Source organism: Chryseobacterium pennae (assembly GCF_003385515.1).
GTDB lineage: Bacteria > Bacteroidota > Bacteroidia > Flavobacteriales > Weeksellaceae > Chryseobacterium > Chryseobacterium pennae.
Window position 1 is genome coordinate 1 of sequence record NZ_QNVT01000020.1, and the last position, 57,671, is coordinate 57,671.

Consider the following 57,671-nt stretch of genomic DNA (forward strand, 5'->3'; position numbering starts at 1 on the left):
AAAATCAAAAACTTTAGATTACAGCTCAGAGGAGTAAAAGATAAATCTTTTTTTCTTTTTAGATTAACCAAACTTTTTGCGTAATCCACAACTTTTGGTACTGATCCGTTTTATCCAGAATGTGAAACCAATTTTAACAGGTGAACCAACTTTTTATGTGTTGCTTAAAGAAATGTAGGAAAAATGTGAAAAAAAAAACCTACTGATTACAGTAGGTTTTTTTTGCTTTATTGCGGAGAGAGAGGGAAACGAACCTTGTTAAAATTAACATATCTAATTTTGTATAAGTATTCTATTTATCAATATTTTAAATATATTTGTATTAATAAAAACAAGTTGTTTTTATGTTCAATTATGAAAGTATTAGCACCTAATTTAGCACCTTATGAATTCTACCTTCAAACTTAAAGAACCCAACGGCGAAAAGGAAACACTAATTTACTTCCGTTCTTATTTTGGAAATGAAAATAAGAATTTTATCTATTCTACTGGAGAAAAAATTAAACCTGAAGAATGGGATTTCGATAACCGGCAACCCAACGATCTAAACGGAAGAACAAAAAGAGCCGAGAGCCATAGAAGTATAAAAAAACAACTTGACAGATACATCGGTTTTTTCACCGAGATTGTCAATCGTTACAAAAACATTGGCGAAGAGATAACGATTGATATAATAAGACAGCGATTTGACGAAGAATTTAAAAAGATCAAAAGAAAAGACGATTTTTTCAGGATATATGATGAATTTGTTCAGGAAAAAGAAAATGATTATTCTGGAAAGGGAATATCTAAATCAACTAAAAGCAGATATGATTATAACAAAAAATTGTTAGAGAATTTCCAAGAGGAATACAAATTAAAATTAAGTTTAGGTAATTTTGATGAAAAGATCTATAATAAATTTCTCAAATATTGTATCGAAGAAAAAGACCATTCCGCTAATACTGTCCATAGAAACGTGGGATTATTAAAAACTTTTTTTTATTGGACTTTGAGTAAGAAATACACCTACAACAATGGTTTTATCAATTTCAAGAAACCTCCCAAATTCCGAACAGACGAGATAGCTCTAAACTACGAGCAGGTGGAACAAATTTATCAATATGATTTCAGTACAAATAAAAGACTTGAAAGAGTTAGAGATTTGTTTGTTTTTGGATGTGTAACTGGAATGCGCTTTGGAAATTACAATCGTATTTCAAAACAGGATATTCAAGGGGACTTTATTAGGGTTATTGATTTAAAAAGTAAAACTAAGAATCTTTCAATTCCAATTAATACTATTTCTAAATCAATTCTTGAAAAGTATGATTATGATTTACCAACTATTACGAATCAAAAGATGAATGAATTTATTAAGGAGGTCTTTAAAGAGCTGAAATTTACTGATGAGATAAAGAAAACTATGAAATATGGTGATGAATTAGTAGACGTAAAGTCTGAGTTTTGGGAAAGAATTTCCTCACATACTGCAAGAAGAAGCTTTATCACTATAATGAAAAATAAGAGAGTTCCTGACAAAGTAATTATGAGCTACACAGGACATACTAGTTTAGAGGTCTTCAATGCGTATTACAGACCAAGTGAAGACGATAAAGTTAATTATATGAACGAAGTTTTTAAGTAAGCTATTTTGAGTATAAGAAAGATATATTCTATAAAGAAATTAAGGAATTGAAATAATCAATTAGGAATCCCTAAATCTTATTTTACAAATCAATCTTGATATATTCTTTTAAGTAATCTCCTTTTGCTGCTAATCGATTTAAATGATATTGATAATGTTCTATTAGATTTGGATTTGATTCATTTTTGTAATCATCGGATTCCATATATTTTTGATATTTTTCTATCTTATCCGAACATAATTCGAAAGCTTCATTATATTTTCCGCACATAATTAATGCGTTGATTTTATCTTCGGCAACACTATTTTTTGCAATCTTTTCCCAAGTATTATTATCAAGAAAATATGGATTTTTGCACTTGACGAAATTCTCAAAAATTACATCCATTATCTTTTGATGATCATATTTTTTAAAATCATAATACGCAGCGTATAACTCCCTATTAAATTTTTTGCTGTAATGGTTCTCTGGATTTAAGTAATATGATACACTTAAATCAGGAAAATTCTTTTTGTGCCACCTTTTAAATTTAGAGCTTTCAATGTCAAAATAACAATCAAATTGAATAATTTCATTTGCATAATTAAATTTGGCGGCAGGAAAATATATCTCATTTTTTATTTCATCAAATTCTCTTACAAATTTTAAACTTTTTGCATTGAAATTAAAATCATACTCTTTTAATCTTTCGACTAAAAAATTTTCTAAAGCTTCTTTTAAAACTTCTTTTGGATAGCTCATATATTATGTGATATGTTTTATAAATTTATATATTAATTTTGAATATATAAAAATTTAGTTTTAACAATTTAGCTTCAATACACATAAATTTATTATTTTGAAAGGGCGTTATAATACAAAAATCTCTACACAAAGATAATTTTGCAGGTACGCAATTAGGACTTCAAAATTTAAAAATGGAAAGGTAATTAGAAACTGGTTCTGCGAGAAGGTGGTTTTTATTAATAATCAATGAAATTATGGATCAGAAGAAATTATACGGACGTTGGAACTTTTGGGAAGAATTTGTAAGCTATCCTATGATGGTCTATTATCGGATCAGGGGAGAAAACATTCAAAAGATGTTGTCAAAAAGAATCGACAAAGCCAAAAAGAAAGCCAGCAAAATTATTCTTACTGAGAAAATGAAAAACGAGTTTTTGATACAGTATGAAAAGTTGGAGAATTTTTTCAGCTCTCACTTCAAAGACATCGATATATCAAGAAATCACAATTTTGAGGAGAAAATCAATTATTGTTTAGATGAATATCGAAAAGAATCCACCTGCTTAATAACTTCAAGTAACCTAATGAAGTTACAGGGGAATTTTCTAAGTGGTGCTGAAACTACCCTTTTTCTATATTTTGCTTTAGAAAGTAAAACAAAAAGAGAAATTCGCCTGTCGGATATTATGATAGGTGAAAACAGTTCTAAAATTTTCATTGATTTTTTGAAAGACAAAAAGTTCATCGATGAAAATCACAACCTAATCGTAGATCAGAAATCTTCTTTCATCAGAATCCACCGATTCTTAAAGGACAATCATATTATTAATCCGGATTTTCAAGACACCACTATTATTGAGGCGATGGAAAACGAATATAATACCAAGTTTGACAAGGGAACATTTTCAAGAGCTATCACTGTTAAACCCAATGATTTTGAAGAAGATATTTATCAAAAATTATCTAAGCTATTTAATATAAGGTATTAAATTTTCGTAGTCGGGTAAAATTTCATCATTAGCCATTCCAATCGTACTATTATGTATATTTGATAGTTAGTGCAATTATAAAACGAACTGCAAAATGGAAAATCTTAAAATCGTAAATAAATATCCAATATTAACTGATGTCAAAAAAAATTGACGATAATTTGATTGTTCTAAAATTCAGCAACCACCAATATTTTGATTTAGAAAATGATATTTATGAGTTGAACATATTTGGGAATGAGGTAGCTAAAAGCATTGACCTTATCAAAAAATATAATTTAAATACCGAAACAGTTATTGTAGATGAAATAAACGAACTTGATTTTTTTGTTGGTAATATGGATGAATCACCAGATTGGGGAGATTGGAACGGAAATTTTTCTATGACTTTTGAAAGATATAGTGGTCAGTTTTCTGAAAAAACTCAAGAAGATTGGGAAAATGAATTAATGTTTCTGATTGGAGACCAAGTTAGAACTAAGGCATTCCAATCAGTAATTGATGTTAAATTTAGAAGCGCTAAATTTGAACAAACAAAAAAAATGATTATAGAAAATCAAATAGAACCAAAAATTCAGGATAATTTGATTTTGCTATTAAATAAAATTCAAAATCTTGATGACGGAGAATTTTATCATACTTTTATGAATAGATAAAAAAATAGATTAAAGAGTAATTGCCAGAGCGGTTTTGCAATAGTGGGTAAAACTGCAAAGTTCAACGGCAGTTCTTCGATTGAACTTTTACCAAAAAGTGAAGATTTATACTTTAATTGCCCTGCCATCACCAAGTGCCGAAATGGTCTCCTTAATTGTGTAATGCACTTCGAAAAATATGAAACAAATTATTACAATCCTATTTTTAACATTTTCAGTTACCCTATTTTCTCAGGACTTAAAAACCTTTGAAGGAAATTATAAAGAAGGAACTGCAAAGTATAATTTTTACAAAGGGAAGGAGAATAATATAATACTGGAAGGTAAATTTGAATATTTTAAAGCCAAGAATCAATCAGAAATTGGTCAACATACTCAAAATTTGAAAGTTGGAACTTGGAAATATCATTTTGAAAATGACGGTTATAAAATTGAGTTCTATGGAAATTATACCAATGACTTAAAAAATGGAATCTGGATATTCAAATTTCTTGAGAATGGAATTTCTGAGAGTTATTCTTTGGAATTTCAAGACGATATATTAGTAGGAGAAGTTAATTGGAGCGGTTTAAAGGGCGAGTTTGATACAAAAGGAAGATTCATAGGGATTTGGGAAGTGAAAAATGATAACGATAAATATGATGCTACTTTTAATGACAATATTCTTATAATGTTGGAAAAAAGAACATTGAACAACATATTGCTTAGTGTTTATCGACCTGACACTTATTCAACAGATTTTACAAAATTATCCTTTGGTGATAATCCTATAATCAGAAAAGAATATAATTTGGATTGGAATTTTAGACTAATGAGTGGGGAATTTAATCTTGACAAAATTTACGATATTAATCGTGTTACATTAGATGGAATTAGTGAAACATATCTCGAAAGAGAAATTTTCTTTAATGCTTTTTTTGAATCCATTACAGATAAATTGAACGACAAGATTTTTGATTATACAAATTGGACTTATTTCAAACTTATTGAATTGAAAAATAACCCTGACTTTCTATACTTAAACACTCAAACCATAAAACCCAAGAAAGAAGCAATACATAATAACTTTAATTTAGACAATCTATTAGTTGATGAAAAGCCCGTCTTTAAAGACGGAAACTCTAATTTTATACCATTTATTAAAGATAATTATTTCAACTTTGATGAAGTTTCGGGTAATGCTGTTATCGAGTTTTTAATTGACACACAAGGAAATATTAATATTCTAAATGTAAAGACCACAGGGAATTTTTCAGAAAAAGAAATTAGACGTGTGTTGAACCTTTCACCAAAATGGACACCCGCCAAAAAGGAAGGAAAGCCAATAGACGTTAAAATTGTTCTTCCTATAAATGTAAATAGAAACTAAGAAATTGTTTATTAAGAATTATCTACACTGTATAATATCAAGTATTAGACTTTGAGCAGGTGATTGAATAAATATTTTAAAATCGACAGACTATGTATATTTGGGTGTTAGCTACAAGTTTGTAAAAAAACCGCTTTATTGAATTGAAAATGAACAAATTATTTAAATAACTAAATTTAAAAAATGAAAATATTATTTCTACTCGCTTTCATAATTTCTATAAATTCTTATTCACAAAACAATTTAAATAAAACATTAATTGGAAAATGGAAATTAGTTGCTGAAAGTGGCAAAAATGGAAGTGCTAAAATTTTTACGAATGAAATTAAAAATGGCGAAACATTAATATTCGAAAGTAAAAGTAAGCTTCAAAATGAAAATGGAGATAAAGGAACGTATAAAATCAATGGAAATAAATTAAAAATAAATATTGCCAAAAAAGAACGATTTTATTTAATGTTTTTTGATGAAATTAACCCCAATAAAATTTATCTAAATCCTGTAACTTCCAAATACGAAATTATTTGTGATGAAGGTTGTTCATTCACATATATAAAACTGTAAAAAAACCTTTATATAAGCAGGTATTGGTAAAATTCGGGTTTAAAATTTTTGTGATTTAGTCACACGAAATATAACTGCTTAGCTTGATTGAAATTGAACTTCCAGTTCTTATTTATCACACACTTCGACAGTACTTTTTCCATTAGCAAATACTTTATGACCAAAAAACTAAATATATCAATACTATTCTGGTTCATCAGTTGTTCCAGTATTTATTCACAAAAAAAAGATGTGGATATTAACAAACAATATCTGAAAATTAAAAATTCAAAAACATTGATAATTGATAGCCTTTCTCTAATAAGAGGAATTGACTTTAGTAATGGAGATAATGCTGATGAAAAAAAATACAAGATTTTCAAAAAAGGAAAGAAAATTATCAAAATTGAGTATGATGAGATTAGCAATGGGTCTAGAAAATGGAATAAAAAAACGACCATATTCTTAGAAAATGATATTCCTTTCTTTATTGTTGAAAGAATTAATGGCGAGGTGATATATCGATTAGATAGTGGTGAAAAATCAGAACCTCATAAAGTAATTGAAGAAATTTATGTTTATGATTGGAATAATGAGAAAGTTAAGAGAATCTATAATGGACACGAAATAACGTACCAAATGAAAATTTGTAAGTTGTGTTATGAAGAATTGATTGAAAAAACTAAACTGAGATTTAACTCAAAATAATAATGATACTTCTTCTCTGTTTAGCTATCTGAATAAACACAAAAAAGAATAAAAATCATCCACTACTAAAAGTAGATTCTATTCTATTGATTTTGAAAAAGATATACATCAATAATTATCTAAACTGCTTAATGTCAAGTATTAAACTTCACGCAATTGAGTGGAGTTGCATAATTATTTATTCCAATCATACAATTTTGTCTGCAAATAACATCACAGATTATGCAGACAACCAATCCATTCCAAACCATTCTTGATGAATTAGGGGAAGTAAAAGAGATACTCTATTCTCTCAAAAAAGAACCTGAAATCGAGTTGAAAAAGAAACTGTACTCCATCAAAGAATGTTCAGAAATTCTTAAACTCGATTATCAGACCGTTCGCTCACACATTTTAAAAGGCAACATCAAAGCTGAACAAATCGGACGATTCTACAGAATCAGCCATTTGGATCTGATGAATGCTTTGAGCGATGTTAAATCGCTCAAGTACAAAAGATAAACGAACTCATTTGTTTATCCGAATCATTATTGTTCAACCTTTCCGTAATTCTATTACGGAATCAATCCCTTTAAAAAATGAGCGAAAAAATTCCTTATCTAAGAGTAGGAACAACGTATTATAAAACGATTGAAAAACCATTAATTTCCGGAGACAAGATTTCGATTCTGGTTCGATGGAATCGTGAAACGATTATCAGCGACTACGGAAAAGTATATGTTTCAAAAGTTCCTAAGTATGATGGCTTCTGTTGTATCCCTTCACATCTGGACTACCAGCAGATCATTCAAGGATTCTACAATGTTTATAACGAAATTCCATATCAGCCTATAGAAGAGAATGTAGAAATCGATAAACTTCAAGAAAAGATTCCATTTTCATTGAATTTTATGGAACATATTTTTGGCGAACAGTTGGAATTAGGCTTGGATTATATTAAGATCCTACTCCAATATCCAATTCAGATGCTTCCAATCCTTTGCTTAGTTAGCAAAGAAAGATCTACCGGAAAATCTACTTTCATCAAATGGCTGAAATCAATCTTTGGACTCAATATGACTTACATCAAAGGAGATTCCTTCAGCAGTCAGTTCAATTCGGATTGGACTTCAATGCTGATTGTAGCTATTGACGAAGTGTTTTTTGACAAAAAAGAAATCACGGAACGTCTTAAATACCTTTCCACGACTGATAAAGACAAGAAAGAGGCTAAAGGAAAAGACAGGGAAGAAGTAGAATTCTTCGGCAAATTCATCCTCTGTTCCAATAATGAAGATAACTTCATTCAGATTGATGAAAATGAGATCCGATTCTGGATTATCAAAGTTAGATCAATCAAAAGCGAGAACACTGAATTTCTACACAATCTCAATAAGGAGATTCCTTATTTCCTGCGCTATCTGATTGAAAGACCTTTCCACAGCCATAAGTTGACCAGAATGTGGTTCACGGAGTCTGAGATCAGAACCAAAGCGCTTCAGAGACTGCTATGGAAAAACAACAATAAGCTCGAATCCAAGATCATTGAACTTTTATATGAGTTTTTTGAGAACACAGAAGATAACAAAATCAATTGTGTTCCACAGGATATTTTCAATATGCTGGGTAAAATGTTCAAAAACAGTTATTGGACAATCAATGATGTCAGGAAATTACTCAAAGAAATCTGGAAGCTTGAGCCTCAAAACAATTCATTAGCCTATATCAAATACGACCTAGATTATGGCTTAAGTTTTTTCCAACAGAACAAAATAGGGCGGTACTTTACAATAGAAAAGAATTTTATTCTCCAAAAATTTGATGAAATGATGAATTAACAGATAATGAAAAGAAAATCAATCTGTTATCTCTCATCAAAAGCCTCATCAAATTTTAAACCCTTGATTTTTGATGAGAGAGTGATGAGAAGAAAATCTCAAGTTTGATGAGATGATGAGAATTTGATGAGAATTTAAATTATTACAATTCAATTAATTACAAAGTTCTCTCATCAATTCATCAAAAATTAGTCAAAACCAAACCCGTCCGCTTGAACCGACAGAACACCTACTATTTATTACTAAAAAACATTAAAAATTACACAATGAACTGCAAACAATTCAACAGCATACCGCTGGAAGAAGTCCTACTTTCTCTCGGACACCTTCCAACGAAACAAAATGAAAAAGAAGCTTGGTATCTCAACCCCTTTGCCAACGAATCCCAAGCCTCTTTTAAAATTAATAAAAGCCTAAACTATTGGTATTTATTTTCAGAAGGAATCGGTGGAACGAATACCGACTTTATGAAGAAATATCTGAACGCTTCGGTCAATGAAGTTTTAGTATGGGCAGAAAGTCAGAATTTTTCTTCCTTTCAACAGCAAAATATCTCAGATCGGAAAGTAGAAAATCTTCCTGCAAATTATGAGATCATTGAAATTAAAAACGTTCAGCATCCTGCACTTCTGGAATATTTGAATGAAAGAAAAGTAGATAGCCAAATCGAATTTTTAAAAGAGATTCATTATCGAATGAATGAAAAAAAAAATTTCGGAATTGGATTTAAAAACGATTCTGGCGGTTATGAAATTCGCAATAAATATTCAAAGATCTGTTTGGGTAAAAAAGACATTTCTACAATAAAAAATGGTTCGGGAGATTTGAAAATTTTTGAAGGGTTTTTTGATTTTTTTTCTTTTAAAAATGTAGAAAAATTGTTGGACAATAAGTCTTCGAATTATCTTATTTTGAATTCCGTCTCGATGATTTCTAAGATTAAAAATTCACTCGAAAATTATGAAAATATTGAGCTTTATTTTGATAATGATGAAGCAGGAAATCGTGCCGTTGAAATGATTAAAAATGAAAACAAAAACGCAGAAGATTGTCGGGTTTTGTATTCGGATTTCAAAGACTTAAATGATTGGCTTGTTCAAAAAAATCCATCCAATGCACGAAAAGTGAAACTTAGGAGAAGGTGAGTAAAATAAACACAGGTAAAATATGGTGGTATGTTAGTGCAAAAAGTACCCAAAGTTTACAATAAGCGTAGCCGCTGATTGCAAAATTGGGATTTTTGATTTCTTCCTATCGTCAGAAATGTTTTACAAACACTAAAATTAACATAATGGAAAAAGACTTTTTACAAAAATTTATACACCAAGTCGCCAAAGAAAATGAGGCAAAGATTGCTCGGGAAAAGAGAAAAAAATATTTCCAAGAATTAGGGCGGAAAGGTGGGTTGAAGACCAAGGAAAATAAAAAGCTGGATAAAGTGATTTCAATCAGAATGACCAATTCTGAATATGAAATTCTGATTAAAAAACAGAAAAAATATCCGCTAAAAATGTCTACTTATATCCGGAATATTTTGTTCGAAAAAGAATTAAAAATTAATGAATTTCAAACCGATGAAGTCTTACTTCAATTTGGAAACAATTTCAAGAAAATAACCAATCTTTTGCGAAATCGGGAATGGAATGTTTTTGAAAACAAGAAAGAAATTTTAGTAAGAATTGAAAATCTGATCGAAATGATTCATCAATATTTATATTCTTAAACTCGGAAAAATGAATAATTCCGCAACCACAAGAGCTATCACAAAGATTGCTTTGGAATACAATGGCAATGATAAAGGAACAGCAGAAATGGTGGCTTCGAATTATCTTCTAAGCGATACTGCGGAAGGTCAATTTCACGAAATGAAAACCGTAGCTGAAAGAAATCCCAAAGTGAAGAAATGGGCATTGACAGGCTACATTTCTCAACCGGACGAGATCGGTAGAAAATTGAAGGATGAAGAATTCAAACAAATTGTGATGGAAGCTCTTACCCAAGTAGGTGTGACAAATAGAAATCAATACCGATTGGATATTCACAACAGTACAAAACATAAGCATATTCATTTTGTCGCCAATAGGATTGATATTTCGGGAAAGTGCACTGTGAAAGCACACGATATCGGAAAGAGATTTGGTGAAGCTGTCAGAGAAGTTTGCAAAGAGAAAGGATTATTAACCGATGTTGAAATTGGAATTCAGAAAAAAGCGGAGATGCTTAAAAGTTTGACCGAAGCCATTAGGTCAGAAGATAATTTTGATAATCTCATCTCAGAAATGAAGAAAAAAGGTTTTGAAGTTCAATTGTCTTCAAATATCAAAGACGGAATTTCGGGAATGCGAATTGTGATGGAAAAGGACAAAAATTTTCAAACAGAAAGAATTTATAAAGCAGGTTACAAACTGTCTGAAATTTCAAATCGATTGAAAATTTCTGAAATAAAATCTTTGTTTGAAGTGAAAAATGCAGTTCGTGAAGCCGAAAAAACTTCTGAGAATTGGAAAGAGTTCCGAGCCAGCCTGTATCAGAAAGGATTCTCTTTTAACATTCAATATAAGGAAGAATTCAGACCCCATCAAAAAAATGAAATTCAAGATGTTTGGATAGGTAAAATTGAACAATTAGGAAATAACAAGCAGAAAAACGGATTGCTTTTTAATCAATACAAGGGGTATTCTCTTTCTGAAATAGATTCCACCTTTCAAGATCTGATAAAATCAATGTCCGGAAGCAGCGAAATAAATAGTCTGAACACGCAACCACAATCATCATCAAGGGAAAGTGTAGCAGAAATTGCAAGTGAACTTTTAGAAGAGCTTTTGAAGCCGAATTATGTTGCGCAAAGCGATGATGGACTTTGGAAAAAGAAGCGGAAATCAAGATAAATATTAACAATTCAAAAATCAAAAAAATGGAAAATAAAAATCAAAACGAAGAATCTAAAAGAAGTGGAATGGAACTTTTGGAGAACGTGGTAAAATCCAATGAAAATAACATTGCCTCAAATTTGGAGAATAAGAAATCTAATGCAGAAGTAAAAGCGGTTATTGAAGATCTGGTATTGACGATTGGTCAAATGCAGTTAGACCTTGAAGTCATAAAAGAAATTCCTAATGAGGTATTGGCTTTTTATGAAAAAGAACAACTTTCAAGAACTCAGTATTTAGCAGATATTGCTACCATAATAGAAGCCGTTATTTCACAAAAAATCAGCGATTATTTGGAAAGTTTTCAAAAAACAGCAAAAGGAATGGAGAAATTTATTTGGAGCGGAATTGGAGTTGCAATTTTCTCAGTTTTGGTGTTGATTATTTCTATCAATTTCGCAACTAATTGGTACAAAGAAAGCATCAAAGCAAAAAGTGAACTGCGCCAAGATATTTTAAATGAAATTGCTAATGAAGGAAAAAAAATCTACGATGAAAATGAGATTAAAGTATTTAGCGAAAACACTCAAGTAATGCAATTGTGGATTAAAAATAATCCTAAAAAAGCGGAAGATTTTCTAAGGTTTAGAGATGGATATTTAGCTAATAAGGAAAATAAATAAAAAAATGATTTCTCAATTAGATTCAAATTTTCCTAAATACAGGACTTAAGCAAATTGTTAGGCTATATATATATCTATTTAATTAATCAACTATAATGAATTATGTAATTCATTATAGTTGATTAATTTGATTTCATATAAATCAATTTCAAATTATTAATTTGAAGTTTGAAGCTTTCCAATCTTTTTGTAAAGTTCATTAAGTTCCTCTGAAAAATCGTCTTTAAAGAAATAATAATCTTGTATTAATGTATCAAAACTATCAAGTAATTTCTTTTTGGTTATCCTATTTACTTTTTTGTTGAATAAAGTCTCAACTTGATTTTGTACATCCATCAAATCTTTTAGAAATACATCTTTACCCAATTGCTTCAATGCTATGCTTTTACTTTTTTCAAGTTGTTCTAAAGTTCTATCAAAATTTGGAAATCCAATATTTCTAAACGTATTAAGTTTTATATTGTCGATAGTTTTGATTTTTGATAGAAATTCGACATCAACAGTGAATGGAACACTGTCAATAAGGTTGTTGAAACTTTGACCTTCTTTCATAATGTATTTCTTTCCAAATTCTTCAATAAAGTTAAAATACATCGTTTCTGTTTCATCATTCCAATCTATCTTAATCATCTGTTCCTGTCTTACATTTTTACTGTTTTTATCGACATAAAATGATAATATATTAAAGCTTCCGGTATAAAGAATATTTGGGGTGTTTTTATTTCTTATCCACACATTTTTATAATGAAATTTAGGTAACTGATGAATATAAAAATTTCTATATTTACTCTCAAGCTCATCCAGCATTTTTTTCGCTCTCTCGTCAGCCATAATATCATTCTCCTTTTCTGGCAGAGAATAAACAATAAAAATTTTTGCCCCTTGACGAAGTTGCTGTTCAAAATAATTATACCGATATTTAATCGCGTGATATCTCAGCCAAGGACTGATGAACCATAATTCATCATTGGATTCTTCAAATATTTCTTTTAATTCTAATTCGAACTCTGTGGAATTAAAACTTCTTTTTTGTGTTTTAAATTCTCTTTGAAGTTTCTGAATCTCAACTGTGTTTTCAGCTTTTTGCGCAACATCTAAAAGATTTTGCTTCTCAATTAATTCATTTTCTTCGTGAATTTGTTCTGAAGACTTTACCTCTTCAGTAATAGATAACTCATCAGTATTTTGTACAAGTTTTTCGAGAAGATGTTTTTTTAAATCGTCTCTATTGTTAAGATCCTTAGATAGCTGTTCGACAATTTTATTTTGACTTTCATCATAAACCAAAACGCGACTCTTATTTTCTTTAAAATTATCAAGAAAAATAACCCATAATTTAGCTATGTATTTTTCTGCGTTAATCAGAGTAGTCGACTGCAGAATATAATTATTTTCCGGGAAATGTACTTCAGGGGCCTGAAATACTGCAAACTCACGTATTTGCTCTAGTGAAACAGGGACAGCTTTTACTGGGAGTTGTGACTTTTCACTCTTTAATTTTCTTAATTCACTTTTAGCGTGTTCTTGATTTCTTCCAGTTGTATCAAAATAAATAGTGAAATTACGATTAAAATAAGAATATTTGATTCCATTCTTTGCATATTCTTTTCCAATATCTGTTAGTTGATAGCCATCCGTTGTTCCTTCAATTATATCCTCATCCTTCAGGGATTTTAATGATTTTTCAACAATTGCTCTTTCTGCTGGATCATCAGCGACATTCAGTCCTAATATCTCCCCAATTTTTCTTTTTGATAAATTTTCTACTAGTAATAAATCGCAAATGATTTCATCAAAAATACTAAATGGAACAGGTTGTGATACCTCACCATTATATTTGGCAATAAGAAATTCCCAGTCAAAATCGGTAAACCCAATTATTCTTTCGACCAAAAGCTTTTCTCTATTAGCTGCTTCAATGATTTTTAATTGTACAGGGGTGTTTACATCGCTTTTTGTCGTAAGCTTATTTAGAAACTTGTTTTTATAATCTTCGTAATTTTCACTATTTTGATTTAGATAAGAATTAAAATTATTCTTCACAAATTGTATTTCATTTTCAGAAATTAATTCATTGGAATCTTCCCTTTTTTTAAATCCATTTTCGTTTAAGAAAAGAATAAGATCAGAAATTGGATAATTTTCTTCTAAAGCAAATTTTGATAATCTTATTCTATTCATTGTATTATATTTAGAAATTGAGAAATATCTAATTTGTGCATCTTGGAAATTGCCAGCTCATATTCTTTCTTTTGTGAGAAATGTTTTTGATTTCCAATAACAATAAGTAAACGTTTTGCACGTGAAAAACCTACGTTTATACGTTGGAGCTCCTTAGCAAACCCTAAAGAATGATTTTTAATTATTCTTGTTTTATTTTGATCTGTTACTATTTGCCTATCACTTCTAACAGTGGAAATAATTACTATATTTCTCTCCATTCCCTGAAATCTATCTACCGTATTTATTCTGAAAGGCAGTTGAAATTCATTCTGATCTTTAAAATGTTCAAAGTTTCTTAGTTGATCCTTAGTTAAATCACTATATATCGAATTTTTGATTGTCTGCATTTGGGGCATGTAGTATGTGATTATTCCAATTTCTTTATCCTCATCCTTTTTGCAATTCTCCAGATACTTAGAAAAACCAAAGGATTGTGTTAATGCTTTTAAAATAATTTTTATGGCTTCAACCTCTCCTTGATTTTCAAAAGAGGTTCCTATTTTTTTTTCTTCTGAGTCCACATTAACCCAAATTGCGTGATTATTAGGGGAAATTAAAGGCTCAATGGATAATCCGTGCCATCTACTTGCTTTATTATTAAAATCAGGAAGATCCATATCATTTTTAATACCGCAAAGCAGTCCATTTTCTAATTCTTCTTGATCTTCATAGAATTGAGAAATACAATTCATGATCTGTTCGTGCATTCTAAATTGTGTGTCTAAACTAGTTACAATAGTTTTGGGTGCATTTCTGAACAGTTTTTCAAATTGAGAAGTTGCATAATCCTTTGTAGTCCAGTCTTCAATTAATTTCTTCGCTCCAATATTTTCAAGAGCTTCATTAAATTCCCTTTCATCCAACATTGGTGGAAGCTGTTTGTGGTCACCTATAATCACTACTTTTTTACCAAATGTTAATGGCAATACCAGCTCAGGAGGTGTTGCTTTACTAGCCTCATCCATAATTACCAAATCAAACTCAGGTTCGGGAGAATCATCAGTGTTTCCTGCGAAAGCCGTCTTATAAACGTCAGTAAAACGATTGCTACCGCATTCACTGCAAGTTGCTGCAAACACATTGATATTTTTCTGATAATTTTCAGTAAAAGTTTTTTTAATAAAAGAATCTTTATCAGAAAGTGCTATTTTCCATTTGTCTAACGCTTTTGAAAATTTAGGATCTGTACTACATGAATTTATCACGTTATCAATCCAGTTATTAACAGCATTATCTGCTGTATATTTCTCACTTTCTGATTTCGCTTTTGCGGATTGCCATTCATATATTCTGTCATAAGAATAAACCCGTCCTTCGTTTTCAAACTTTTCATTTTTACCAATTCGGATTGGTCGTACTAATTTTTTTCCCTTTAATCTTTCCAAAGCATTATCTACTGCTAAATTAGTTTGAGAAGTTATTAAAATCTTTGCTTTAGGGTTCTCAGTTAAGGTTTGCCAAATAATTTCTGCGATTACTGTAGTTTTCCCAGTTCCAGGTGGCCCCTGTATGATGGACATATCTTTGGCAAGAAGTGTTTTTGCAACTGCTTCAACTTGCTTAGTTTGGTTTCTTAGTAAGGGCTCGTTAAGATTTTTTAATATCGTTGTTTTTACTGATTCCAATTCATCAGCAGAACTTCTTACCTCATGTGGATCAAAAAGAAAGTTGGATAAATTCATATTCACAGGGAAGCCATTTCTCCCTCCGGGATTCGTAACTTTTTTCATTGCCCTTAGCATCCGCTCAATATTAATTAATTCCCCAGGAAAGATAGGTTTGACAAATCCTTCTTTAATTTCTGATAATTCGAGTCGCTCTTCAATTTTTGCATTCAATTTAACATCAAATGCATCGGTGAGTTTAAACGTTAGCTTATTTTTTTCTTTTTTAACAAGTGTTCCAATTTGTAAACCACCATTATAACGGGCATCCAATCCATAATTTTGAATGCTTAAATCAAGTTGCTTCTTCTCATCAGGTGATAGGAAAATAAATGTTTGAAAACGAACCTCTTTAAGTAGCTCTTTTTGACTTGCGAGCTCAAGAGTTTCATTTTTTACAAAATCATAAGTTGTAGTGCCTAGTTTACTATCGATATTAAGGTCAATAATATCAACATATTCTTCACCTTTTTCTTTAAGAATATTAAGAATACTATTTCTTTGTTGTTCTGAATCAAAGTTTTTTGAAAACATTAAAGAGGAATTCTTCTTAAATGTTTGAAATACTATACCGTCTGGTAATCTTTGCCTAAGTTCGTTTTGAATTTTATTAAGAATTAATTCTCTACTTTCCTCACTATCACTTAAGAAATTTATTTTCCATTTTTTTTCGTAAGCTTTCTTTTCTACAATCGCAAAATCTGCATTATTTTGAATACGCTTTAGTTGGTCTTCGTATTCATATTTATCATTTACTGTAAGTGTAAGTACAGATGAATTTATATTGAAGCTGGAAATTCCAGCGATATCAGTGAATGTCTTAAAATCTCGTAGTAATGAAAAGTTTTTTTCTTTTGGGTAATTGAATATGAATATAGATGGATTACGCTTAAAAACTAAATTTGAATATTTTTTTTTAGCAATATCGTTAAGTGTATCTATATCATATTTGGTTGCGTTTTCAAAGTGATACTCATTGCCTACTTTATCTAATCCTGGAAAATCAATGGTATTAATTGTTTGGTTTGTTGTGAAGCGTGAAATATTTTTTTCAAAGGTAAATCCCAGATTTGCAAAGTATTCTTTTCCAAGAAAAGTACTTACAGTTACCTTCAATTGATTTTCTTTTTCTAATATTTCAATAGAAGCGCGGTCGTAACCATCATTAGAAAGCTTATTTCTAATTTCCTGTAGCCTAACATCTTTTTGACTGTCATCGTCAAATCCGATTTTTAAAGATATTGTTTTATCAAGATCTAGGGATAGAATTTTACTGTAATTGTCATTTACAAATTTTTGAAAATGTTTTTCTTCATTATTATCCAAAGTGACTATACCCTCTTCTAAAAAGTTTAGATCTAATTTATAATCCTCTTTGAATTTAGAGGATAATTCCTCAAATATTTTCTCTTTGTTCTCAAAATCACCATATGTAAAATCAAAAGTCCCTGAAATAGTGTGTTTAGGAATATCATCTTTTAGATCGTAAAAAATTTCATGAGCCAATGTTTTTAAACGCACAAGCATTTCTTCATCAAGAATTGTGAATTTGCTAAATTCTACAAAGACACGACTTTCTTCAAAAGAATATTCTTGAATATCAGACTTATTAAACAAAACCTTAAAATTCTTTTCAAGATTTCGTAATAATTCTTTTTCGTCAATAAATATGTCAATAAGACTTTCTCTATCGTCAGAGTTTTGTTTGTTTATATAATAAGCTTTGCTTACATCAGTGACCTTCCAAATCTGTTCCTTCTCCTTCACCAACTGTTTGAGTGCAGAAACATAATTTTTCCATATAGAAATATCTTTTTCTTTATTGACATCAGCAACCGGAATATTTGTATTTTCCACCACCTTATACAGCTCTTGAAAATCTTTCTCTTGCGAGCCGTCATTTTCTGAAAACTTTATTAGCTTGAATCGCGATTTTTTTTCGACGGTATCTTTTTTAGGAGAATTGTAGAATGAAATTTCCTTAATCTTTTGTACTTTGTAATAAAATTTATCGGTAAATGCATCTATTTTAGCTCTTCCTAAAAATACAATTAACTCTAAAGCACGGATATCTGAGAAGGGAATAAGAATTCTATGCCGGCTTCCTCTGTCATTAGGACTGTATTTTTGATAATAACTTTTACGTTGTACTTCAAAAATTCTTTGTAGTTCAGCAGATTTTAAATTATTGTCTTTGTTACTCTCAAATTTTGTGTAAAAATCGTCATTAACTTTTAAGAATACCTCTATTGGATTCGTCGAAATATTTTGAATTTCATTTAAATGATTCATCAATGTTTATTATGGTTAATAGTAAGTTTTTATTGAATTATAAATTTAAAATTCTTTTTTATATATACAATGAATTTAGTTCACTTAATGGTGCATTTAGCAAAAATAATAAATGTAATCCTGCTAAAATTATGGATTACCGTAATTTGTTATCATTACAAAATTGAAATTGTCGAAGCAAAATAATTAGCCACAAAAAAGGCTCAACTTGTAGTTGAGCCCATCTTATGAAAATGAAAAAGTAATTATCCCGAATTACTTATATTTTTATTTGTTAATGAGCTTTTCAAGTCTTTCCATCATTTCATCCTTTTCCTTTAACATTCGCTCATATAGCGCAATTTTTTCCTCGTGCAACTTTTTGATTTCATCCATTGGATTAATATTGAAAGTTGGTTTTGAATTACCTATGAAAGCATCTTTTTCAATATTAAATGTATTAGAAATAATATTAACCGCCTGTTCTTCATCAAAGTTTTGAAAAGCTTCTACCGGAATTTTCAATACTTCAGAAATCTTTTGTAGTAGAGGATCTTCAATTATTTCCTTTTGTTCAAGCAAAGAAATTTTCTTCTGATTCCAATCATCGCCTAAGTCAAGAGCTAAAGCTTCCTGCTTGATGCCCAGCATCTCTCTAAATCGTTTTACGTTTCTTCCCTGATGTATTTTCTGTTCCATAGCGGTTATCGAATTTTAAAGGCTCAAAGATAAAGCCATTTCTGTTAAATCGTCTGAATTGTAAAGTTAAAAAATTATCCTGTAAAATATCCATTTCAGTAGATATAATATGCAGTTTCAGTATTGATTATGCACTCTTGATAGTAGTAATTCGCATCAATAAAAATATAATTATTATGAAAAAAAAGAAAATAAATTTTGAAGCTGAGTTCTGGGACAGCCATCAAAAGCATTCCTGTTTGACATTGATAGATGCATTTTTTCAAATGGATTTTCTGTCCGCTGTAAGAGAAAGATTAAATGATGTGATGAACTACTCAACAAAATGTGAAGTATTGATGAAAGAAGACCCGTCGCTAATATTCCATTACTATCTCTGTATGCGCTCGTTCATAAGGGCAAGCTATGTTTTACAATTCAAAGCAGAAAAATGGAAAGTGAAACGTCCCCCAAAGTTTCCATCCAGATTGCTTCAAGGTTCACTTTCCGATGAAGAATATAATAATCCATTTCTTGTTTTTCAAAAAGCATTTAAAGAATATACATTGCAGGAATTCGAGTATTTCAACACAGAAATTGTCTACTTCTCTTTGGGCTCATATTCTGATGAACTTGAAGCCAATATTGTTTCTCTTTTTATCCATCTTAATAAAATGCTTGATTCAGCGCAAATCATTCGTGAAAGAGGGTTAAAGAAAATAAAGAATAAAAAACCCACATCCTCAGAATAACTTATCCTTTGAAAAGCATTAGATACCTGACAATTACTGACCAACTTTATTTCACTAAAATTTTAATATGAGAAATAAAGAAACAAGAAAAAGGCTTATCAATTCGACGGGACAAGTTGAAGTTACTTTTAGATTATTGTCGGACAACAGACAGATAGATGAACTTAATAGGGGCATCTATCAATTATTGGATAAATTAGTTGATACTGAGGTAAGGGTGCTATTTGAACGTTATCCAAGATTGATACAGAAGTATAGTATCAAACAATTGCTTTCTGGTAAGGCAAATATCCCAAATACCAATTCACAATGTTTAAAAATTGCAGGACTATTAACCTGCCTGCAATTTTTGATTTCAAGCTTTCCCGAATTTGTAGACCAATCAGGACACCTAATCCCTTTGAAAGAGATAGAAAATAGTGATTTTTACCAAGCAGAAAACTATATGATTGCTTCGATTTCGATGGATGATTATTTAGAAGAAATTTTTCTGACTATCCTTTCTGTTACAGGAGAAGAATATTACCAAAAATTTACAGGGAAAATAGGAAATATCAACTTTACGCTTGATGACATCTTGAAACTTGAAAACGATGTCGAATTGCAAGAGCATATCGATTTAATGATGTGGTTTGCATTGGTTCGAATACTCTTAGAGTCTTTGTACTTCTACTTCAATCTCGAAAATCACAACACTAAAAATCCATCACTATGAAAACTTCAGAACAACTTTTACTATCAAAACTCGAAAACGAATTTTTAGAGGATGCCATCAACGAGCTTAACGAACAATATCTTATCATTCAGATATTTTACGACAAAAGTGTACACTCTCAGGATTCACATCTAATTTTGAATTTGGAACACAAGAACGATGTTGATAAGATAAAACAAAAACACTGGATCAAAAAAGCCTACTCTGAATATAAAGTACATATCCATTTGTTTTACAATACTCAACTACATTATAAGTTTGATTTAGGGCATCCTTTTGTCGAATTTTACTGCAAACCATCTGCCTTGATCTATCAAAATGAGCAGTACGGAAATCATCTATTGATTGACAGAAATTGGAAGAAGTTTAATAAAAAGTTTGAAAATTACAGGGAAAGATTTTACCACGATCACGATATGTTGCTGTCTCAAACCCGTGAATTTATTAAAGTTGGGTCGTTTGTAAGTGTTTTTCTCAGCTACGAAAAGGTCTTTAAGTATGACTTGGAATATCTGGAAAACCTATATACAGGATCTTCATCTGATTCAAACAACCTGCACGAGCGTATTTATCATTTATTACCCTACGCACCTGAAATTCAAAAATATTTCGTGAAACAAAATGGAAAGGAGTATCATCTTATCAGTTTATTAGAGAAAGCAAAAAGATCAGCTCGTGAGGATGAACTTATGTATGACAACGAATTCTTTGAAGCCATCGGTATTGCAGAAGAAAGTCTTTTCAGTATGATAGAAATACGCTTAGACCAATTGAAAAAACAGATCAAAAAATCACCACGTGACATTGCAATACCTAATAAAATATCGAGTGTTTTGGCGGATCACAATGATAAAATTATTGACAAGGCTGTAAAAACCATTATAAAGTTGGAAAGTACAGAAGAGGTCTATCTGTTTCATAAAGCAACCTATGGAAACAATATCATCTATTATCTTCTTATAATTGCTCAAAACGTAAGTAATGAAAAATTGAAAGAGAAACAATATTATCTTAAAAGCAAAGCTGGAAAACAATATGATTTTGTGCTTATCAGCCACGACCGCAATTGGATTCAGCAACACCTGTACAAGTACCAAAATTTCTTTGCGAACATCATACAAGGTAAAAACAGGATTTACGCTTCAAGTCCTTATCATCCCGAGCCACATTGGGAATCTCCCCATCATCTACACCAAGACTTGGATTGCTATTACAAATCAGCAAAAGGCAATGGCTTGCAGTTTTTGAGTATGGTTGGGAATGAAAATGACAACCAGCAGGGAATACCATTTCTTTTCGCTTTATTCTTCCTTTCGTTTTGCAGAACCTACATTTTTGTGAAGCTCTGCTATATGCCCAACTATTTGTCCTTTCAATCATTGTGGCAACTATGCTTATACGCCAATCCGGATATGATAAGCTATCAACATTTATATAATGGATTCCTGCTTAAACTTATTCCCACTTTGGAATACCATAAATTTCTGCGCCATAAGTTTACTTGTCTTGACAAGGAAGTAATAGACCATATGAAAGTTATCGTGGAAAAGCTGATGAATGACCTTGATGAATTGGTCAAAGAAGAAGGATTAATTGATAAAATAGAAAAGGTTTTTTGAAAATTGAGATATTAACAGCATTATGTGGCGGTTAAGAAATGAAAATGTACACTAAAGATAAATCTTAATATTCTGAACAGTACACAGGTAAAATGGATATTCCGTTTTACCTTTTTTGTTAAATTTCCTCAAATATTTGAGATTAACTTAAGTAAAGATTATCGGAATACAGTTCAATTGAATAGAATAAGTGAAACTATGAGATAAAGAAAAATTTAAAACGTCTAAACAATACTTCTGACAATGACTCAAGTCGTTTTCTTGTCTTCATAAGTCAAATTAAATCCATCTCAGGCTATAACTGTATCCTTGGTCTATTCTCATAATATATTCGTCCTCACCTATAAAATCATTCAAAAATCTTTCAGTAAATCCCCAACCTCCAGAATTTCTCGCCTTTTTTAAAACATTCCCTAGTGGATAAAATGTGCGCTTATATTCACCAGCCTTATATAATTTCTCTACAAATTGAAGAGTTTCATTGGTGTCAAAAATTATTAAAAACCCCTTTCCGTTACTAAATCTCTTTGCAGATTCTAATCGTCCGGTAAAACTTGTTATTTTATCAGATTTACCAATTCTTACACAGGCTCGGAACAAAATCGGTCTTGTCTTGGGTAGATAATTTTTTAAAACTATATCCCATACATCAAAAAAAGCCTTTCTTTTTTCTTCAGGGCCCGTAAGAATCCAATTACAGATGAAACGTCTAGTATGTTCAGTTATTTCTATATCTTTCTCTAAAATATCAATCAGGTTTTGAGCAATTGCGCTCTTTTGATTTTTTGACAATCTATAATGAAATCTTTGATCCATTTATTAAAAAACTAGGTATGTTTAGATAGAAAGAAGGGAATGTTAGTTTTGCCAACTTTCAATCAAAGAATTAAGGTTTATTATTATTTAATATCCACTGTAAAAAACTATTTTCCCTTTCTGTTATAATTCTTTAATGGTTTTGATAATTGATTCCAATTGTGCTTTGTCTATTTTTACAACGTCATTCTTTTTGACAAAAAAATTAACAATTATATTAAAGATCAGTGCTGCAATTGCAATTGCAAGAGCTATTTGAGTGAATCTCATTTGCTTTTGAAAACGCTGTTCATCTCTTGCTAAAAAATTATTTTCACAGAAACGATTAAACTCCTCGGTTGTATATATTTCTTTATTTGAATAGTTACAGAGTAGTTGAATGAAATTTTCGTCAACAAAATGATGTTCTATACTGGGCAAATTGGAAACACATCTACCAAATTTACTTGGCTCCATTGAATTTATTCCTCTCTCTAATAATAAAATGTAACCTTCTTTTTCTAATTGATTAATTAAGTTTACAACTTCAAGTATATAAGCAGTTATTGATCCTGTTGCTTCACTTAATTTCTCGTATTCTTCCGAAGATATATTATTGATGTCATTTACCGTAAATATCAAATGTGATTGAAGATTATTTCTGTCAACATAAATACAGATTCCTTTTAATTCGCTATCAACAATGTTTCCAAGAAAATTATTAGCTCCATTTCCTTTTAAAATTCTACGACAAATTTCTTTTTCACTACTATTTAATATTCTCATTTTCTTGTTTTTTATGGTTATTAAGTTTATGGTTATTGTTCAGAAATAAAATATTAATCCAATCATCTCTGATTATTATAACAAATCTTTGTTGTTTAGTTTGTCTGTCGAAATTAATCAATTAGTTTTTATTCGTTTAATTAATTCGTTTGCTTGATTACTTAGTACGGCACTTTCCTTTGTTGTGATCACATTGTCAAGAATTCCAAGTTTTTTAAATATTTGCTTTTTCTCTATCCATTTTTCGTTGTACTGTTCGTCTTCTAGAAGTCCAAGATGTTCCCAATACCAAATCCTATTGTTATGCCTTATCGTAAAGTCTGGCTCTTTCCACTGTGTTGCATTATAATATAGTTTTTCTTCATACTGAAAGTCAATATTAGAGCGAAAGAGAATGTTTGCAATTATTACTTCAGATTTTGAGCGAACCCAAATACCATTTTCTGTTTTATGAATTTTACCTAATAAATGCTTACTTACACCTAAATATCTTCCAATTTCTTGATGTAAAGATTGGGAATCATCATAGTTATCAAGTAAGTAAACAAGGTAGTCTAAGAGATTATGTTTATATTCTTTCTTCTTAGCAGTTTCTGTACTGATATTTTCAAGTTGTTTAGTTGTAAGTATAGATTCGTTGGCATTAATTATCAAACACTTATCAAAACTTTTATTGAGAGTTATCTCATCATCAACTAACGCTTTATAAGTTAGATTGAAAAAGTCCTTACAAGAATAATTTTTAAATTCAGGTTTTAGGAGAAGTGGTATTACCATACCGGTTTTGGAGCTGTCAACAATTTTTTTTAGGTCTGAATTAGCATTGGTTTTAAAAATCTTCAAATTCGTAAACCCTTTAGCATCTATTGAAATCGCGTTACAATTTAAAAAATAAGGCAAAACTGTTTGCAACTCTTCTTCTGCAAAGTATTGAAGAGTTTTTTTTCCAATTTCATTATTGGAAGCCTTTTTAAACAAATTCTTTATTTCATCTTCATTAGGAAAGGACTTGTCAATAAAATGTGTTTTACGAACTTGAACATTTTTGTTTGAGTAAAGCATATAAGCGCTAGCACCATTGTGATCTCTACCTGCTCTGCCGATTTCTTGGTAATATTGCTCAATAGACTCAGGCAACATATAGTGAACAACAACACGAATATTTGGAATGTCTATACCCATACCAAAAGCATTTGTTGCAAAAACTAAATTTGTAGTACCGTCTCTGTATTCGGTAATAATTTTTTGTCTTAGCAAACTTGTCATATCTCCGTGAAATGATAAAGCAGTTATACCTTTCTGATTGGCAATTTCGCATAAATCTTCAACACCACCTTTATGATACTTACGATATAGGTAAACTAAGACTTTCTCGTCCTTATGTTTTTCAATGATTTCCCAAAGTCTGTTTCTTTTTTCTTCTTCGTTTGTTAGCTTTTCTACTCTTAAATCTATATCGAAACGAAGTAAAACATCGTCTTTCAAAATCGACTGCTTATCCATTTTGAAATCGTTTGTTATATCTATTAATTCTCTCGGATTTATTGTAGCCGTAAGCCCTAAGACCTTTGGAAGCTGATCTGAGAAAACCGAATTAAGAAAAGCAGGAATATGCTTGTAAAATGGTCTGAAATCGAATCCCCATTGACTTATACAATGGATTTCATCAACAACGATTAACTTTATTTTGTCTTTTTGAAGTGAAATGCAATATTCAAAAAATCCATCAGTTGCCATTCTTTCTGGGCTTACAAAAATAAAATCTGGATTGATTTCACCTTTTGCAAATCTTTTTAGTTGCTTAATTTGATCTTTAGCGACCATACCACCGTGAATTGCCAAAACTTCAAACCCTTCATTTGTAAGTTTATCTGCTTGTTCATCTATCAAGGCGATAAGTGGTGAGACAACCAAACAAGTTCCTTTTAATGCTTTTGCTGTCACCCAATATATTAAAGATTTTCCACCACCTGTTGGCATAATTGCTAACGTTGAACCGGTGGAAACTACTTGATTAATTACTTTTTCTTGGAAAGGTTTTAAAGAAAACTTACTTGCTAATGCAGGAAACTCCCTTTTAAAAACATCAACTGCATTAGTAGTCATAATGATAGTTTTGTGAGTTTTGTTTTAAAAGATTTATTTCTTCTTGATGACTTCTTGAAACAAATGACAGGAAACCATCAACTGCAATAAATCTATATTCAATTGGTAAGCTGACTCCGTGTAAAGCAAATAGCTCTTTTAGTTTATTAAAAATACGTAAAGCATAGAATGCAAAAAGTCCATAAGGGTAAAAATAATTTTGTTGAGTTGTACCTTCATCACTATTAATCATTAAAAATTGTGAGTCTTCTTTGCACCCAAAACTTTTTTTACTACTTAAATAATATAAAGCCCAAACAGCTTCTCTTGATCTGCTCGGAAACATTTCAGGGAAAAGTTTATAAATAAAGGTGCTTTTAATTCCACCACCTATAACACCAAAAGCGGTATAATTTTCATCGTCTAAATCATAATAATTTAAATCCGAGCAAGTATCTATCTGTTCAAATCCGTTTCCATCATATCGTTCATTTCTCCATTCGTTTGATAATTCGATGATGTTAGAGGTAACTTCAAATAAGTGTCCTGGTTGTGCATTATTGAAAGCAACTCTAAATTTATCAAGTTCCTTTGCTTGTTTGTTTTGTAGTGTTTTTCGAATAATTGGAATCTGATTTTTTAGAACTGTGTTTTTAAATGAGTTCACATCGTATTTATATTCTTCAAGAGCTTCCAAATTAAGAATATCTTCGTAGGGTTGACGTTCTTTTTCAAAATTTTCGATTGCTTCTTTTAAAAGTCTTTCAAGAATTTTTTTACTGTCTTTGTTTTTGCTTTTGGGTTTCCCTGATGAACCAAATTTTTCCGCAAGTTTTCTAACTTCATTTTCGTCTATGTTATGACCACCTTCTGTCTCTATATACTTTTGAAAGTAAATTGAAATTGATTGATTAATTTCTTGTGATACTTTGTCAATATGTTCTTGCTCGTAGCAAATTTCTTCTATGTCGTTAGGATAATACATATTATGCTTTTATGTCCGTTCAATATTTATAAAATCTCTTTGATAATGATCGTTACGTTTGATTAGTTTTTGAGTACTCGGTCGACAGATCTGAGCCTAAACCCAGCCCATCTCATTTGGAAAACACTTATTCTGAGGTTGTACTTATATTCTACTGAATGTTATATTACTTGATACTAATAGTGTTATTGCAAGATATGAGTAAAGAACTTTTAATAAATGTGATTTATTCTTATAACCAAAGTTATCTGGAACTACGGTAGTTTCTCCATTATGAACAAAGTTGTTTCTTACAGCATAACTAATTGTAAGAATTTCAGAATTTGTAAAAATAAATATTTGTTGTTGAATTTTTATTATTATCTGATCAATTCTTCTTTTTTGAGATGGAGATGCATTTGTTTTGCAATGCATTAAGTATTCAATAAAATTTCTTCTTTTTTGGTTATTATTATATAAATTTTGAAATGATCCATTTGCTGAATTCCTAGCTAATATGATTGCATCTGTTGAAGCATAATTATTATGAACATTCGCATCGATCCAATCAACATTATTCTTATCTGCTCCTGCAACTATTTTATAAAACTTTAAATACGTATCGTAAGCAAACCATAAATCTGCGAGCTTGTAATAAAGTAAATGACATAGTTTTAAATCATCTTCCTTATCCGATACAAAATCATTGTTTAGTCTAATTTCTCTAATTCCAAAAGCCAATCGCATCTTTACATCCAAAGTTGAATATACATTTTGAATTTCAACTATTCGATTTTGCTCAGTTAAATCCTCTGTTTCAATTATTCTTACTTCGAGATTATCTATATTGTTTCGAAATACTTCATATTGACCATTAAAATTTATTATTTCTCTTTCCATTGTTTATTTTTTTTAATGTAACATATGACCTATTCATATAAGCTACTTTTAAGTGAATTTTAAACTTAAAGTTGTTATATAAGTTGACACTTAATAAATATTTACAAGACTAAACAAAAAAACACTATTTTGCTTAAGTATTTATACCTATTAATTGTTTTTTTTGAAAATTTAATTTAAGAGAGTAGATTATGCTTCTGATAGTCCATATTCACGTTGCATCATAAGTTAGAGCAGAATGAAAATTAGAACTGAAATACTTGTTGGAATAATAGGAAAATAATGAAGTAAAGTTTTACACGATTAGCACCCATTCTAGCACCTAAAATTATAAAACCCTATAAACAGGTAGTTTATAGGGTTTTTTGCGGAGAGTGAGGGATTCGAACCCCCGGACCTGTTACAGTCAACAGTTTTCAAGACTGCCGCAATCGACCACTCTGCCAACTCTCCTTAAACTCCGATTGTATCGTTGTTTTCAGTGGTGCAAATATAGAACGTTTTTTAATTTCCGCAAAACTTTTTCAACACAAATTTTAACAAAACTTAATAATCGGCTAAAAATCAGATCAATTATTTTTATAATTTTATGTAAAATAAATTCTGGCCTGCTACTTTCCCTCCTATTCATCCCACTTTTGGAGAAAAAACGTTTGTGTTCCTGAAGAAAAAAGGAGTACCAATCAGAAATTAATCTGAATATTTCTATTTGGTTCATTTTTTGCAATGCCTGTCGGAATAAAAAAAAATTAATTATTATGAAGTTTTCTTATTGGGGAGCAGGAATTTTAGCGGTTGTGTTGACATCTACCCTAGGATCTAACCCAGTTTTTGCCAGTCAACCCTTGATGGTAGCTACAGAATATATGCAGAAGAATGATTCTGATTCCATAAAAGTTGAAAATCTGGCTAAGGAGCTTAAGAAATTAAAGCCTATCAGTTCTGATGATTTTAAAAGCAAATTTAAAAAAGAAATTAGCGGGTTTAAACTTACAGAAGTTACCGCCTTTGAAGATAAAGAAACAGGATCATATGCTACAGCAAACTATGCTAAAGGATCTAAAAATGTTTATTTAATGGTAACAGACGGTGCCGGAGCTGGAGCAGAACAGGTTAAAGGAAATCTTTTGAGCTATCTGGAATTAAAAGCAGTAGAAGAACCGGGCGATAAAACAAATATCAAAAATTACAAAGGCTGGTTGGTTTACTTTGATCACAGCATGTATGAAAATGATAAAATGACAAGTATCCAATATTTGGAAGGGAACAGATATAGTGTTGTAGCTTCAGGGACTAACATCCCACTTGATGAGCTAAAAAGTCTTTTGGATAACATTAGCCTGTAAGATTTTCTCACAATAAAAAAACAGCTCCGATTTATGAAGATAGATCGGAGCTGTTTTATATCCGAAATCCGGATTGAAGCCTCTCCTATTAATCTGTAAAAATACATCATTCATTCCTTTATTTCCTGCGTTCATTATTTTTTCATTGAACTGAAAAAGTGATTGTAATAGCTTTGATTCATCAAAATAAAAACAGTTAATACGATAACATTATGAACAGGGAATTATTTTTTTAAGAACATTTGCTTTTGCAGCAGTTACAGGAATGATTTTTTTAACAGCTTCCGCATTCAAAACAGACGGTCATCAGAAATTTACTGAAATTGATGTGGAAAGAATCAATGTGGTGGAAAAAGACGGCACGGTAAAAATGATTATTACCAACGTTAACAAATTCCCATCCGGAAAAGAAAAAGTAAACGGCAGCGCTCCTAATAAAACCAGAAAAAACGTTCAGGAATGCTCTTTTTTAATGAAGAAGGAATTGAATGCGGTGGCTTTATCTATGACGGGCAGAAGAATAAAAACGGACACAGTTCCGGACTGTCTCTGACCTATGATCAATATGATGGAGATCAGGTAATGCAGCTGTTAACACAGGATTATAAGAAAGGAGATAAAAGAGTTGTATCCAGCGGACTTTATTTCAATGAGCATCCCGCAAAAGAATCCCAAATCAGAACCGGGGAGACTATGACAGAACTTGATGCACTGGAAAAGAATCCGGAAGTGTTCCAGAAAAAATATAACCGTAACCAATAATAGAATTCCTAAACGAAGCATTAAAAAGATATCAGGAAGAGCTTTAAATAATCTTATAGAACAATTTCTGTATTCACTGATCAGCCTTTGGAAATTGTAAAAACAGAAACAGAATTCACCATCATCATCCCTATAATTCCGGAGAAAATATGATAGAAGTTATCATCATTGAAGATGAAATCCCAGCCAGAAATAAATTAAAACGATTTCTCAGTGAACTAGAGCATCCTGTAAAGGTTATTGCAGAAATTGATACTATAGAAAGCGCTATTGATTTTCTGAAAAATTCAACGGTGGATATCATTTTTTCAGATATAGAATTATTGGATGGAAATGCTTTTGAGATCTATGATCAGGTAAGTATTGCCTGCCCCATTATCTTTACCACAGCCTATGATCAGTTTGGGATGAATGCTTTTGAAAGCAATGGTATTGAATATCTTTTAAAACCTTTTACTCAGGATCGTTTTAAAAAAGCATGGAATAAATTTCTATTATTAAAAAAATCAGATCCGGTAGAGAATGAGATACTGATGAAACTTCAGAAGATATTACATAACAATCAGCCAGAGAAAAACTATAAACAGCGCTTTACCGTCAGCTCCCATCAGGGAATGTATTTTATTAATACGGAAGATATAGCTTTCTTTGAAGCTGATGAAGGAATTGTTTTCGCAATAGATACATTCGGTAAGAAGCACCTACTCAGTGAATCTACACTGAAGGATATAGAATCACTTCTCGATCCCTCAGTATTTTTCAGAATCAACCGTAGTGAACTTATACAGAAGCATCATGTTGTAAGAATAGAACGGTATAATAAGAATGCAGTAGCCATTCAGATGAAAGGATATAAAAGCCATCTGATTACAAGCCAGTCAAATACCTCTGCTTTTCGGAGGTGGATTGAAGAATAACCTGAAATAATTACCCTATAAGACAGTATAAAACCCATTTAAAAACAAAAAAACTGTTTCACTCAGAAACAGTTTTTATTTTTATGATGCAACAGGTTTCTACTCTCCTGTCGGTTCAAATAATTCGATTTTATTTCCTTCAGGATCCATAATATGAACAAATTTTCCATATTCGTAAGTTGCAATTTCATCCAGGATCGTAATTCCTTCTTTTTTTAATTCTTCTACCAAGGCTTCAATATCTGCCACATGATAATTGATCATAAAATCTTTTTCTGAAGGCTCAAAATATTGGGTAGATTCTTTAAACGGACTCCATAATGTATATCCTTTTTTTTCAGAGTCAGTTTCTCTCCAATCAAATTTTGCTCCGTATGGGCTCGTTTCCACTCCAAGATGGGTTTTATACCAATTGTTTACCTGTTCCGGATCTTTACATTTAAAGAAAATTCCTCCAATTGCTGTTACTTTTTTCATGCCTGTTCTTTATTAAGTTTTTATGTTAAATCAATTTGAAGCTTCACAAATATATCAATGTTTTCATTATGATATTCTACTTTATATAAAGATTTGGTATTAATAAGATCTGTATAGTTGGAAATCGCAAGGGCGCAAAATAATATAAAAATAAAATATTTTAAGGCACAAAGATTTTATCTCCGGTAAAATTGTACACTGCTGAAGTATACTTTTATAATCGTCACGATGCACTAATATTTTTTTATGTGCCTCTGGCCTCTGTGGTTCAAAAAACATTTATAACCACAGAGGCTTTATATATGAAACTATGCATGTATGTTTTATTCGTATATCCGTGGCAAATAAAAAAGCGTACCCATCAGGTACGCTTTATATTATTAAAAGCTAAATTATTAGTGTAATTCAGCTAAATATTTTTCTGCATCCATTGCAGACATACAGCCGCTTCCTGCTGCTGTGATAGCCTGTCTGTAGATATGATCCTGAACATCACCAGCAGCAAAAACCCCTGGAAGGTTTGTTCTTGAAGAACCTTTTTCAGTTACAATATATCCATTTTCATCTAGGTCTACCTGTCCTACGAAGATATCTGTATTCGGCTTGTGACCGATTGCTATGAAGATCCCTTCAACATCTACCTTAGAAGTTTCCTGAGTCTGATTATTGATAATCACAGCTCTTTCCACTAAACTGTTTTCCCCTTCAATTCCAATAAGCTCATGGTGAAATTTCACTTCAATATTCGGAGTATTTTCTACTCTGTGAACCATTGCTTTTGAAGCTCTGAAAACGTCTTTTCTAACCAATAATGTTACCTTTCTGCATAGTTTAGCAAGATAAGTTGCTTCTTCAGCAGCTGTATCTCCTGCTCCTACTACCACAACATCTTTTCCTCTGTAGAAAAATCCGTCACATGTAGCACAAGCTGAAACTCCACCTCCTGCATATTTTTTTTCATCTTCAAGACCTAAGTATTTTGCTGTAGCTCCTGTAGAAATAATTACAGTTTTAGCTAAAATTTCTTTATTTCCTGCATATAGCTTGTGAACACCGCCAACTTCTTTTGAAAACTCAGCTTTGGTGATCATTTCGTAATGTACTTTAGTTTCAAATCTTTCTGCCTGCTTCTGCAGATCCATCATCATTTCAGGACCTGTAATCCCTGCTGGATATCCTGGAAAGTTATCAACCTCCGTAGTTGTAGTTAATTGTCCGCCCGGCTCCAAACCTGTATACAATTCAGGTTTTAAGTCTGCTCTTGCTGCATAGATAGCAGCTGTGAAACCAGAAGGCCCAGATCCAACGATCACACAATCTAAAATGTTTTGCTCCATAATTTATTTGTTCGAAAAAGGATTTAATTAAATTAAGACCGCTAATTTCGTAATTTTTACTGTCTTTTTAAAGTTATTTTAATGATAGTTGTCAATAAGAGATATGCGGATTGTCAATGAATGTACAGTATGCAGGTTTCAGAATACGAGATACAAGGCAGTAAGATGCAGGATACAGACTTAAAGCTTAACATAACCTGATCTACAGGACAACCATTCCCAGTCTATTATCTATCCCTATATCATCTCAAAATCCCCTACTCTCAACTTTAAACCTTCATTTTAATCTTGTCCACATTAATAATCTTATACACCAATTCTTTAATTAGTTCTGCTTCACCCATATTTACAGCTCCCAGCCCTTTTCCTTTCATATCAAACTCTCTGAGGATAGAAATGACTCTTGTTGCATGTTTTAAAGGATATAATCTTGCACTTTCTGCATAATCCTTGATAAAGTAAGGGTTTACACCCATCTGAGACGCTATCGTCTGTGGTGGCTGCCCTGCCATTGTCTGGTAAATGATCACATTTGAAAAGTAGCTGTAAAGACTGGCCAACATCATGACAAAAGGATTATTCTTTGGATTTTTGCCCATAAAGTGAGCAATTTTAAAGGCTGCATTGGCATTCTTTGTTCCTAATGCCTTCTGAAGCTCAAAAACATTATACTCTTTACTGATCCCGATGTGGTTTTCAACAATGGTTCCATCCAGTAATTCTCCTTCTTTAAGGATGATCTTTAATTTATTCAGTTCATTGGCAATTCTGGAAAGATCATTTCCAAGATATTCTGCCAGAAGATGAGAAATATTGGGTGCAGTTTTGATTTTCAGTTTTACACATTCATCAGAAATCCATTTTGGAAGATTGTTTTCTCTTACAGACTCACTGAGGAAAAGAGCATTGGCCTTATCTAAAGCTTTAGCAGCCTTTTTCCGGCTGTCTAATTTTTTATGTTTGTGAGCAAAAACCAACACTGTAGAAGGAACAGGATTTCCAATATAAGTTTCCAGAATTCTGTTTTCCTCTTCATTCAATTTCAGATCCTGAGCTTCTTTCACAATAATCACCTGCTTATCTCCCATCATCGGAAACTGCCTTGCCAGAGAAAGAACTTCCTGGTATGAAGTATCTTTTCCATAGGTTACAGTTTGGTTAAAGGCTTTTTCATCCTCTTCCAAAAAGTTGTGTTCAAGGGCTTTTACGGCAACATCAATAAAGTAGGCTTCTTCTCCGTGGAAAAAATAAATAGGTAAAACTTCTTTATTTTTAATATTTTTGAGGATTAAATCTAATTCTTTCATCTTACTAATGGAACTTCCAAAACTGAATTTTCAGGAAACTTTTGATTTTAAATTCAAGAAAGACAAAGATAAGTTTTTTATTTATGACTTGGTTCGTAAAACTTATCTTCTGCTCACTCCTGAGGAATGGGTAAGGCAACACTGGATTCACTATTATCTTACCGTAAAATCCTACTCTGCATCGGCATTAATTACCGAAAAAAAAATTGTTTTAAATGGTCTTACCAAAAGAATTGATCTTTTAGTGACCGAAAAAACAGAACCTATTATACTGATTGAATGTAAAGCCCCGCAAATCAAATTAACGGAAAAAACATTTGAGCAGACAGCCCGATACAACTCTATTATCGGAGCTAAGGAAATTATTTTAACAAATGGTCTCCAGCATATCAATGCTTATTATGAAAATGAGCAGTATGTATTTTATAAACCAGATTAGATCTAAGGTAAAAATTAAACAACAAATATTAATATGAAAATTAAAAATATAGTATTCGATTTCGGAGGAGTTTTAATGGACTGGAACCCGAGATATTTCTTTAAAGATTATTTCAATGATGACGAAAAAATGGAATACTTTCTGGAAAATATTGCTCAGGACGAGTGGAATATTGAACAGGACCGCGGAAGAAGCCTTTCAGAAGGAACAGAAATTCAGGTAAAAAAATTTCCGGACTGGGAACAAGAAATCAGAGCCTATTACGATAACTGGACCGTGATGCTGAAAAGTGACATTCCTCAAAATGTTGATATTTTAAGAAAGTTAAAAAACACAGACTATCAACTATTTGGATTAACAAACTGGTCTGCCGAAACCTTTCCTTATGCTTTGGAGAATTATGATTTCTTCCAGCTTTTTGATGGGAAGATCGTAGTTTCCGGAACAGAAAAACTTATCAAGCCCGATCCTAAAATCTGGCATGTTCTCTTGGAAAGATATAACATTCAGGCAAGAGAGTCTGTTTTTATTGACGATAATTTGAAGAATATTGAAATGGCACAATCACTGGGATTCAATACCATTCATATTCTGCCTGATACAGATCTCAAGCAGGAATTAGCACAATTGGGTATCGAAATCCAGTAATTTTATTATAAATAGTAAAAAAATCCTCAGTTAAGTTATTTTTATTAATTTGGTTGAGGATTTTTTATGAATATGAGAAAAATTTTACTTTTATTTTTATTGACTGTTACAAGCTTTCATGCCCAAAGTATTGAAAACCCAGAAGCATTCAAAAAATGCCGTAAGGAATTTAACAAAAAGATCTGTCTTGCGGATGAAGATAAAGACAATGTTCCGTTTTATCTTGATCAATGCCCTAAAGAAGGGGGACCTATTGAAAATGGTGGATGCCCGTGGCCTGATACTGATAAGGATGGTACTTTAGATAAGGATGATACCTGCCCTACAATACCTGGATTACCGGAAAACAATGGCTGCCCTCGTTCTATCAAACAAAATGACTGTGAAAAGTTTTGTAAAAAGCAACAAATAAAATATGAACAATTCCAGACAGAACACCAAGATATTGGAAAAGTATATAGTCTTCTCAATAAAAAAATTCTGAGTGATGTTCTTAATCTTCGTAAAAAAGATTTGCGGAATAATGATTTTGGAATAAGTTTCGGATATATCCAATTCTCTCTTGTACCTGATGGCAGCTGTGATCCCAACCCTACAAAGATCAAGAATTATTTGATTTCAAAATTTTGGAATAAAGATATCTTTGAATATGCTTCAAAAAAATACAACAAGGAAATTCTCATCAGAAGAATGTACTTTGATGAATACTTTAATCCTGAATTAGAAAAATTAATGGGCACGGAAACCTTTCAATACCTTCTTCAATATTCTGATAAAGAAAATAACAATATCATCATTCCATCCAAAAGCAAAAAAAGACCTAAGGATTACATTTCCATCTATATACAATTCATAACTCCCTATAAAATCGAAATCATCACTCCGGCCAGCCCTACAATCTATGAATATAAAAATGGTCAATGGGAATCTTATCAAAAATAATCTCTCCGTTTATTTTAAACAGTATATCATCTTATGAACAAATTTACTTTTTTGCTGATATTTACCGGAGCTTGTATTTATGCTCAAAACACTGAAGATCAGGAAGCGATTAAAAGATGCCGTAAGGAATTTAACAAAAAGATCTGTCTTGCGGATGAAGATAAAGACAATGTTCCGTTTTATCTTGATCAATGCCCGAAAGAATCAGGACCTGCAGAAAACAAGGGTTGCCTTTGGCCTGATACGGATAAAGATGGCCTGATAGATAAAGATGATGCCTGCCCTAACGTTGCTGGACCTGTTGAAAATAAGGGCTGTCCGTGGGAAGATACAGACGGTGACGGAGTTCTGGATAAAGATGATAACTGCCCCACTGTCCCAGGCCCTGCTCATTCCAACGGATGCCCTGTAATTTCCTGTACATTTGGCTATGAACCCCAAATTCACATGGAAAAATTCGATATGGATATTCAAAATATTGAGAAAATCTATAACCTGATTAATAAAAAGATATTAGATAATATTGTAGAGATATTCCCTAAAAAGGATTTAGCTAGCCGAAAAGCTTTTTTTATCATACAATACATAGATAACAAATCTTATATTGATAACAATACACCTGATGATGGAACTTCTCCTGGATACAATCTTCTGATCACCAAATTCTGGAATCAAAATGTTCTTGAATATGCGCGAAAAAAGTATGGCAAGGATATTTATCTTTCAAAAATGTTATCTCCGTACAATCCTGATATCTACCGCAAAATGATTGGTGACCGATCATTCAGTTACATGATGAAATATTATGATTCAAAAACGAATAAGATCCTCATAACCGGAAAACAAAAAAGTACTTTTGAAATTCCTATTAATATTTTAGTTGATTTCATTACTCCTCATAAGATCAAAGTCATCAACTACCCAAACAATTCAATATATGAATATAAAAATAACAGTTGGAGCATAGTCAAAGAGTAAAAATCATAGCAACTTATTTTTTATTAACTTAGATAACCATTTAAACAGACGTGAGAACAATTATCTTTTTTCTGATATTGGCCGGAACTTATTTTCAGGCTCAGACCATTGAAGACAAAGAGACATTCAAAAAATGCCGTAAAGAATTCAACAAAAAAACTTGTCTTTCAGATGAAGACCATGACAATATCTTGTTTTATCTTGATCAATGTCCAAATGAAATAGGCCCCATAGAAAACCACGGTTGTCCATGGCAAGATACAGATAAAGACGGAATATTGGATAAAGATGATGCTTGTCCCCAAATAGCAGGACCTCCTGAAAATAAAGGATGCAGATGGCCAGATACAGACGGTGACGGAATATTGGATAAAGATGACGCTTGCCCTACCGTTCCCGGAATTCCCAATCTGAATGGCTGCCCAACCTGGAAATAGCCTTTCAGGAATTGACAATAGTATGAAAACCATCACTAAAGCAGAATATGCTGGATCATAAACAACATTAAAATTTTCAATCCACCACAAAACAAAATAATATGATACGTTCAATCCTACTAACAGCAGCAATTATTACCTCAGGAACTCTTTTCAGCCAAAATCTTAAAACAGTCTCCTATCAGGATGGTACACAAAAGCTGAATGGCCTAATCACTTCCAATGCAGGTAAAAAACTTCCCGGAGTATTGATTCTACCTGCCTGGAAAGGAATTGATGAAGAAGCTAAAACAGCAGCCATTGAACTTGAAAAGCAGGGATATATTGCTTTTATTGCTGATATTTATGGAGAAGGAAAAATCCCTGCTAACAGTGACGAAGCTGCCAAAAGCTCAGGCTATTACAAAAAGAATTATGCAGAATATCAGAAAAGAATCTCATTGGCATTGGAACAACTGAAAAAGAACGGAGCTATTGCTGATAAAACTGCAGTTATAGGATATTGTTTTGGAGGAACAGGTGCCCTTGAATCCGCAAGAGGAAACCTGCCTGTAGCAGGAGTTGTTTCTATCCACGGAAGCCTGGGAAGAGATCAGAGCAGAAAAAATGAAAAATTAAATGCTAAAATCCTGGTGGAGAATCCGGCAGATGATAAGAGTGTAACACCTGATGATTACAGCAACCTCATCAAAGAAATGAATGATGGAAATGCAGACTGGCAAATCATTACCTATGCTCACTCCAAACACACTTTTACGGATCCTAAATCTCCGGATTATAATGAAGTGATGGCGAAAAGAGCCTGGAATCATACATTGATGTTTTTAAAAGAACTCCTGAAGTAAATTCAATATACCAATGTATCAGCGTAACAATGTACCAATGCTTTGATGTAAAATCACTTATTGGTACATTACTATTTTTAAATCTTTATTTTACTGCTGTTTTGCTTCCAGTTCTACCTCATATTTCTTAGTAGAATATTTTGTAAGAGATCCTGTTGCAGCGTCAATTCCAACTCCTATGGCACCTCCAAAAAGAATATTGAGAAGCGTTACAGCATTAAAATTCTTATCCAGCTTTACTTCCTGATGATTAAAACCTTCTTTTTCAAAAGTTACTGTTTGCTTACTCAATGATCTTGGAATATTTACAGTACAGGGAGTTACACATTTTTCAACTCCTTTATGAAACACTGTTGCTCCTTCAGGAGTGGAGTTAAAGGAAATTTTGTCATTGGTTCCTGTAAAAATAGTGGCGCAAGACGTAGTGGAATGCGCGATTCCTAACAATAATACAATTGATAGATTGTTCTTCATATATTTTATTAAAAAGTTAAGTCTGCCGGCTCGTTTTTCGGCGTGCGAACTTACAAAATAATTAGTAACAATAGGCATTCACAAGCGATTGTATCCCGATTGAAAGGATAACTCACTGATTATCTAAATATTTTTTTGATTGTTTTGAATCTAAAAATATTGTATTCAGCCTTAAAACAAAAAAACTATCTCAGTTTTGAGACAGTTTTTCTATTTTTTGTATTGTATTACAGCTGGAGCACCACCAATATTCTTTTGAAGAATCTTTCAGCTTCGTTTTTGCTTTATTCCCACAACCATCACAAATGCATTCATCATTTTCATTTTCTAAAGCGTGATAGCTGCAAGAAAAGCATGTCCAATGGGTTCCCTCAAGCTCTTCATCTATATACCATGTAAAAGAGTTTTCTTTACATTCAGGGCAAATCTGTGTAGCCATCAATACATTAATTTACTCCTTCCTCTTCCCTGTTCACCAATTCCATAGAAAATGCAGGCAGGCAGATAGCAAGATATTCACAAGGTTCTGAAAATGGATTGCTGTAGCGAATTCTCGCTCCTCTTTCAATCAGAATACTGCTTCCTTTTTCAAGGATTACAATTTCCCCATCAATCTCAAATTGTTTCTTTCCTGAAATAATATAAGTAAACTCATCAAATTCGGGAGTCTGATGGGGCTCGCTCCAATCCGGAGGAGCTACCATATGAGCAATGGAAACATTAGCATTTCCTGTAGAATTCCCCCAATGTTCTTCAATCAGTTTTCCGTCTGTAGTAGGCACTACAAAAGGAGATTGCTGAATTTTATATTTTTTCATATCCAAGCTTCTTTTTTGATCTCATATACAAAATTGGTTCTTGTAGGTTCTGCAAAATAAGCCACCTCTTCTTCAGCGATTTTTTTACCACCGAGTCTTTCCAATGCTGTTTGCGAACGAAAATTTTCTTTTCCGATATGAAAATGAACTTTATCTACATATTGGAATATATAATCCAGCATCAGTTTCTTAACTTTAGGATTAATCCCTTTTCCCCAGGATTTTGTCCCATAGAAAGTATAGCCGATGAAAATATGATTGTCCTTTTCATCAAAATTATAATAACGGCTGCTTCCCAGAACCTCTCCAGTTGCTTTTTCTACAATTTTAAAAGCTCCTTCACTTTCAATGGCTCCTCTGAAAAAGTTTTCAAAAACCTCTCTTTGGTAACGATCCTTATTAGGGTGCTGTTCCCATACTTTGGGATCTGATGCCACTTCATATAAAGATTCAAAATCCCCTTGCTGTAAGGGGATTAATTGAAATTCTTCATTCTCTAAAACAGACTGAACAGAAAAATTCATACTTAGCCTTTTTTGTTAGAGTCTGATTCTATTCTCTGGATTTCTTTCAACTTATCAGAAATCTTGATTACCGTATCTAATTTGGCTGGCTTCAATGGAATTTCAGCCTGATTCATATCCCATTTGATCACGAGATTTCCTGAGTTCTCATCTGTTGGATTCAGGGTAATTTCAAACCATTCCTGCTTGTCAGCCAATTTGTTTACCGGCACAGTAACATCTACTACATCCTGTTTAGGATCATAGGTATAAGCACCCCATTGCTGGAAATCTTTATTCAGAATTACTTTCCATTCTTTTTCTGTAGGAACAATGAATAATCCATAAGTTCCTGCCGGAACATTTTTCCCACCAAAATTAACGGTCTGTCCGAATGTAACTTTTGTAGACGAGTTAGCTCCTGCTCTCCAAACCTGCCCATAAGGAACCAGTTCTCCAAAGATCTTACGTCCTTTCACTCCGGGTCTTCCGTAATCCACTGAGATTTTGGACATTGAAAACTGCTGCTCTACCTTCTGACGCGGACTTGCTGCTGGTACAGAATAATCCTGCGCTAAAGCAAATCCTGAAACTGAAATACAAACTGCTATTAATAATTTTTTCACGTGTAAATTTTTGTTTAAAATTACAAAAATCAAAATAAAATAGCTTTCTCTAACTCCAATAATTTTTGTTTTCTCCAGATGCCGCCACCATAACCCGTTAACTGCCCATTGCTTCCGATAACTCTGTGACAGGGAATCAGAATAGATATTTTATTTAAGCCATTGGCATTCGCTACAGCCCGTACTGATTTAGGATTTCCCAAGATCTCGGCCTGCTCCTGATAACTTCTGATTCCTCCGTAAGGAATTTGCTGTAAAATCTCCCATACCTGCTTCTGAAAAGCAGTTCCTACAGGAGAAAGAGGAACGGTAAACTCAGTTCGCTTTCCATCAAAATATTCTGAGAGTTCTTGTTCCAGCATTATAAAATGTGGATTTTCACCCTGTACAATATTAGCATTAAAATGTTTTGAAATATTCTTTAATTCTGTTGGAAGGGCTTTTCTGTCAGAAAACTCCAAAAGGCAAATTCCGTGTTCGTCTGCACAGGCAACCATTGTTCCCAGGATGGTTTCCATTCTTTTCAGATCAATGATCTTTTCTCTTTTGTTATGGCTGGGAGATACCCCAAAAATATTTTTAAAACTTTCATTAAATCCACTTAAACTTTCATACCCTGAATCAAAAGCGACTTCGGTAACAGATTCTCCCTGCTGAAGCTTTTTAAATGCCATATTCAGCTTAGACATTCTCTGAAAGGCGTGAAACGTAACTCCATGATGCTTCACAAACCAGCGGCGGACTGTTGCCGGTTCCAATCCTCGTTTTACCAGATCATAATCTTTCAGTTTTAAAGAAGGATCATCAGAAATCTCCTGCAGCAGTTCTTTAATATATAGTGGAGTTACATTGAGTGCTTCCAAAGGTTTACAAACCTTACACGGACGATACCCTTTCAACATTGCATCTTTTGTATGGGAAAAAAATTCTACGTTTTCAAACTTTGGTTTGCGGGCTGTACAGGTGGGTCGGCAGAATATTCCGGTTGTTTTTACACCCATCCAGAATATTCCTTCAAAAGAAGAATCCTTACGAAAGGAAGCTTCATACATTATTTTTTCTGTGAGCTTCATAATCAGATGAAAATTGCGGTAAAGCTTTTGGCATTAATAATCGTATGGCTCATCTTTTCCAGTTCCTGGTAAATATATCTGTTTAAAAAACTGCCTGAAGTAATTCTTTTTACACCCCATGTTTTTAAGGTCTCAAAATCCGGAAGATCAGGTAAACTCATTACATTAATGGGTAATAGAGTTGCCTTCACTACTGTTTTAATATCTTCTTCATCAGTGATACCGGGAATAAATATTCCGTCAATATTAAGTTTATCCAGCATTTCAATCCTCTTTAATGTTTCATCCAGAGCGTTTTCCATTCCCAATAAAAAAGGGTCTGTTCTTACATTGATAAAGATCTCCATTCTTCTCTCTTTCAGCATTGACAGAATATTGCTTATTTTTTCAAAAAACACGTTTCTGTTTAAAAGCTGCCTCTCTCCGTCTATAACATAAGAATCTTCCAGATTGATCCCAACCACCCCTATTTCCAACAGTCTGATGATATTGGAAACAATCATTTCGGGAGTACTTCCATATCCTGCTTCCAGGTCTACTGACAAGGGAATGGAAATGGAACTTTTTATTCTTTTAATAATATAAAAATACTCCTCAAAGCTCATCTGTTCTCCATCTTCATATCCTAAGCTTATCGCGATTCCTGAGCTTGAAGTAGCCAGGGCTTTGTAGCCAGCTTTTTCTAATACTCTTGCACTCTGCACATTCCACACATTACCTAATAATAGAAGCTCCTCTCCCTGATGTAAATTTTTGAAACCGATCATGATATTTTTTATTCAAAAGTAGGGATATTGTCCAGCCGGCTGCAACCGAAAAATAAACAAGTATTTTAGAAGAACAGGGAAAGAAAGCTGGAGGATGGAAGCTGGAAGTTTATTGAAGTGATTAATAACTAAAATTCAATTTATAATTACTGAGGTCTCTCTCATCCATTTAAAACAAAATGGCCTTTTCCAGTTCCAGTAGTTTTTGTTTTCTCCAGATTCCGCCTGCATAGCCTACCAATTCTCCATTGGAGCCAATCACCCGATGACATGGAATTAAAATAGCAATCTTATTGATTCCATTGGCCGTACCTATAGCACGGATCGCCTTTGGATTCCCCAGAAGTTCAGACTGCTGTTTATAGGTCCTGATCTCTCCCATCGGAATTTCACGCAGCAGCTGCCATACTTTTTCCTGAAATTCGGTACCTGTAGTGAATAAGGGAACTTCAAACCGAGATTTGTTTCCGTCGAAGTACTCCTTCAGCTCTCTTTCCAATTGCAGAAAATGAATATGTTCTTTTTCTACGATCTCCGCTTTCAGGTTTTTAGACAATGCTTTAAGTTGCTTTTCGACACTCTTTCTGTCCGTAAACTCTAACAGACAGATTCCCTGATCTATAGCACAGGCGATCATTTCTCCCAATGGAGTCTGTATCATTTTTTGGTGTATGATTTCCATTAGTTTAAAATTACTACTTTTCCCGAATTCACATCTTATCTTTTATATATTCTTTAAAACGTTTTCTGCCTGAACAATATGTCTGGCGTTATGGTAGATGACAAAACGGAAGGTATCCCCCAGCTTTAAGGTGATCAGTTTTGAAATACTGATGGAGGTTTTTGTTTTTCCCAGATCTACAGATCTTGCTTTTTCCAACAGGTCAAGTAATTGTTCCTGCTGTTTTATGAACTCATTTACCACCGCCGTATTCAATTGATGGTGAATCGGGTTCATGGTTTTAAAAGTTTTCATCTTATTCAGTTTCTCCTTTGGAAGCATACTTTTAGCAAAATAATCCCCAAGAATTCCTGGTTTAAGATCTGCTTTTGAATTGGTTTTGGAAGAAGATATTCTTTGGGAGATCTCGGGAATATAAAAGTTTCCGTAGCGGTTGAGATGTTCCAGACATTCCAATACACTCCAGCTGTCGGCAGAAATCCTGAAGTTTAACTCATTTTCCGGTTTTAATAAAAGAGTTCTGGCATAGTGCAAATGTTCTCCGGTTTTGTTTTTTAATTCTTCTAACAATGCTGTGGTTGACATTTTCATTATTGTTTTCCTGCAAATTTCCGGATCGGTTTATTCTTAAATATTGATTGAACTCAAGATTTTTTAAGCCTTGATAAAGTTTCCGGCGACATTCTGAGATAATTGGCTATATATTTATTCGGAACTTCCTGAAATAGCTTCGGGCTTCGCTTTAAGACTCTTTCAAAACGTTCACCCGGAGCATTAATCAGTAAATCTTTTTCTCTCTCCAGCTGTTGCAGTATGAGGTCTTCCAAAACATTCATCCAGAATTTCATATGCTCTTCATCACTTTGGATATAATCATAAAAATCTCGTTTTGAAGCTACTTTAACTGTAGTTTTCTTTATCGCCTGAATATAAAGTTCTGATGGCTTTCCGGAAAGAAAAGAATCTAAGGAGACAATAATGTTTCCGGTATATCCGAAACGAATGATCCTTTCTTCGTTGTCATCGGTCATAAAGATCCTTACACTTCCTTTTTCGATAAAATAAATCTGGGTATCTGTACTTCCTGAGATCTTCAGAAACTCATTCCGTCTGAAATCCTTATGTTCCCAATGAATCCCGCTTTGAAGCAATTTTTCAACCATCCTATTTTATTATTTGGTGTTCCAAAGATAATGGGTAATTTTAGAGGATTAAACACCGATCACCAATAATGCTCAAAAAAACTTTCTTTTTACTGCTTTTTTCCACCGGATTTCTCGGTATAAAAGCTCAGCAAACTATCCCTTTCCGGATTACCAAGAATAATAACATTATTGTAAAAACCCTTGTCAATAAAAAAGATTCTTTAGATCTGATGTTTCAGATTGCCATGAAGGAGGGGGCTATCTCTCCACAACGGCAGCGGAAAGCCGATCACCTTATTTTCAATAAAGAAGAAATAAGTGAGAATAATACGGTAGATATTGGCAAAATGAGCTGGAAAGACATCAGGTTTACGGACAATCAATTGACTGGTCACGAGGCAGACGGAAAGATTGGTACAGCTCTTTTTAAAGGAAAAACTTTTAAAATTGATTATGATAATAATCGATTTGAGATCTATGAAAAACTTCCTGATTTAAAAGGATATCAACCTATCCCCGTTATATGGAAACAGGATCTTTTTTATTTTGTTGCGGATAATGTTGTGGATGGAAAAAAGCAACAGGAAGAATATTTTGCACTCCAGTCAGGATATTCGGGAGGAATCTTGTACAGCAATGATTTTGCAGATGAGAAAGAACTCGATAAACATTTAAAAGTTACCGGAGAAAAAACATTGAAAAACTCTCAGGGGCAAAGTGTCATTACAAAACAGGGAATCCTTCCTTTTTTCAAACTGAATAATTTTGTGTTTAAAAACATGCCTGTAGGGTTCTTTTCCGGAGAACTTAAAACTCAGAATATCAGTTATTTTGGAGCAGATATGATGCGCAGATTCATCTGGATTTTTGATGCAGACAGAAAAATGGCATACATTAAGCCAAGTAAATATTATTCTGAGCCTTACTATAAAATAAATTAAACTTAAATATTCAAAACATTCTTAATAATGAAGATTAATACAGCCTTAGTGCTTTTATGCTCACAACTGATGATTGTCAGTTGTAAGAAGGACGATAAAAAACCGATCCAGGATCAGGCAAACATCACAAAAGATTCTGTAAAAACGGTTAAAGCGGAAGAGGAAATAGATTTTAAGAATTTCAATATTTATAACGTTTCTACAGTACAGCGTAAAGATCTTATGGACACTTTTATCTCCGTATCGGATATTTATATTGACAAAAATGCAGTTCCTGCAGATTTTTTAAAAAAACAAAAGGAACTTCCATTTGAAAAGATGAGCTATATTGAACTGGATGGTTCCTACAGAAAAAAAATGCTGGACGGCATTCACGTTACTGAAAATGATTCATTATATCTCTACAACTATGAGACTAACAAACTGCAAAAAACTCCTGTGAATAAGTTGAAAGCAGTGGCTTACCTCTCACCTTATACTGTAGAAGGAGATGAAATAGATTCAGACTCCTATATGACTGGATTCCAAATTGATACCAAAAAAGGAAATGATATCTTTGATAAGTATATGAACGTAATTGCTTATTTTGGAAATAAAAATCCGTTTGTAGAAAATCAGATGAAGATGATCAAATGGGAAAAAGCAAGTGCTGATATTCAGAAAAAATATTTCGCCGGTTCCACTCTTAAGTATGGAGGTACTTACCTGTATAAGTATGAAAACCTTACGTATTACGTACAGGATCTACTTGAAGAATATGGTACTCAGGAACGTAAACTGGTAGTCATTAACGACCAGAATGAAAAGATATTTGAAAAAACATTTACCATTGAGGATGGTGCAGAATTCAATCCTCTTGAAAAAATGGAAAATTCGGAAACCAATTATTATGCTCAGTGGACAGGCAAACTTTTTAAAGGAAAAGCGCCTGTAGTCTTTAATTTCACAACGCCTTCTTTCGGATGTCCTGTCATTACTTTTTTAAACAAAGAAAAGACCGAATTGAATATTAATTGTGATAACAGACATTAAACCGGAGAACAGATAAAAAAAGAAAGTAAGAAAATACTTCAGAAAAACAATTATCTATTATTTCATGAACTGAAAAATGACACCCAGAATTTACTCAATCTGTATTTTCTGAAGGAAAATTTTCAACAATACAACCTAAGGGCAGACCTGTAAATAAACAGGTTTGCTTTTTATTTTTGAAGGAATGTGCGGAATCAAAAAATATTGTACTTTTAATACAACACAAAACACAATTATGAAACAAAATATACTTCTGTTTACGCTCTGTATCTTCATCAACTTACTGGTTGGCAACATCATACTATTCGTTCTGTTTCCGGATTTAATGTTCATTTATAATCTTCTTATTTCCCTGTTTATATTTATCATTTATGGGTTTGTATTTTATAATTTAACCTTAGCACCTAAGAAATATAAAACATGGAAACTTGCCGGAATTTCTGCAGGATTAAGCCTTTCAGCGTTATTAATTGCCTGTATTTTCACTTCAATAGGTAACCGATTACCGTCAGACACCATCGTGACTGCAGGATTAAAAGGAGTTATCCCCATGTTTATTTTTGCCACTGTTCTTGCCTCTCCTTTCTGGGTACCTTTTGCATTTTTTAATTTTGGATGTCTTTATTTTATGAAACAGGAACCTTAAATCTTACAGGGAATTCGCTCAAAATCTGCAAAATTTATTAAAGTAATAAAAAAGGGCATATTGAATCTTTATCAATATACCCAAATTTAATCCTATTTACAGTATGGTTTCAATTACTTAACCTTAGGATAAAGTTTATTTTTCAGGTTCATAAAGTAAGTTTCAGATTCTTTAAAGTCATTGCTTTTCATGAATTTAAGAACCACATTCAGATAAAATTCTGAAGGATGGAACTCTGAACCCATTTTCACGGAGAACTTCTTATAGTCTTCCTCCAGTAAACCAGGATTTTTAGCAAGCTGCTTAATATCTGTTCTGAACCCTTTGAATATGAATTTCAAGGCTTCATAATTTCCGGGATAAGAAACTGTTCCATGCGTCTCACCTGCAAAGAAGTGGTGCTTATAGTTTAAAGTTCCATTCTTTTCTATAATCTCTTTAAACTTTTCAATAGCCTGTGTCATGTCTGAATTCCAGTTTTTCTGCTGTTCTTCATTATCTGCCTGAGAAACGTATAAAAACTTATTGGCTGAAAACTTTTTATTCTTTTCCAGGTAATCTTTTGTTCTGGAAATGGTGACTTCATTATCCCACCATAAACTCGGATCGTTCGCCACATAAGCGTTGAAATATTCCGGATGGGTCAAAAAAGTATTAATTGCAAACAGACCTCCGAATGAATGTCCTACCAAAACAGAATAACCCTGTATTCTGTAGTTTTCACTGATGAAAGGTTTCAGTTCTTCCTGTATGAATTTTACAAAACTTTCACTTCCGCCACTATCAGCAAAAAGGGTTACAGCAGGATTTACCGGACTTTTTTTCTGTGACTTTGTAGGGGTAAGATCTCTTGTACGTTCTGTATTTTTAATCCCGACTACAATACATTCCGGAATATCAGCATAAGGAGTTCTGGCAATAAAATCCGACAACCCTGCATAATATTCAAAGTTGGTTTCACCGTCTAAAAGATAGATAACAGGATACTTTGCTGGATTGATAGCCGTATCGTTATACGTTTTAGGCAAATGGACCCAAATTTCCCGGTTTTCATTTAAAACTTTCGAAAATAAAGTCTGCTTCTCTCCTACTGTAATCTTTTCCTGAGCTTTCCCGAATGTGAAAAATGAAAATACCAATAGATATAAAATTTTAAACCAATTGTTCATGATGTGATTCTTTTCTATGTTGATGAATGTTTTTAATTTCGTTTCCTTTTTTACCGGATTTATTCCTTCTTCCCCACCAGATCAGGCACCCAGTAACCGGAAGGCTGGTACAGATGATTCCGATAATGAAGGTGAAGATTTTCCCAAACATCCCGCCCCAATAGCCGACATGCAGGTCAAAATTCATGTGTTCGATCACTTCATGCATCAGGACTTCTTTCGGGTAATTGATTTCGTCTCCGGTATACTTATTGACTTCTTTGCTTTTCCCGTCAACAATACTTTTTAAACCTATAAATTTGGCTGCTACCACATTGTAAACGGTGGCAGAATCCTTACGCGGCACGCTCATTCTGACTTGGTTTGCGCGTGGAATTTCTTTAAAGCTTCGGTCTATGAAATCACTAAAAGAGAGTGCTTTTTTATCAGGATCATATTTTGGCTCATACTTTTCTGCAATCTTATGGGCATCAGCAACGCCTCCAAAGGCAGCCTGGGTAAGATCTGTCAAAATCTTATACGCCATAACCAATCCGGTAATGGTAATAAATACAGCCGGTAACAGAGAATAAAATCCAAAAACATTATGGAAGTCGTAATTTTTTCTGCGCCATTTCGTTCCTGATTTAATCTTAAATGCAGTGGTTCTTGTTGTTTTATTCCATTTTTTCGGCCACCAGAGGATCAATCCGCTGATCAGCTGAATGAAAAATATAATAGAAGCCACTCCTACTACCGTTTTCCCGAATTTACCTGCCAATAACTGGGCATGAATATGAGCGACCACATAGAAAAACTCGTAGCTTTTTGTAGAACCCATTACTTTTCCAGTGTATGGATCAAGATAATGATAGGCAAATACGCCTCTTGGTCCTCTTCCTTTGCCTTTAGGTTTTTCTGCTTTTTCAGTATTTTTATCTTTCGGTGGTTTGGTGGCAGAGGCTACACGGAAAGTTCTGTCCGCTTCCCTGTAAGTATCAAAATAGAAAGCTTTTCTGTCCGGAACCTGCTGGTGAAATTGAACCAACAGTTCTTCAGGTGACATTTTTTTGGCATGAGCCGGAGCCTGAATGTATTTGGCAGTTCCGGCGCAAAGATCAACGATCTCGTCACAGAAGACGAAAACCGTTCCGGAGAGCGTAACGGTAAGTACAATAATCCCGGAAACGAGTCCGAACCAGAGGTGGAGCCATCCTGTAATTCTTTTGGTCAGGGATTTCCCCTGCTTTTTCTTGGGGTTAGTTTTTTTATTTTCCATATCTGAAAGGGTTGTCTTTGGATCATTATTGTTGGAGAAGAACAAGGGCGCGAAGATTCTTCAATATGTTTGTGCTATAAGGTTCAAAGATTTTATCTTCGATAAAACTGTAGGCTGTACTATTATTATTTCCCGCTGATCTCACAGATTACGCAGACGTTTGAAAACAGATAGTATACTCTATTTAAACTTTTGAAAATTGATATATAACGGGCTGTTTCTGCTGGAAATCTCTGATTTTATTTGCGCCATTGTGCTTTTCCAATCAACTTTAAGATTGAGACAAGGTTTTTTGTTTTTAAAAAATATTAGAATTTAAATGCGAAGTTGGCCAGGAATTCTCTTGGTTTTTGTGGCTGTCCGTAGAAATTCCAATAGGTTTGGTTCAAAGCATTGTTCATTTTCAGACCGATTCTGTATTTTTTCTTATCGTAGAAAACAGTGGCACCTACTGTTGTATAGGCTGGTGCCAGGAAATGGTTTCCGATGTTGATATAGGTTTTATCTACAAAGTTGAATCCGGCTCCGAAACCAAGCCCTTCATAAGCTCCGTCCATGATTTTATAGCTTGTCCATAAGTTTGCAACATGTTTAGGTGCCCATGCTACTCTCTTTCCCGCATCTTTAGTTCTATCGTCATAACGGTTATCATTATACCCGTAACCTCCTACAATGTTCCATCCTTTTACCGGATTGATGACAAGATCTATTTCAAATCCCTGATTCTTGATATTACCATCCTGTCTTTTTCCCAAACCTCCCGGATCTTCAATGACTCTATTCTTCACTCTCATGTTATAATAGGAAATAGTGGACAGTAGCTTTTTACCAAACAGATCTAATTTAAATCCGGCTTCAAACTGATTTCCCTGTTCCGGATCCCATTTGGTAAGAATTCCATCCTGGTTAGGTCCCGGAGCAATATTCTTAAATCCATTCACATAGTTGGCAAAGAATGAGATTTCATCTTTTTTAATTTCATATACCAAACCAAATTTTGGGGAAAATTGCGTCTGGCTATAGCCATCGGTTCCGGCTACTCCATTTCTTTTAATATCTCCATTTTTGTAATGATCCATTCTTAAACTTGCCATTACAAGAAAATTATCTGTAACATTTAATACATTGGAAACATAGGCACTGTATGTACTGTATTGAGAGATTTCATATTTTGTAGCGGTTCTTGGAAGTTTTTTTACAACGTCACGCGAAATAGGAGTCCAATCTGATGTGTCATTTAATATAACAATATCATTTCCTTTTTCAGTACCGTAATTTTCTCCGATTATTCCATTCAAAGGATAAGGAGCAAATGCAGAGTTTGTATTTTTACCCACTGTAAATACCGGATATTGGTTTTTGCTGGTCTGCTGGAAATAATCCAATCCTACTACCAATCGGTTTCTTAAACCACCAATTTTAAAATCTCCAATAAAGTTCTGCTGAATATTATCTGTTGTGATCTTATAGTTGTCAAAAGGACGGATACTTCTACTTACCCTGTTATTATCCATATAGTTCAATACCAAAAAGACAGACTCTTTCTCGTTGGCTTCTCCTCTTTGGTAGGATGTTCTGGAAGTCCATTGATCATTAAATTTATGGGTAACTTCAGCCATCGTTACAAAATTGGTTCTCTTCGATCCAACATCATTACTCGTAAACGACTTGCCATGAACAGCTTCAAGATCTTTCATTGAGTGAAGAGTCAATTTTTCAGACTGTCTCACATACGCATTTAACGTTTTTTCCGGTGCATGAAATTCTGTATCTAAGGTTACAGTAGTCTTATCACTTACCTTATATAAAATACTTCCAGAGAAAAATACTCCTTTATTATATCCTGCATCCTGAAAAGAATCCTGAGAATACCCCGCTACATTAAACCTTGCTAATGCTGTTTTTTCTTTATTTAAAGGAGTATTGACATCTGCTGTAATTCTGTTCATTCCCCAGCTTCCGGTAGTATAATTGATGATTCCACCGAAGTTTTCCTGTGGTTTTTTAGTTACAATATTCACAACCCCGCCATAATTGGCCAAAGTTCCACCAAATAAGGTTCCTGATGGTCCTTTGATTACTTCTACTCTTTCAACATTTGCAATCTCCGACTGTACCCTTGGGTTTTGAATTAACCCGTTTCTGAAACTGGCATTGGAGCTGAACCCTCTCAGGAAAACATCATTCCCACTGTCGTTCACACTATTGCTTACTACTACTCCAGGAACCGAAGCCATCGCCGTATTGAAGTCGGTTGCGCTCATCTCACTGATGATTTCTTTAGGAACAAGATTGTAAACGGTTGGATTTTCAAGATTTTCTAACGGAAGCCTGGCTACGGATTCAGATTTTTTGGTTCTGTAATTATGAGTTCCCTGTAGGGAGACTGACTGGATCTCCGCTACTTTAAGGGTATCACTTTCCTGTGCACTGAGCATGGTGACTGCTAATAATGATGCAGAAATAATAGTTTTTTTCATTTTTATAATTAAGCTTAGTGCCGCAAAAGTACTTTATTTTTATTAATTCTAAATAAAAATATGACACAAGTCATAAATTTAAAAATTTGAAAAAAGCCATAAATAAAGGGTTTTCGGTACACCGAAAACCCTTTATATCAATTGTAGATGAAATTTACACCTCCTATTTTGACTGAAATTATAATATTCTGTATGGTTTATCCAAACTCTTAGACAATAGCAGCCACCATCATAGACATATAATAATTGGCACAATGTAATGAAGTAAACAACAATAAGTCTTTATTGGAGAATCCTTCAAAACTGTCAGAGGTAGTAATATGATATTCGTAATTCATAGAGGTCCATTTAAGATGGGGTTTCATTATGAAAAGTTCAACTCCTTCTTGGTCTGTAAGTACAAATGATTCCTTAAATACTCCTCTATGTTTAAAAGCAAAGCTCTCTTTTATTCCATCAAAATATGTTTGTACCACTATTTCTCCATTCCAGTTCATCCTGAACTTTAAAAGAACTTTATCATGATCTTTCAATTCAATGGTGGTTCCCCAAAAACCTTTTGGTTCTACAAGATAAGAATGGTTTGAAACTTCTATTTCGGCATTAAACCTGAACCAGTTTTTATAAATAAGCTTTCCTATTAACTGATCGTCCTTAGTAAGTTCAAAGGATAAAGAATCATTGGATTTTGCGTAATATTCTGCCATGGTTGTTTTATAGTTTGGTGAAATTAGATCAGGTTATAACAAATATTGAATTATATATTTATGATCCCCTAATTTACAACCTCTTATATAAATCAGCAAAAAAAATTAAACAGGTTAGTTTTACTAATAATTCTTTCCAAACCAATATTCCCATTTTTCGGCATCAATACCGAATTTTCCCTGCCACCATCGTGCCGGATACCCTACATCATCATTTCTGATTGGTCTGTGTTTTCTCTCAGGATAAGTAATATACTGCTCAGCATACCCAAAATGCTCATCATCGTGTAAAATACCAATAACTCCCATAATTTCCAGTAATGCTACCCTTTCATCATCATTTGATTTGAATGTTTTTGAAATCCGTTTTTTAAGCTGAGAAACCCTATCGTTCGGCTCTGAGGTTTCAATGATTTCTTTCAGTTCATTTAATATCTTATCATCATTATCACCAGGCATGACAACAGGTAGTTTCGGAAATTGTTCTACATCAAACAACACCTGGATTAAGCTATCAAAGCAAGCCCCGTGTTTATATTTAAAATAATTGATGGTATTAAACTCGATAGGTTCTTCAAATTCAAAGGTATGAAGTTCACAGACTGCGCAAATTCCCTCATTAGGTTCCGGGCTGGCTATAAAGCTATGTTCTGACAATGATTGTGCAATACAGTAGCTTGATAAAAATGAACGATATTCCAATTGCCTTGTACTTAAACTGTAAAGAAAGGCATTGACAACATCCTGCTTTTCAATCTTAGCTACGGCAGCCTTAATTCTTCTGCAAATATCATCATGACTGATATTTTCCTGCTCATACATTACATTATGCTTTTTTGCATACTCAAAATCGTCTTTGGTAATATATTGCATATAAGAATCCCAATCAAACCAATCACTTAAGCTTTCATCCTGAGAGGTTTTTATGGCTTTAAATAAAATATTTATTGCTTTTTTATCCATGTATTATTGATCATCATGTTACCTATTTTCATTCCCCATCAAGGCAATAAACGGTCAGCATACTATTTATTATTTTGTCTTCAGATATATTCCAGCAATGGTGGCGTTCAATCCGAATTGTCCGCTGCATACTCCTTGGGTATACTGAACCAAAGCGAATCCTTTGTAAAACTTTATTCTAAATTCACAATCGTCTGTATCTGCCAGCTTATAAGTAAAATCAGTTGTTTTAAGGCTGATGGTGTCATCGTCTATTTGTGCAAGATTTCTTGCCGGCTCCCCGGTAATTGATGTTATTCCAAAAACTGCTTTTGAATCGGGCAATCTTTTAATTTCCAAATCTCCCTGATATCCTGCCTCACTATACTGGTAATGATAACGTCCAAACAGATCTTCTACTTTTGTTTCTATTTCCTTTGAAATGAGAGCAGTATCCTTTTTTACCAGATTGAGTACAAGTTCCTTTCTGGTCTTTGGTGAAAACCAACTTCCTTTGAAATCACCATCCGCGGGCTTTCCGGTAATAACACCCGTTATATTTCCAGATTTTTCAAATTCTAAAATCCTGTAGTTATTATCATCGTCAATGGTTCCCAAAAGGGTAATAGGCAATCTGTTTTTAGTATTCAGGTATGTGATTTCTCCAACAATTACATTACCATCCAGTTGATAGTGGATAAACACTGGGGTTTTCCCGTTGAGCAATCCTTTCCATGATATTTCTTTCCCGACCTGAGGTTTTACTGATGCTAAAGTGACTGATTCTTTGGGAATAGCAGAAGCCTTATCTTTTTGTTCAGGCTTATTACAGGAAACAATTGCCAATAACGGAATGTAAAATAAATATTTGTATTTCATGGTACTCTCTTTATGCTAATATACGGCCTGAAGAGGAATTTAGATTACTTTTATAAAACTATTTTATCTCCATAATTTATTTGATAAACCTGAAAACCTACAATTGATACCACAAACTGCGGATGATGACAAATATTTCCGGCTCATGAATGACATTTATGATGTCTAAAAAAATACATCAACTATAATGCTATACGTATGAATGAACCAACCAATCCAAGAAGTCGGATATTTCTGACATTGAATTAAACAAATTGCTCTGCTAATTTACCAATCAACCATGGTGCTGTATTATCTTCCTCTCCTTCATTGGTATTATCTACATGGGTAAAATCCCAGGTACCATTTAAAAAATCAGCGGCATGAACACTTTCATGAATTAATGTATTGACTGCTGTTTTTAAGTTGTTACTAAAACAGCGTGTATTAAGCTTTATCAAAGTTGTACTCACGGTTTTTGCATTTACACAGGTTCTTGGTCTAAACGGGTTGATCTGCCAATATGTTTCTATTTGAATTTCCTGATTTGCTTCTCTGAGAATATCAGAAATCTGAGTAGGGGTTAGTTTTGTATTATAAAACTGAGGAAGTTTTTTAATTTGTTCAAAAAATTCGGAATTACTCAGAATTTCATTTGCTTTGTCAACGGCAATCTTAATACTGATCTGATCCCCCTTAAAAATAAGTTTCATAGTTTTTTATTTTTTTGTTAAAGCTACTGATTGGAAAAAATATAAGATTCCAAGTCTACGCTCTCTAATTCCAATTGTTAAGAAATCTTTTCAAAAAATTCTTTCCATTTTCAGACAAAAATTTATCTACACATTGCACAAGATAGCTTTCTTCTATAGGTTCAGAATTTTTGTTTTTAAACACTCTGATCTCCTTCAACGGTTCCAGTCTTTTATCTACAATTGGTAAATAAACAAGAAGATCATTTCTAAGCTTTCCTAAACTTGTCACATCATCATATGGATTTATAGGATTTATAAGTCCGTCATAATCAGATCCTATACAGATATGATCCCATGGACTGCGTTCTCCTACCCAATTCATTTCTGAATACCCTAATCTTACGGCATAAAGAATGTGCGCGCAAAGCAGATAGATGTGTCTTACTTCACGGTCTGTTTTGGATTCGGTTGTAAAGGCTTCTTTAAGATCAAAAGTTCCTTCTTTAAACCATTTACGCCATTCGTAAAGAGGTATTGCTTCCGGGTCTTTAAAATAGTCGGGTCTGGAACCGTCCATCATACTTTTAGCAGCTCCTAAAATACGCTGATCCATCGAAATTCCTATAAGTCCATTACTTTTCATAATTTCCAAAATCTCCTCATCAAATAGATTGATTGTCCATGGATTGGAAAATAATTTATTATTCAGAAGAAAATCTGTTTTACCTATTGATTGATTTTTAGACTGAATTTCGCAGATCGTTTTACCCTGAACATATCTAAAATCAGAACGATAGTTTTTCTGTTCTAAAAAGTCTTTTATTGAAGAAAATGTAAACCCGGTATGAGAAGAAATAATTGGTAACCGAAGCGTTTCCGGATGCTCTGATCCCAATTCTTCCCGGAACTGATAAAATTTGTGACGGGAAAAAACACTCATATGTTTAATGTCAATAAGGGAAGGGTTAGAATGAAGGAATACAGTCCGGATAAAATCTTTTCCCTTGTCAGAGATCCCAAAACCTGACTTTGGAATAAAATCTTCACTCCGGAAAGCGATTTGTGCTGTACCGTTTAAAGCCTGTGCAAAACCACACATATGCTGTTCAGGGATCTCACTAAGATGAACAAGATTAATACTGAAAATATCTACATTTTCTTCATCATTCTGAATTTCACGATAACACTTTTCCGGGTTCGTAGCTGTGGCTGTATCTCTTATTTTAGCATTCGAAAAGTTATGAGCACCTTCAACAGAAAATGCAAGATAAGTATACTGTTGATTGTTAAAAATATCTTCATCAGAAGGCTTTTTCCTGCTGATAAATTTTATTTTGAAATCATTTTCCAGCATAGCATAATTTGATTGATAATAGCCAATTTCTTCTTTCAACAAATCAAAATAGGTAGTTTCTCTGTTTTTCACACGATCTATAAAGTCCCAGTTGATGGGAAGCTTAGATGAGCTAAAGCCTTTAAAAAAACCATTTATATTTTCTGCAAATGCATATTCCATAGCCATAAGAGCTGTCACTCCGTACCCGAGTGAACTACTTTTTACCATTCCAGGTGAAGACTGGCTGTCGAATGCATTACCCATAAACTCATCTATGATACTCATTACTCCTTTTGTTTTAAAATTGGAGCTTAGAGGAAGGCGGCCAGTATCTTTTTTGCTGATCAAATGTTTAAACAACAAATGAAAGTGAAAATCGAATATATTTTTCATAATTTGTGTTTTAAGGAGTAAGCACTTTATCTCTTATCGCATTAAATGTGGCGAGTGATTCATTTTCTTCACGATTACTTATACTTTCTGTATCAGTTCTACCCATAAAGGTATTACGTTTCACAATTTTTTTGGCATGATCAGACATTTCATACTCCTCATCTTGAAGACTTTCTTCATTTTTCACACCTTTGATAATGCTTCTCATAATTCCGTTCCAAAGCATCTTCAAGCTTTCCCCAACGGTTCTGAACCCCATATCAATACGGCTTATATCTTCACCATTATATGCATTATTTAAACTGGAAGCAGCCGGAAGATTAGTTTTTAAAAGCTTATCAACATCTAAAATCCCTGCCCCGAAGTCTTTAGAAGGAAGACTGTGCTTGGTTCTTGCCGAGTCTTTAAGACTGGTTCTAAATGCTTCAACAACCTGATAACCATGATAAGCTTTCAAATCTTCTCTGTTTTTGTAAAGCCAAAGTACAGCTGCAGATGAAACATGGGGAGTGGCATAGCTCGTTCCATGTCCATATGCCATTCCATAGCGGAACAAGCCCGAATCTTCTTTTAAGGATTTTGGCACATAAACATGCATTCCTGGAGCTGTGATATCTACGGCTTCTCCCCTGCATGATCCTTTCCATTCTTTATCATCGGGGTTTGATGCTGCTACTGCAATGGTTCCGGGATGTACGGCAGGTGCAACGACTTCTTTCACTTCATTTCCTGCTGCACAACACCATATAATGCCTTTCTCATATACTTTTTTTGCCAGATTATAAGTCGTCATAGTAGGTGGTAATCCCATACTTGTAGTAATCACTTTTGCTCCCGTTGCAATGGCTGCATCCACTGCTTTTGCCAATTCTTCCTGCCTTCCTATAATTATTACATCCTGTGCAACCCTGTAAGGAATAAGCTTAACACCGTTTTGATTTAATAAACCACAGTTACCGTTTTCTTCTGCATCAGAATAAGGGTTTCCAATAATAATACTCCCTGTTCTAGCACCGTGACCGGCATCTGCCAGAGTAAATATTTTATGATGTTCTTCTTCTCTGGAGTTGTCATCATCATCTACAAAATCATAATCCTCAGTAAGATCAAATGAACCATAGTTTTTCGGATGATGGGAATACCCTGTATCAAACTGGACGATTTTTACTGAATTCCCAATGATATTTGTTATACCTCCGTTATAATTCACGGCTTTCCAATTCCACTGTCTGTAATCTTCCTTAGTCTTT

General features: G+C 33.0%; 57 protein-coding genes, 1 tRNA gene and 2 pseudogenes (1 of these 60 running past the window's edge). 28 read left to right on the forward strand and 32 right to left on the reverse strand.

Going from position 1 to position 57,671, the window contains the following annotated elements:
* Positions 1-385 precede the first annotated feature (385 nt).
* The gene (locus DRF65_RS18490; RefSeq protein ID WP_115972228.1) at positions 386-1,627 is read left to right on the forward strand and encodes a tyrosine-type recombinase/integrase; all 1,242 of its coding nucleotides are present in this window, start codon (positions 386-388) and stop codon (positions 1,625-1,627) included.
* Between the two features lie 82 nt (positions 1,628-1,709).
* Here the strand turns inward: DRF65_RS18490 and DRF65_RS18495 are convergent, their stop codons facing one another.
* Positions 1,710-2,369: a hypothetical protein gene (locus DRF65_RS18495; protein WP_115972229.1), complete on the reverse strand. Its 660-nt coding sequence runs from the start codon at positions 2,367-2,369 to the stop codon at positions 1,710-1,712.
* Between the two features lie 239 nt (positions 2,370-2,608).
* On the opposite strand from DRF65_RS18495, the gene DRF65_RS18500 reads away from it, so the two are divergent.
* The 11 genes from DRF65_RS18500 (at position 2,609) to DRF65_RS18550 (ending at position 11,989) form a co-directional block, all read left to right on the forward strand.
* Complete coding sequence (locus tag DRF65_RS18500; RefSeq protein WP_115972230.1) at positions 2,609-3,343, forward strand: hypothetical protein; 735 nt, start codon at positions 2,609-2,611, stop codon at positions 3,341-3,343.
* Between the two features lie 137 nt (positions 3,344-3,480).
* Positions 3,481-3,999, forward strand: a complete 519-nt coding sequence (locus DRF65_RS18505) for a hypothetical protein (RefSeq protein WP_115972231.1) — start codon at positions 3,481-3,483, stop codon at positions 3,997-3,999.
* A 178-nt stretch (positions 4,000-4,177) separates the two neighbouring features.
* Positions 4,178-5,368 carry an energy transducer TonB gene (locus DRF65_RS18510; protein ID WP_115972232.1) on the forward strand — a complete coding sequence of 397 codons (1,191 nt, stop codon included), beginning with the start codon at positions 4,178-4,180 and terminating at the stop codon, positions 5,366-5,368.
* Positions 5,369-5,551: 183 nt separating this feature from the next.
* Complete coding sequence (locus DRF65_RS18515; RefSeq protein ID WP_115972233.1) at positions 5,552-5,932, forward strand: hypothetical protein; 381 nt, start codon at positions 5,552-5,554, stop codon at positions 5,930-5,932.
* A 156-nt stretch (positions 5,933-6,088) separates the two neighbouring features.
* On the forward strand, positions 6,089-6,619 hold the full coding sequence (locus DRF65_RS18520; protein ID WP_115972234.1) for a hypothetical protein: 531 nt from the start codon (positions 6,089-6,091) through the stop codon (positions 6,617-6,619).
* Between the two features lie 222 nt (positions 6,620-6,841).
* Positions 6,842-7,120 carry a helix-turn-helix domain-containing protein gene (locus DRF65_RS18525; RefSeq protein ID WP_115972235.1) on the forward strand — a complete coding sequence of 93 codons (279 nt, stop codon included), beginning with the start codon at positions 6,842-6,844 and terminating at the stop codon, positions 7,118-7,120.
* A 77-nt stretch (positions 7,121-7,197) separates the two neighbouring features.
* Positions 7,198-8,436, forward strand: coding sequence for a primase-helicase family protein (locus DRF65_RS18530; protein ID WP_115972236.1), 1,239 nt, complete (start codon positions 7,198-7,200; stop codon positions 8,434-8,436).
* A 266-nt stretch (positions 8,437-8,702) separates the two neighbouring features.
* On the forward strand, positions 8,703-9,581 hold the full coding sequence (locus DRF65_RS18535; RefSeq protein ID WP_115972237.1) for a toprim domain-containing protein: 879 nt from the start codon (positions 8,703-8,705) through the stop codon (positions 9,579-9,581).
* Between the two features lie 146 nt (positions 9,582-9,727).
* Positions 9,728-10,159 (forward strand): plasmid mobilization protein, encoded by a 432-nt coding sequence (locus DRF65_RS18540; RefSeq protein ID WP_115972238.1) that lies wholly within the window; start codon positions 9,728-9,730, stop codon positions 10,157-10,159.
* 10 nt (positions 10,160-10,169) lie between these two features.
* Entirely contained in the window at positions 10,170-11,324 is a 1,155-nt protein-coding gene (locus tag DRF65_RS18545; protein WP_115972239.1) for a relaxase/mobilization nuclease domain-containing protein, read from the forward strand.
* 26 nt (positions 11,325-11,350) lie between these two features.
* Entirely contained in the window at positions 11,351-11,989 is a 639-nt protein-coding gene (locus tag DRF65_RS18550) for a hypothetical protein (protein WP_123947384.1), read from the forward strand.
* Positions 11,990-12,145: 156 nt separating this feature from the next.
* On the opposite strand, the gene DRF65_RS18555 is transcribed toward DRF65_RS18550, so the two are convergent.
* The 3 genes from DRF65_RS18555 to DRF65_RS18565 form a co-directional block, all read right to left on the reverse strand.
* The gene (locus tag DRF65_RS18555; protein WP_115972241.1) at positions 12,146-14,170 is read right to left on the reverse strand and encodes a hypothetical protein; all 2,025 of its coding nucleotides are present in this window, start codon (positions 14,168-14,170) and stop codon (positions 12,146-12,148) included.
* A complete protein-coding gene (locus tag DRF65_RS18560) occupies positions 14,167-18,168 on the reverse strand; it encodes an AAA domain-containing protein (protein ID WP_115972242.1) in 4,002 nt (1,333 codons plus the stop codon). The genes DRF65_RS18555 and DRF65_RS18560 overlap by 4 nt, the downstream gene beginning before the upstream one ends.
* Positions 18,169-18,435: 267 nt before the next feature.
* Complete coding sequence (locus DRF65_RS18565; RefSeq protein ID WP_115972243.1) at positions 18,436-18,846, reverse strand: helix-turn-helix domain-containing protein; 411 nt, start codon at positions 18,844-18,846, stop codon at positions 18,436-18,438.
* A 176-nt stretch (positions 18,847-19,022) separates the two neighbouring features.
* Between DRF65_RS18565 and DRF65_RS18570 the strand changes: the two genes are divergently transcribed.
* The 3 genes from DRF65_RS18570 (at position 19,023) to DRF65_RS18580 (ending at position 21,911) form a co-directional block, all read left to right on the forward strand.
* Complete coding sequence (locus tag DRF65_RS18570; RefSeq protein WP_115972244.1) at positions 19,023-19,577, forward strand: hypothetical protein; 555 nt, start codon at positions 19,023-19,025, stop codon at positions 19,575-19,577.
* A 67-nt stretch (positions 19,578-19,644) separates the two neighbouring features.
* Positions 19,645-20,292 carry a hypothetical protein gene (locus DRF65_RS18575; protein WP_115972245.1) on the forward strand — a complete coding sequence of 216 codons (648 nt, stop codon included), beginning with the start codon at positions 19,645-19,647 and terminating at the stop codon, positions 20,290-20,292.
* Positions 20,289-21,911, forward strand: a complete 1,623-nt coding sequence (locus tag DRF65_RS18580) for a hypothetical protein (RefSeq protein WP_115972246.1) — start codon at positions 20,289-20,291, stop codon at positions 21,909-21,911. Before DRF65_RS18575 ends, DRF65_RS18580 begins: the two co-directional genes overlap by 4 nt.
* A gap of 279 nt (positions 21,912-22,190) precedes the next feature.
* Here the strand turns inward: DRF65_RS18580 and DRF65_RS18585 are convergent, their stop codons facing one another.
* From DRF65_RS18585 to DRF65_RS18610, 6 genes are all read right to left on the reverse strand, one after another.
* Positions 22,191-22,727, reverse strand: coding sequence for a hypothetical protein (locus DRF65_RS18585; RefSeq protein WP_228438792.1), 537 nt, complete (start codon positions 22,725-22,727; stop codon positions 22,191-22,193).
* Positions 22,728-22,850: 123 nt separating this feature from the next.
* Positions 22,851-23,492 (reverse strand): hypothetical protein, encoded by a 642-nt coding sequence (locus DRF65_RS18590; protein WP_115972247.1) that lies wholly within the window; start codon positions 23,490-23,492, stop codon positions 22,851-22,853.
* Positions 23,493-23,609: 117 nt separating this feature from the next.
* Complete coding sequence (locus DRF65_RS18595; protein WP_115972248.1) at positions 23,610-25,598, reverse strand: RecQ family ATP-dependent DNA helicase; 1,989 nt, start codon at positions 25,596-25,598, stop codon at positions 23,610-23,612.
* On the reverse strand, positions 25,588-26,562 hold the full coding sequence (locus DRF65_RS18600) for a hypothetical protein (RefSeq protein WP_115972249.1): 975 nt from the start codon (positions 26,560-26,562) through the stop codon (positions 25,588-25,590). The genes DRF65_RS18595 and DRF65_RS18600 overlap by 11 nt, the downstream gene beginning before the upstream one ends.
* Before the next feature lie 144 nt (positions 26,563-26,706).
* A complete protein-coding gene (locus tag DRF65_RS18605) occupies positions 26,707-27,441 on the reverse strand; it encodes a hypothetical protein (RefSeq protein ID WP_115972250.1) in 735 nt (244 codons plus the stop codon).
* Positions 27,442-27,809: 368 nt separating this feature from the next.
* Positions 27,810-27,894: transfer RNA gene (locus DRF65_RS18610), tRNA-Ser, on the reverse strand.
* A 305-nt stretch (positions 27,895-28,199) separates the two neighbouring features.
* On the opposite strand from DRF65_RS18610, the gene DRF65_RS18615 reads away from it, so the two are divergent.
* From DRF65_RS18615 to DRF65_RS18630, 4 genes are all read left to right on the forward strand, one after another.
* Positions 28,200-28,787: a hypothetical protein gene (locus DRF65_RS18615; protein ID WP_115972251.1), complete on the forward strand. Its 588-nt coding sequence runs from the start codon at positions 28,200-28,202 to the stop codon at positions 28,785-28,787.
* 265 nt (positions 28,788-29,052) lie between these two features.
* On the forward strand, positions 29,053-29,340 hold the full coding sequence (locus DRF65_RS18620) for a hypothetical protein (RefSeq protein WP_115972252.1): 288 nt from the start codon (positions 29,053-29,055) through the stop codon (positions 29,338-29,340).
* Positions 29,247-29,549, forward strand: a complete 303-nt coding sequence (locus tag DRF65_RS28300; RefSeq protein WP_123947385.1) for a hypothetical protein — start codon at positions 29,247-29,249, stop codon at positions 29,547-29,549. Before DRF65_RS18620 ends, DRF65_RS28300 begins: the two co-directional genes overlap by 94 nt.
* Positions 29,550-29,698: 149 nt before the next feature.
* Entirely contained in the window at positions 29,699-30,466 is a 768-nt protein-coding gene (locus DRF65_RS18630) for a LytR/AlgR family response regulator transcription factor (RefSeq protein ID WP_115972254.1), read from the forward strand.
* A gap of 99 nt (positions 30,467-30,565) precedes the next feature.
* On the opposite strand, the gene DRF65_RS18635 is transcribed toward DRF65_RS18630, so the two are convergent.
* The 3 genes from DRF65_RS18635 to holA form a co-directional block, all read right to left on the reverse strand.
* Complete coding sequence (locus tag DRF65_RS18635; protein WP_115972255.1) at positions 30,566-30,943, reverse strand: VOC family protein; 378 nt, start codon at positions 30,941-30,943, stop codon at positions 30,566-30,568.
* A 395-nt stretch (positions 30,944-31,338) separates the two neighbouring features.
* Positions 31,339-32,280: a thioredoxin-disulfide reductase gene (gene trxB, locus DRF65_RS18640; RefSeq protein ID WP_115972256.1), complete on the reverse strand. Its 942-nt coding sequence runs from the start codon at positions 32,278-32,280 to the stop codon at positions 31,339-31,341.
* A 269-nt stretch (positions 32,281-32,549) separates the two neighbouring features.
* Positions 32,550-33,587, reverse strand: a complete 1,038-nt coding sequence (holA, locus tag DRF65_RS18645; protein ID WP_115972257.1) for a DNA polymerase III subunit delta — start codon at positions 33,585-33,587, stop codon at positions 32,550-32,552.
* Between the two features lie 7 nt (positions 33,588-33,594).
* Between holA and DRF65_RS18650 the strand changes: the two genes are divergently transcribed.
* From DRF65_RS18650 to DRF65_RS18675, 6 genes and pseudogenes are all read left to right on the forward strand, one after another.
* On the forward strand, positions 33,595-34,026 hold the full coding sequence (locus DRF65_RS18650) for a type I restriction enzyme HsdR N-terminal domain-containing protein (protein WP_115972258.1): 432 nt from the start codon (positions 33,595-33,597) through the stop codon (positions 34,024-34,026).
* Positions 34,027-34,059: 33 nt separating this feature from the next.
* On the forward strand, positions 34,060-34,674 hold the full coding sequence (locus tag DRF65_RS18655; protein WP_115972259.1) for an HAD family hydrolase: 615 nt from the start codon (positions 34,060-34,062) through the stop codon (positions 34,672-34,674).
* 72 nt (positions 34,675-34,746) lie between these two features.
* Complete coding sequence (locus DRF65_RS29280) at positions 34,747-35,616, forward strand: hypothetical protein (RefSeq protein WP_123947386.1); 870 nt, start codon at positions 34,747-34,749, stop codon at positions 35,614-35,616.
* 153 nt (positions 35,617-35,769) lie between these two features.
* Positions 35,770-36,024, forward strand: a pseudogene (locus tag DRF65_RS28925) (thrombospondin type 3 repeat-containing protein); the annotation flags it as partial.
* A 773-nt stretch (positions 36,025-36,797) separates the two neighbouring features.
* Positions 36,798-37,019: pseudogene (locus DRF65_RS28930) on the forward strand (thrombospondin type 3 repeat-containing protein); the annotation flags it as partial.
* A 113-nt stretch (positions 37,020-37,132) separates the two neighbouring features.
* Positions 37,133-37,876, forward strand: a complete 744-nt coding sequence (locus DRF65_RS18675) for a dienelactone hydrolase family protein (protein WP_115972263.1) — start codon at positions 37,133-37,135, stop codon at positions 37,874-37,876.
* 90 nt (positions 37,877-37,966) lie between these two features.
* On the opposite strand, the gene DRF65_RS18680 is transcribed toward DRF65_RS18675, so the two are convergent.
* From DRF65_RS18680 to DRF65_RS18725, 10 genes are all read right to left on the reverse strand, one after another.
* Entirely contained in the window at positions 37,967-38,350 is a 384-nt protein-coding gene (locus DRF65_RS18680) for a PEGA domain-containing protein (RefSeq protein ID WP_165852270.1), read from the reverse strand.
* Between the two features lie 190 nt (positions 38,351-38,540).
* Positions 38,541-38,789: a hypothetical protein gene (locus DRF65_RS18685; protein ID WP_115972265.1), complete on the reverse strand. Its 249-nt coding sequence runs from the start codon at positions 38,787-38,789 to the stop codon at positions 38,541-38,543.
* Between the two features lie 7 nt (positions 38,790-38,796).
* On the reverse strand, positions 38,797-39,168 hold the full coding sequence (locus tag DRF65_RS18690; RefSeq protein ID WP_115972266.1) for a cupin domain-containing protein: 372 nt from the start codon (positions 39,166-39,168) through the stop codon (positions 38,797-38,799).
* On the reverse strand, positions 39,165-39,692 hold the full coding sequence (locus tag DRF65_RS18695) for a GNAT family N-acetyltransferase (protein ID WP_115972267.1): 528 nt from the start codon (positions 39,690-39,692) through the stop codon (positions 39,165-39,167). The genes DRF65_RS18690 and DRF65_RS18695 overlap by 4 nt, the downstream gene beginning before the upstream one ends.
* Before the next feature lie 2 nt (positions 39,693-39,694).
* Positions 39,695-40,297 carry a DUF2911 domain-containing protein gene (locus tag DRF65_RS18700; RefSeq protein ID WP_115972335.1) on the reverse strand — a complete coding sequence of 201 codons (603 nt, stop codon included), beginning with the start codon at positions 40,295-40,297 and terminating at the stop codon, positions 39,695-39,697.
* 29 nt (positions 40,298-40,326) lie between these two features.
* Positions 40,327-41,370 carry a bifunctional transcriptional activator/DNA repair enzyme AdaA gene (locus DRF65_RS29180; RefSeq protein ID WP_115972268.1) on the reverse strand — a complete coding sequence of 348 codons (1,044 nt, stop codon included), beginning with the start codon at positions 41,368-41,370 and terminating at the stop codon, positions 40,327-40,329.
* Between the two features lie 2 nt (positions 41,371-41,372).
* A complete protein-coding gene (locus DRF65_RS18710) occupies positions 41,373-42,137 on the reverse strand; it encodes an isocitrate lyase/PEP mutase family protein (protein ID WP_115972269.1) in 765 nt (254 codons plus the stop codon).
* Positions 42,138-42,306: 169 nt separating this feature from the next.
* Positions 42,307-42,819 carry a methylated-DNA--[protein]-cysteine S-methyltransferase gene (locus DRF65_RS18715; RefSeq protein ID WP_115972270.1) on the reverse strand — a complete coding sequence of 171 codons (513 nt, stop codon included), beginning with the start codon at positions 42,817-42,819 and terminating at the stop codon, positions 42,307-42,309.
* Between the two features lie 42 nt (positions 42,820-42,861).
* On the reverse strand, positions 42,862-43,404 hold the full coding sequence (locus DRF65_RS18720) for a DinB family protein (protein ID WP_317126200.1): 543 nt from the start codon (positions 43,402-43,404) through the stop codon (positions 42,862-42,864).
* Between the two features lie 59 nt (positions 43,405-43,463).
* Positions 43,464-43,982 (reverse strand): Crp/Fnr family transcriptional regulator, encoded by a 519-nt coding sequence (locus tag DRF65_RS18725; RefSeq protein WP_115972272.1) that lies wholly within the window; start codon positions 43,980-43,982, stop codon positions 43,464-43,466.
* 68 nt (positions 43,983-44,050) lie between these two features.
* Here DRF65_RS18725 and DRF65_RS18730 point away from each other — a divergent pair, with 68 nt between their 5' ends.
* From DRF65_RS18730 to DRF65_RS18740, 3 genes are all read left to right on the forward strand, one after another.
* A complete protein-coding gene (locus tag DRF65_RS18730; protein WP_115972273.1) occupies positions 44,051-44,905 on the forward strand; it encodes a hypothetical protein in 855 nt (284 codons plus the stop codon).
* A 27-nt stretch (positions 44,906-44,932) separates the two neighbouring features.
* Complete coding sequence (locus DRF65_RS18735) at positions 44,933-45,937, forward strand: hypothetical protein (protein WP_115972274.1); 1,005 nt, start codon at positions 44,933-44,935, stop codon at positions 45,935-45,937.
* Between the two features lie 235 nt (positions 45,938-46,172).
* Positions 46,173-46,583, forward strand: coding sequence for a hypothetical protein (locus DRF65_RS18740; RefSeq protein WP_123947387.1), 411 nt, complete (start codon positions 46,173-46,175; stop codon positions 46,581-46,583).
* Between the two features lie 113 nt (positions 46,584-46,696).
* On the opposite strand, the gene DRF65_RS18745 is transcribed toward DRF65_RS18740, so the two are convergent.
* The 9 genes from DRF65_RS18745 to DRF65_RS18785 form a co-directional block, all read right to left on the reverse strand.
* A complete protein-coding gene (locus DRF65_RS18745; RefSeq protein WP_115972276.1) occupies positions 46,697-47,752 on the reverse strand; it encodes an alpha/beta hydrolase in 1,056 nt (351 codons plus the stop codon).
* Entirely contained in the window at positions 47,736-49,010 is a 1,275-nt protein-coding gene (locus DRF65_RS18750) for a PepSY-associated TM helix domain-containing protein (protein ID WP_115972336.1), read from the reverse strand. The genes DRF65_RS18745 and DRF65_RS18750 overlap by 17 nt, the downstream gene beginning before the upstream one ends.
* Before the next feature lie 308 nt (positions 49,011-49,318).
* Complete coding sequence (locus DRF65_RS18755) at positions 49,319-51,490, reverse strand: TonB-dependent siderophore receptor (protein ID WP_115972277.1); 2,172 nt, start codon at positions 51,488-51,490, stop codon at positions 49,319-49,321.
* Between the two features lie 209 nt (positions 51,491-51,699).
* The gene (locus DRF65_RS18760; protein ID WP_115972278.1) at positions 51,700-52,197 is read right to left on the reverse strand and encodes a hypothetical protein; all 498 of its coding nucleotides are present in this window, start codon (positions 52,195-52,197) and stop codon (positions 51,700-51,702) included.
* 123 nt (positions 52,198-52,320) lie between these two features.
* Positions 52,321-53,160 (reverse strand): hypothetical protein, encoded by an 840-nt coding sequence (locus DRF65_RS18765; RefSeq protein ID WP_115972279.1) that lies wholly within the window; start codon positions 53,158-53,160, stop codon positions 52,321-52,323.
* Between the two features lie 69 nt (positions 53,161-53,229).
* Complete coding sequence (locus DRF65_RS18770) at positions 53,230-54,018, reverse strand: hypothetical protein (RefSeq protein ID WP_115972280.1); 789 nt, start codon at positions 54,016-54,018, stop codon at positions 53,230-53,232.
* A gap of 245 nt (positions 54,019-54,263) precedes the next feature.
* A complete protein-coding gene (locus tag DRF65_RS18775) occupies positions 54,264-54,710 on the reverse strand; it encodes a M91 family zinc metallopeptidase (protein WP_115972281.1) in 447 nt (148 codons plus the stop codon).
* 64 nt (positions 54,711-54,774) lie between these two features.
* Positions 54,775-56,421, reverse strand: coding sequence for an amidohydrolase family protein (locus DRF65_RS18780; protein WP_123947388.1), 1,647 nt, complete (start codon positions 56,419-56,421; stop codon positions 54,775-54,777).
* A gap of 10 nt (positions 56,422-56,431) precedes the next feature.
* Positions 56,432-57,671, reverse strand: the 3' end of a protein-coding gene (locus DRF65_RS18785; protein ID WP_115972283.1) for a S8 family serine peptidase. The gene runs 1,532 nt beyond the window's last position; the window shows 1,240 of its 2,772 coding nt (coding positions 1,533-2,772); the start codon falls outside the window, past its right edge; its stop codon occupies positions 56,432-56,434.

Coding starts and splice junctions, on each gene's coding strand:
- DRF65_RS18635 (WP_115972255.1), bottom strand. CDS start 30,943: ATGAAAAAAGTAACAGCAATTGGAGGAATTTTCTTTAAATGTAAAGAT.
- DRF65_RS18535 (WP_115972237.1), top strand. CDS start 8,703: ATGAACTGCAAACAATTCAACAGCATACCGCTGGAAGAAGTCCTACTT.
- DRF65_RS18765 (WP_115972279.1), bottom strand. CDS start 53,160: ATGGATAAAAAAGCAATAAATATTTTATTTAAAGCCATAAAAACCTCT.
- DRF65_RS18725 (WP_115972272.1), bottom strand. CDS start 43,982: ATGGTTGAAAAATTGCTTCAAAGCGGGATTCATTGGGAACATAAGGAT.
- DRF65_RS28300 (WP_123947385.1), top strand. CDS start 29,247: ATGCTCTTTTTTAATGAAGAAGGAATTGAATGCGGTGGCTTTATCTAT.
- DRF65_RS18680 (WP_165852270.1), bottom strand. CDS start 38,350: ATGAAGAACAATCTATCAATTGTATTATTGTTAGGAATCGCGCATTCC.
- DRF65_RS18550 (WP_123947384.1), top strand. CDS start 11,351: ATGGAAAATAAAAATCAAAACGAAGAATCTAAAAGAAGTGGAATGGAA.
- DRF65_RS18530 (WP_115972236.1), top strand. CDS start 7,198: ATGAGCGAAAAAATTCCTTATCTAAGAGTAGGAACAACGTATTATAAA.
- DRF65_RS18590 (WP_115972247.1), bottom strand. CDS start 23,492: ATGAGAATATTAAATAGTAGTGAAAAAGAAATTTGTCGTAGAATTTTA.
- trxB (WP_115972256.1), bottom strand. CDS start 32,280: ATGGAGCAAAACATTTTAGATTGTGTGATCGTTGGATCTGGGCCTTCT.
- DRF65_RS18500 (WP_115972230.1), top strand. CDS start 2,609: ATGGATCAGAAGAAATTATACGGACGTTGGAACTTTTGGGAAGAATTT.
- DRF65_RS18555 (WP_115972241.1), bottom strand. CDS start 14,170: ATGAATAGAATAAGATTATCAAAATTTGCTTTAGAAGAAAATTATCCA.
- DRF65_RS18770 (WP_115972280.1), bottom strand. CDS start 54,018: ATGAAATACAAATATTTATTTTACATTCCGTTATTGGCAATTGTTTCC.
- DRF65_RS18575 (WP_115972245.1), top strand. CDS start 19,645: ATGAGAAATAAAGAAACAAGAAAAAGGCTTATCAATTCGACGGGACAA.
- DRF65_RS29180 (WP_115972268.1), bottom strand. CDS start 41,370: ATGAAGCTCACAGAAAAAATAATGTATGAAGCTTCCTTTCGTAAGGAT.
- holA (WP_115972257.1), bottom strand. CDS start 33,587: ATGAAAGAATTAGATTTAATCCTCAAAAATATTAAAAATAAAGAAGTT.
- DRF65_RS18585 (WP_228438792.1), bottom strand. CDS start 22,727: ATGGATCAAAGATTTCATTATAGATTGTCAAAAAATCAAAAGAGCGCA.
- DRF65_RS18730 (WP_115972273.1), top strand. CDS start 44,051: ATGCTCAAAAAAACTTTCTTTTTACTGCTTTTTTCCACCGGATTTCTC.
- DRF65_RS18740 (WP_123947387.1), top strand. CDS start 46,173: ATGAAACAAAATATACTTCTGTTTACGCTCTGTATCTTCATCAACTTA.
- DRF65_RS18545 (WP_115972239.1), top strand. CDS start 10,170: ATGAATAATTCCGCAACCACAAGAGCTATCACAAAGATTGCTTTGGAA.
- DRF65_RS29280 (WP_123947386.1), top strand. CDS start 34,747: ATGAGAAAAATTTTACTTTTATTTTTATTGACTGTTACAAGCTTTCAT.
- DRF65_RS18615 (WP_115972251.1), top strand. CDS start 28,200: ATGAAGTTTTCTTATTGGGGAGCAGGAATTTTAGCGGTTGTGTTGACA.
- DRF65_RS18780 (WP_123947388.1), bottom strand. CDS start 56,421: ATGAAAAATATATTCGATTTTCACTTTCATTTGTTGTTTAAACATTTG.
- DRF65_RS18510 (WP_115972232.1), top strand. CDS start 4,178: ATGAAACAAATTATTACAATCCTATTTTTAACATTTTCAGTTACCCTA.
- DRF65_RS18675 (WP_115972263.1), top strand. CDS start 37,133: ATGATACGTTCAATCCTACTAACAGCAGCAATTATTACCTCAGGAACT.
- DRF65_RS18515 (WP_115972233.1), top strand. CDS start 5,552: ATGAAAATATTATTTCTACTCGCTTTCATAATTTCTATAAATTCTTAT.
- DRF65_RS18655 (WP_115972259.1), top strand. CDS start 34,060: ATGAAAATTAAAAATATAGTATTCGATTTCGGAGGAGTTTTAATGGAC.
- DRF65_RS18580 (WP_115972246.1), top strand. CDS start 20,289: ATGAAAACTTCAGAACAACTTTTACTATCAAAACTCGAAAACGAATTT.
- DRF65_RS18735 (WP_115972274.1), top strand. CDS start 44,933: ATGAAGATTAATACAGCCTTAGTGCTTTTATGCTCACAACTGATGATT.
- DRF65_RS18690 (WP_115972266.1), bottom strand. CDS start 39,168: ATGAAAAAATATAAAATTCAGCAATCTCCTTTTGTAGTGCCTACTACA.
- DRF65_RS18685 (WP_115972265.1), bottom strand. CDS start 38,789: ATGGCTACACAGATTTGCCCTGAATGTAAAGAAAACTCTTTTACATGG.
- DRF65_RS18595 (WP_115972248.1), bottom strand. CDS start 25,598: ATGACTACTAATGCAGTTGATGTTTTTAAAAGGGAGTTTCCTGCATTA.
- DRF65_RS18600 (WP_115972249.1), bottom strand. CDS start 26,562: ATGTATTATCCTAACGACATAGAAGAAATTTGCTACGAGCAAGAACAT.
- DRF65_RS18710 (WP_115972269.1), bottom strand. CDS start 42,137: ATGATCGGTTTCAAAAATTTACATCAGGGAGAGGAGCTTCTATTATTA.
- DRF65_RS18565 (WP_115972243.1), bottom strand. CDS start 18,846: ATGGAACAGAAAATACATCAGGGAAGAAACGTAAAACGATTTAGAGAG.
- DRF65_RS18520 (WP_115972234.1), top strand. CDS start 6,089: ATGACCAAAAAACTAAATATATCAATACTATTCTGGTTCATCAGTTGT.
- DRF65_RS18490 (WP_115972228.1), top strand. CDS start 386: ATGAATTCTACCTTCAAACTTAAAGAACCCAACGGCGAAAAGGAAACA.
- DRF65_RS18695 (WP_115972267.1), bottom strand. CDS start 39,692: ATGAATTTTTCTGTTCAGTCTGTTTTAGAGAATGAAGAATTTCAATTA.
- DRF65_RS18560 (WP_115972242.1), bottom strand. CDS start 18,168: ATGAATCATTTAAATGAAATTCAAAATATTTCGACGAATCCAATAGAG.
- DRF65_RS18505 (WP_115972231.1), top strand. CDS start 3,481: ATGTCAAAAAAAATTGACGATAATTTGATTGTTCTAAAATTCAGCAAC.
- DRF65_RS18620 (WP_115972252.1), top strand. CDS start 29,053: ATGATTTTTTTAACAGCTTCCGCATTCAAAACAGACGGTCATCAGAAA.
- DRF65_RS18715 (WP_115972270.1), bottom strand. CDS start 42,819: ATGGAAATCATACACCAAAAAATGATACAGACTCCATTGGGAGAAATG.
- DRF65_RS18745 (WP_115972276.1), bottom strand. CDS start 47,752: ATGAACAATTGGTTTAAAATTTTATATCTATTGGTATTTTCATTTTTC.
- DRF65_RS18720 (WP_317126200.1), bottom strand. CDS start 43,404: ATGTCAACCACAGCATTGTTAGAAGAATTAAAAAACAAAACCGGAGAA.
- DRF65_RS18775 (WP_115972281.1), bottom strand. CDS start 54,710: ATGAAACTTATTTTTAAGGGGGATCAGATCAGTATTAAGATTGCCGTT.
- DRF65_RS18630 (WP_115972254.1), top strand. CDS start 29,699: ATGATAGAAGTTATCATCATTGAAGATGAAATCCCAGCCAGAAATAAA.
- DRF65_RS18750 (WP_115972336.1), bottom strand. CDS start 49,010: ATGGAAAATAAAAAAACTAACCCCAAGAAAAAGCAGGGGAAATCCCTG.
- DRF65_RS18525 (WP_115972235.1), top strand. CDS start 6,842: ATGCAGACAACCAATCCATTCCAAACCATTCTTGATGAATTAGGGGAA.
- DRF65_RS18605 (WP_115972250.1), bottom strand. CDS start 27,441: ATGGAAAGAGAAATAATAAATTTTAATGGTCAATATGAAGTATTTCGA.
- DRF65_RS18755 (WP_115972277.1), bottom strand. CDS start 51,490: ATGAAAAAAACTATTATTTCTGCATCATTATTAGCAGTCACCATGCTC.
- DRF65_RS18760 (WP_115972278.1), bottom strand. CDS start 52,197: ATGGCAGAATATTACGCAAAATCCAATGATTCTTTATCCTTTGAACTT.
- DRF65_RS18570 (WP_115972244.1), top strand. CDS start 19,023: ATGAAAAAAAAGAAAATAAATTTTGAAGCTGAGTTCTGGGACAGCCAT.
- DRF65_RS18650 (WP_115972258.1), top strand. CDS start 33,595: ATGGAACTTCCAAAACTGAATTTTCAGGAAACTTTTGATTTTAAATTC.
- DRF65_RS18495 (WP_115972229.1), bottom strand. CDS start 2,369: ATGAGCTATCCAAAAGAAGTTTTAAAAGAAGCTTTAGAAAATTTTTTA.
- DRF65_RS18540 (WP_115972238.1), top strand. CDS start 9,728: ATGGAAAAAGACTTTTTACAAAAATTTATACACCAAGTCGCCAAAGAA.